Annotated in this window: 49 protein-coding genes and 1 pseudogene (2 of these 50 only partly in view); 29 read left to right on the top strand and 21 right to left on the bottom strand. The window is 62.1% G+C overall.

The window, feature by feature from the left end; genetic code table 11:
- Positions 1-479 carry the 5' portion of a DUF4256 domain-containing protein gene (locus tag ACL0K2_RS00555; RefSeq protein ID WP_413043515.1) on the bottom strand. The gene continues 67 nt to the left of window position 1, outside the view, so only the first 479 of its 546 coding nucleotides appear in the window; its start codon is at positions 477-479; its stop codon lies beyond the left edge, outside the window.
- 165 nt (positions 480-644) lie between these two features.
- Positions 645-1,562 (bottom strand): LysR substrate-binding domain-containing protein, encoded by a 918-nt coding sequence (locus tag ACL0K2_RS00560; protein ID WP_413043516.1) that lies wholly within the window; start codon positions 1,560-1,562, stop codon positions 645-647.
- Positions 1,563-1,669: 107 nt separating this feature from the next.
- On the opposite strand from ACL0K2_RS00560, the gene ACL0K2_RS00565 reads away from it, so the two are divergent.
- Complete coding sequence (locus ACL0K2_RS00565; RefSeq protein ID WP_413043517.1) at positions 1,670-2,659, top strand: zinc-dependent alcohol dehydrogenase family protein; 990 nt, start codon at positions 1,670-1,672, stop codon at positions 2,657-2,659.
- A gap of 168 nt (positions 2,660-2,827) precedes the next feature.
- Here ACL0K2_RS00565 and ACL0K2_RS00570 read toward each other — a convergent pair whose 3' ends face one another.
- On the bottom strand, positions 2,828-3,628 hold the full coding sequence (locus tag ACL0K2_RS00570) for an IclR family transcriptional regulator (RefSeq protein WP_045161860.1): 801 nt from the start codon (positions 3,626-3,628) through the stop codon (positions 2,828-2,830).
- Between the two features lie 116 nt (positions 3,629-3,744).
- On the opposite strand from ACL0K2_RS00570, the gene hmgA reads away from it, so the two are divergent.
- Together hmgA and fahA are read left to right on the top strand one after the other, a co-directional pair.
- Positions 3,745-5,049 carry a homogentisate 1,2-dioxygenase gene (gene hmgA, locus ACL0K2_RS00575; RefSeq protein ID WP_045161861.1) on the top strand — a complete coding sequence of 435 codons (1,305 nt, stop codon included), beginning with the start codon at positions 3,745-3,747 and terminating at the stop codon, positions 5,047-5,049.
- 16 nt (positions 5,050-5,065) lie between these two features.
- On the top strand, positions 5,066-6,388 hold the full coding sequence (gene fahA / locus ACL0K2_RS00580) for a fumarylacetoacetase (protein WP_413043518.1): 1,323 nt from the start codon (positions 5,066-5,068) through the stop codon (positions 6,386-6,388).
- A 60-nt stretch (positions 6,389-6,448) separates the two neighbouring features.
- Here fahA and ACL0K2_RS00585 read toward each other — a convergent pair whose 3' ends face one another.
- From ACL0K2_RS00585 to ACL0K2_RS00600, 4 genes are read right to left on the bottom strand one after another with little or no spacing between them, the layout of a single operon-like run.
- Positions 6,449-7,510 carry a hypothetical protein gene (locus tag ACL0K2_RS00585; protein WP_413043519.1) on the bottom strand — a complete coding sequence of 354 codons (1,062 nt, stop codon included), beginning with the start codon at positions 7,508-7,510 and terminating at the stop codon, positions 6,449-6,451.
- Between the two features lie 2 nt (positions 7,511-7,512).
- Positions 7,513-7,761 carry an acyl carrier protein gene (locus ACL0K2_RS00590; protein ID WP_045161863.1) on the bottom strand — a complete coding sequence of 83 codons (249 nt, stop codon included), beginning with the start codon at positions 7,759-7,761 and terminating at the stop codon, positions 7,513-7,515.
- A complete protein-coding gene (locus ACL0K2_RS00595) occupies positions 7,758-9,677 on the bottom strand; it encodes an HAD-IIIC family phosphatase (protein ID WP_045161864.1) in 1,920 nt (639 codons plus the stop codon). The genes ACL0K2_RS00590 and ACL0K2_RS00595 overlap by 4 nt, the downstream gene beginning before the upstream one ends.
- Positions 9,678-9,699: 22 nt before the next feature.
- Complete coding sequence (locus tag ACL0K2_RS00600; RefSeq protein WP_413043520.1) at positions 9,700-11,238, bottom strand: MBOAT family O-acyltransferase; 1,539 nt, start codon at positions 11,236-11,238, stop codon at positions 9,700-9,702.
- A gap of 803 nt (positions 11,239-12,041) precedes the next feature.
- Here ACL0K2_RS00600 and ACL0K2_RS00605 point away from each other — a divergent pair.
- Both ACL0K2_RS00605 and ACL0K2_RS00610 read left to right on the top strand, forming a co-directional pair.
- Positions 12,042-12,425 (top strand): annotated as a pseudogene (locus ACL0K2_RS00605) (cache domain-containing protein); the annotation flags it as partial.
- Between the two features lie 3 nt (positions 12,426-12,428).
- Entirely contained in the window at positions 12,429-13,586 is a 1,158-nt protein-coding gene (locus ACL0K2_RS00610; protein WP_413044410.1) for a methyl-accepting chemotaxis protein, read from the top strand.
- Between the two features lie 231 nt (positions 13,587-13,817).
- Here the strand turns inward: ACL0K2_RS00610 and ACL0K2_RS00615 are convergent, their stop codons facing one another.
- The 4 genes from ACL0K2_RS00615 to ACL0K2_RS00630 form a co-directional block, all read right to left on the bottom strand.
- A complete protein-coding gene (locus tag ACL0K2_RS00615) occupies positions 13,818-15,158 on the bottom strand; it encodes a short-chain fatty acid transporter (protein WP_413043521.1) in 1,341 nt (446 codons plus the stop codon).
- A 163-nt stretch (positions 15,159-15,321) separates the two neighbouring features.
- Positions 15,322-16,503 carry an acetyl-CoA C-acetyltransferase gene (locus tag ACL0K2_RS00620; RefSeq protein ID WP_413043522.1) on the bottom strand — a complete coding sequence of 394 codons (1,182 nt, stop codon included), beginning with the start codon at positions 16,501-16,503 and terminating at the stop codon, positions 15,322-15,324.
- 76 nt (positions 16,504-16,579) lie between these two features.
- Positions 16,580-17,239: a CoA transferase subunit B gene (locus ACL0K2_RS00625; RefSeq protein WP_413043523.1), complete on the bottom strand. Its 660-nt coding sequence runs from the start codon at positions 17,237-17,239 to the stop codon at positions 16,580-16,582.
- Between the two features lie 24 nt (positions 17,240-17,263).
- Positions 17,264-17,962, bottom strand: a complete 699-nt coding sequence (locus ACL0K2_RS00630; protein ID WP_239609236.1) for a CoA transferase subunit A — start codon at positions 17,960-17,962, stop codon at positions 17,264-17,266.
- Between the two features lie 153 nt (positions 17,963-18,115).
- On the opposite strand from ACL0K2_RS00630, the gene ACL0K2_RS00635 reads away from it, so the two are divergent.
- The gene (locus ACL0K2_RS00635; protein WP_045161871.1) at positions 18,116-19,015 is read left to right on the top strand and encodes a LysR family transcriptional regulator; all 900 of its coding nucleotides are present in this window, start codon (positions 18,116-18,118) and stop codon (positions 19,013-19,015) included.
- Positions 19,016-19,090: 75 nt separating this feature from the next.
- Here ACL0K2_RS00635 and ACL0K2_RS00640 read toward each other — a convergent pair whose 3' ends face one another.
- Positions 19,091-20,317: an SGNH/GDSL hydrolase family protein gene (locus ACL0K2_RS00640; RefSeq protein WP_413044411.1), complete on the bottom strand. Its 1,227-nt coding sequence runs from the start codon at positions 20,315-20,317 to the stop codon at positions 19,091-19,093.
- Positions 20,318-20,452: 135 nt separating this feature from the next.
- Here ACL0K2_RS00640 and ACL0K2_RS00645 point away from each other — a divergent pair, with 135 nt between their 5' ends.
- The 7 genes from ACL0K2_RS00645 (at position 20,453) to pcaD (ending at position 28,590) form a co-directional block, all read left to right on the top strand.
- Positions 20,453-21,361 carry a LysR family transcriptional regulator gene (locus ACL0K2_RS00645; protein ID WP_045161873.1) on the top strand — a complete coding sequence of 303 codons (909 nt, stop codon included), beginning with the start codon at positions 20,453-20,455 and terminating at the stop codon, positions 21,359-21,361.
- Between the two features lie 145 nt (positions 21,362-21,506).
- Positions 21,507-23,438, top strand: coding sequence for a PAS domain S-box protein (locus ACL0K2_RS00650; protein ID WP_413043524.1), 1,932 nt, complete (start codon positions 21,507-21,509; stop codon positions 23,436-23,438).
- Between the two features lie 227 nt (positions 23,439-23,665).
- Positions 23,666-24,475, top strand: coding sequence for an IclR family transcriptional regulator C-terminal domain-containing protein (locus ACL0K2_RS00655; RefSeq protein ID WP_196298654.1), 810 nt, complete (start codon positions 23,666-23,668; stop codon positions 24,473-24,475).
- Between the two features lie 173 nt (positions 24,476-24,648).
- Positions 24,649-25,506: a CoA transferase subunit A gene (locus ACL0K2_RS00660; protein ID WP_045161876.1), complete on the top strand. Its 858-nt coding sequence runs from the start codon at positions 24,649-24,651 to the stop codon at positions 25,504-25,506.
- Entirely contained in the window at positions 25,503-26,285 is a 783-nt protein-coding gene (locus ACL0K2_RS00665) for a CoA-transferase subunit beta (protein WP_239609245.1), read from the top strand. Before ACL0K2_RS00660 ends, ACL0K2_RS00665 begins: the two co-directional genes overlap by 4 nt.
- A complete protein-coding gene (gene pcaF / locus ACL0K2_RS00670; protein ID WP_239609247.1) occupies positions 26,282-27,487 on the top strand; it encodes a 3-oxoadipyl-CoA thiolase in 1,206 nt (401 codons plus the stop codon). The genes ACL0K2_RS00665 and pcaF overlap by 4 nt, the downstream gene beginning before the upstream one ends.
- A 314-nt stretch (positions 27,488-27,801) precedes the next feature.
- Positions 27,802-28,590, top strand: a complete 789-nt coding sequence (gene pcaD, locus ACL0K2_RS00675) for a 3-oxoadipate enol-lactonase (RefSeq protein WP_413043525.1) — start codon at positions 27,802-27,804, stop codon at positions 28,588-28,590.
- Positions 28,591-28,660: 70 nt separating this feature from the next.
- Here the strand turns inward: pcaD and ACL0K2_RS00680 are convergent, their stop codons facing one another.
- Positions 28,661-29,923 (bottom strand): OprD family porin, encoded by a 1,263-nt coding sequence (locus tag ACL0K2_RS00680; RefSeq protein WP_413043526.1) that lies wholly within the window; start codon positions 29,921-29,923, stop codon positions 28,661-28,663.
- 567 nt (positions 29,924-30,490) lie between these two features.
- Positions 30,491-32,218, bottom strand: a complete 1,728-nt coding sequence (locus ACL0K2_RS00685; RefSeq protein ID WP_413043527.1) for a tannase/feruloyl esterase family alpha/beta hydrolase — start codon at positions 32,216-32,218, stop codon at positions 30,491-30,493.
- A 524-nt stretch (positions 32,219-32,742) separates the two neighbouring features.
- Here ACL0K2_RS00685 and ACL0K2_RS00690 point away from each other — a divergent pair.
- Positions 32,743-34,383, top strand: coding sequence for a Na+/H+ antiporter (locus ACL0K2_RS00690; protein WP_045161882.1), 1,641 nt, complete (start codon positions 32,743-32,745; stop codon positions 34,381-34,383).
- Here ACL0K2_RS00690 and ACL0K2_RS00695 read toward each other — a convergent pair.
- Both ACL0K2_RS00695 and ACL0K2_RS00700 read right to left on the bottom strand, forming a co-directional pair.
- Positions 34,380-34,796 (bottom strand): hypothetical protein, encoded by a 417-nt coding sequence (locus ACL0K2_RS00695; protein WP_413043528.1) that lies wholly within the window; start codon positions 34,794-34,796, stop codon positions 34,380-34,382. The genes ACL0K2_RS00690 and ACL0K2_RS00695 overlap by 4 nt on opposite strands.
- 216 nt (positions 34,797-35,012) lie before the next feature.
- On the bottom strand, positions 35,013-35,795 hold the full coding sequence (locus ACL0K2_RS00700; RefSeq protein ID WP_413043529.1) for an NAD(P)H-dependent oxidoreductase: 783 nt from the start codon (positions 35,793-35,795) through the stop codon (positions 35,013-35,015).
- Between the two features lie 107 nt (positions 35,796-35,902).
- Here ACL0K2_RS00700 and ACL0K2_RS00705 point away from each other — a divergent pair, with 107 nt between their 5' ends.
- Positions 35,903-36,796: a LysR family transcriptional regulator gene (locus tag ACL0K2_RS00705; protein ID WP_413043530.1), complete on the top strand. Its 894-nt coding sequence runs from the start codon at positions 35,903-35,905 to the stop codon at positions 36,794-36,796.
- 113 nt (positions 36,797-36,909) lie between these two features.
- On the opposite strand, the gene ACL0K2_RS00710 is transcribed toward ACL0K2_RS00705, so the two are convergent.
- Positions 36,910-37,707: an alpha/beta fold hydrolase gene (locus ACL0K2_RS00710; RefSeq protein WP_413043531.1), complete on the bottom strand. Its 798-nt coding sequence runs from the start codon at positions 37,705-37,707 to the stop codon at positions 36,910-36,912.
- Positions 37,708-37,913: 206 nt separating this feature from the next.
- Here ACL0K2_RS00710 and ACL0K2_RS00715 point away from each other — a divergent pair, with 206 nt between their 5' ends.
- Positions 37,914-38,738, top strand: a complete 825-nt coding sequence (locus ACL0K2_RS00715; protein ID WP_045161887.1) for an AraC family transcriptional regulator — start codon at positions 37,914-37,916, stop codon at positions 38,736-38,738.
- A gap of 82 nt (positions 38,739-38,820) precedes the next feature.
- On the top strand, positions 38,821-39,147 hold the full coding sequence (locus tag ACL0K2_RS00720) for a gamma-glutamylcyclotransferase family protein (protein WP_413043532.1): 327 nt from the start codon (positions 38,821-38,823) through the stop codon (positions 39,145-39,147).
- 27 nt (positions 39,148-39,174) lie between these two features.
- Here the strand turns inward: ACL0K2_RS00720 and ACL0K2_RS00725 are convergent, their stop codons facing one another.
- Both ACL0K2_RS00725 and ACL0K2_RS00730 read right to left on the bottom strand, forming a co-directional pair.
- Positions 39,175-40,089, bottom strand: coding sequence for a DMT family transporter (locus tag ACL0K2_RS00725; RefSeq protein ID WP_413043533.1), 915 nt, complete (start codon positions 40,087-40,089; stop codon positions 39,175-39,177).
- Positions 40,090-40,246: 157 nt separating this feature from the next.
- Positions 40,247-40,672 carry a VOC family protein gene (locus ACL0K2_RS00730; RefSeq protein ID WP_239609264.1) on the bottom strand — a complete coding sequence of 142 codons (426 nt, stop codon included), beginning with the start codon at positions 40,670-40,672 and terminating at the stop codon, positions 40,247-40,249.
- A gap of 118 nt (positions 40,673-40,790) precedes the next feature.
- On the opposite strand from ACL0K2_RS00730, the gene ACL0K2_RS00735 reads away from it, so the two are divergent.
- The 3 genes from ACL0K2_RS00735 (at position 40,791) to ACL0K2_RS00745 (ending at position 43,313) form a co-directional block, all read left to right on the top strand.
- Positions 40,791-41,678 carry a LysR family transcriptional regulator gene (locus ACL0K2_RS00735; RefSeq protein ID WP_045161891.1) on the top strand — a complete coding sequence of 296 codons (888 nt, stop codon included), beginning with the start codon at positions 40,791-40,793 and terminating at the stop codon, positions 41,676-41,678.
- Between the two features lie 85 nt (positions 41,679-41,763).
- Entirely contained in the window at positions 41,764-42,609 is an 846-nt protein-coding gene (locus ACL0K2_RS00740) for an AraC family transcriptional regulator (RefSeq protein ID WP_045161892.1), read from the top strand.
- 104 nt (positions 42,610-42,713) lie between these two features.
- Positions 42,714-43,313 (top strand): LysE family translocator, encoded by a 600-nt coding sequence (locus ACL0K2_RS00745; RefSeq protein ID WP_413043534.1) that lies wholly within the window; start codon positions 42,714-42,716, stop codon positions 43,311-43,313.
- Positions 43,314-43,348: 35 nt separating this feature from the next.
- On the opposite strand, the gene ACL0K2_RS00750 is transcribed toward ACL0K2_RS00745, so the two are convergent.
- A complete protein-coding gene (locus tag ACL0K2_RS00750) occupies positions 43,349-44,275 on the bottom strand; it encodes a LysR substrate-binding domain-containing protein (protein WP_413043535.1) in 927 nt (308 codons plus the stop codon).
- A 142-nt stretch (positions 44,276-44,417) separates the two neighbouring features.
- Between ACL0K2_RS00750 and ACL0K2_RS00755 the strand changes: the two genes are divergently transcribed.
- The 5 genes from ACL0K2_RS00755 (at position 44,418) to ACL0K2_RS00775 (ending at position 49,949) form a co-directional block, all read left to right on the top strand.
- The gene (locus ACL0K2_RS00755) at positions 44,418-44,822 is read left to right on the top strand and encodes a RidA family protein (protein WP_413043536.1); all 405 of its coding nucleotides are present in this window, start codon (positions 44,418-44,420) and stop codon (positions 44,820-44,822) included.
- A 236-nt stretch (positions 44,823-45,058) separates the two neighbouring features.
- Entirely contained in the window at positions 45,059-45,979 is a 921-nt protein-coding gene (locus ACL0K2_RS00760) for a helix-turn-helix domain-containing protein (RefSeq protein ID WP_413043537.1), read from the top strand.
- Positions 45,980-46,039: 60 nt separating this feature from the next.
- Positions 46,040-46,687 carry a 2Fe-2S iron-sulfur cluster-binding protein gene (locus tag ACL0K2_RS00765; protein WP_045161897.1) on the top strand — a complete coding sequence of 216 codons (648 nt, stop codon included), beginning with the start codon at positions 46,040-46,042 and terminating at the stop codon, positions 46,685-46,687.
- Positions 46,688-46,689: 2 nt separating this feature from the next.
- Positions 46,690-47,685 (top strand): FAD binding domain-containing protein, encoded by a 996-nt coding sequence (locus ACL0K2_RS00770; protein ID WP_413043538.1) that lies wholly within the window; start codon positions 46,690-46,692, stop codon positions 47,683-47,685.
- Positions 47,685-49,949 (top strand): xanthine dehydrogenase family protein molybdopterin-binding subunit, encoded by a 2,265-nt coding sequence (locus ACL0K2_RS00775; RefSeq protein ID WP_413043539.1) that lies wholly within the window; start codon positions 47,685-47,687, stop codon positions 49,947-49,949. Before ACL0K2_RS00770 ends, ACL0K2_RS00775 begins: the two co-directional genes overlap by 1 nt.
- Before the next feature lie 121 nt (positions 49,950-50,070).
- On the opposite strand, the gene ACL0K2_RS00780 is transcribed toward ACL0K2_RS00775, so the two are convergent.
- A complete protein-coding gene (locus ACL0K2_RS00780) occupies positions 50,071-51,075 on the bottom strand; it encodes a LacI family DNA-binding transcriptional regulator (RefSeq protein WP_045161902.1) in 1,005 nt (334 codons plus the stop codon).
- 263 nt (positions 51,076-51,338) lie between these two features.
- Here ACL0K2_RS00780 and ACL0K2_RS00785 point away from each other — a divergent pair, with 263 nt between their 5' ends.
- From ACL0K2_RS00785 to pgm, 4 genes are all read left to right on the top strand, one after another.
- Positions 51,339-52,475, top strand: coding sequence for a Gfo/Idh/MocA family protein (locus ACL0K2_RS00785; RefSeq protein ID WP_413044412.1), 1,137 nt, complete (start codon positions 51,339-51,341; stop codon positions 52,473-52,475).
- Positions 52,472-53,566 carry a sugar phosphate isomerase/epimerase family protein gene (locus ACL0K2_RS00790; protein WP_413043540.1) on the top strand — a complete coding sequence of 365 codons (1,095 nt, stop codon included), beginning with the start codon at positions 52,472-52,474 and terminating at the stop codon, positions 53,564-53,566. Before ACL0K2_RS00785 ends, ACL0K2_RS00790 begins: the two co-directional genes overlap by 4 nt.
- 30 nt (positions 53,567-53,596) lie before the next feature.
- Positions 53,597-54,835 carry a nucleoside permease gene (locus ACL0K2_RS00795; RefSeq protein ID WP_045161905.1) on the top strand — a complete coding sequence of 413 codons (1,239 nt, stop codon included), beginning with the start codon at positions 53,597-53,599 and terminating at the stop codon, positions 54,833-54,835.
- Positions 54,836-55,290: 455 nt separating this feature from the next.
- Positions 55,291-56,333, top strand: partial view of a phosphoglucomutase (alpha-D-glucose-1,6-bisphosphate-dependent) gene (gene pgm, locus ACL0K2_RS00800; RefSeq protein ID WP_413043541.1) — the 5' portion only. Its footprint extends 622 nt past the window's final position; only the first 1,043 of its 1,665 coding nucleotides appear in the window; its start codon is at positions 55,291-55,293; its stop codon lies beyond the right edge, outside the window.

The following is a 56,333-nucleotide window of genomic DNA, read 5'->3' on the forward strand; positions in this document are numbered from 1 at the left end:
AAAACACAGTCATAGCGACGGTCACAAAAGAGCGCACCCCCAAGCTTTCTGATGGCAGAGGGTGTTTGCACCCAGCTGGAGGTCTTGGCATCGAAGCAGCCTAGTTTCTGCAGGTCCCGATACTGGGCTTCCGTCAGAATCTCGATGCCCAGGTCGGCAGCCATCTCGGTAGCACAGTTGGCCGGCTTGTTCTCCTTTCTTGAGTCCAGGGCCGCCCGGTCATAACAGAGGCTTCTACGGCCAGCGGGACTTTCGGCAGAACAGTCGACGAAGATGATCTCGCCCGTGTCCGTATCGCGAGCTATCACGTCTGGCTCGCCGCCAGTGCTCTCCATGTTCTGCAGCGCTTGCAGTTTTTCCGGCGAAGCCTCCAGCCTGGTACACACCTGAGGCCATTCAATACCTTCATGCCGGCACATGTTCGCCTCGAAGCGAACCTTCAGCGTGCCAATTAGCGCCTCTCGCTGCTTTGCATTCATGTCCGCAACCTCCCTGACGTGTCATCTCGAATACGATCGTTCAGCGCAGAACCCATCCGAGCCGTGCGACTGATGAAATGACTGGCAGATTAGCAGGTGCTCGTAGCGGTCTTGTTCCGTCTGTTTTGCCCGAGGCATGACGGACCGACCGATGTGTCTGCAGATTCATTCGACGTCGCGGATGAGTGGGGCACTGCCTGGCAGCTGTGCGGCCAATGCATCGACGGCGAGACGCACTCTCAACGGTAGCCGTGGGGTTTGCAGCCAGAGCGCGTACACATCGTAGAGATGGCCTGGCTGCTGGGGAAACACCTGCACCAGTGTGTTGGCAAGGATGCGTTCATGTACCAGCCAGTAGGGAAGCCAGGCCAGGCCGATGCCAGTGGTTGCTGCGTCAGCTATCGCGTCGAGGTCGTCCAGGCATAGGCGGTAACGGGGCAGAATTTCCAGAGGTGCTTGACCATCGTGGGGAAATAGCCAGGGCGCCACCGGGCCTGAGCGTCGATAGGCGATGGCTTGATGCTCGCTTAGGTCCTCGATCCGCTGTGGCTGGCCATGTTCCAGGAGATAGCCGGGGGCGGCGCAGACCACCATGGTTTGCCTTGCAACGCGTCGCGCCACCAGGTTGGTGTTATCCGCCGGGACGCCGGTGCGGATCGCAAGGTCGAAGCCGTCTTCGGCCAGGTCCGAGAGCCGATCGTTGAAAGAGATATCGAGTTCGAGGGCGGGGTATTGCCGGGCCAGTTCCAGCAGAACCGGCGCGACGCAGTGTCTACCGAAGTGTACAGGCACCGTGACTCTCAGCTTCCCCCTTGGCTCGGCCATATGGTCAGCGGCGAGCGCCTCGGACAGTTCCACTTCCGCGAGGATCGCCCGACAGCGTTCGTAGTAGGCATTGCCGATACCCGTCAGGCTTTGACGCCGCGTGGTCCGGGAAATCAGCCGCACGCCGAGGCGCTCTTCGAGCGCGCGAATGTGCTTGCCCACCATAGGCCCGGAAAGGTCCAGAGCGTTGCCTGCGGCAGCGAAAGACCCGAGTTCGACGACCCTGACGAATACCGCCATGCTGGTGAGCCGGTCCATTGGAAACTCCTGGTTTCGAGTGTTTTATCTTATCCGTCATTTATCACGCATATCCGGGCTTGGGATAGTTGATTGCATCCATTTGGTTTCTATTTTGGAGGCAGGAAATGACGCGAGCAGTGCGGTTTCACGAACATGGCGGCCCCGAAGTCCTATGCATCGAGCAGGTGGATATACCGAAGCCGGGACGGGGAGAAGTCCGGATACGCGTGAAGGCGTTGGGAATCAATCGGGCGGAAACGCTGTTGCGCGAGGGGCGTTATATCGAGCAAGCCATCTTCCCCTCGGGGCTTGGACTGGAGGCGGCGGGCATCGTCGAGAGTGTGGGTGAAGAGGTGGAAGGGCTGGAGCCAGGGGACGCGGTCAGTGTAGTGCCGCCGCAGTCCATGGTCCGTTGGCCCGCATATGGCGAGCTGGCGCTGTTTCCTGCCGAACTGATCGTCAAGCATCCGCCTGTTCTTGCCTGGGAGGAGGCTGCGGCGATCTGGATGCAGTACCTCACCGCTTACGGCGCGCTGGTGGACATCGCCGAGCTCGGCAAGGATGACTTCGTGGTGGTGACGGCAGCCTCCAGCAGCGTCGGCCTGGCGGCTATCCAGATCGCCAATCTGGTGGGCGCAACGCCAATCGCCGTCACTCGCACATCAGCCAAACGATCCGCTTTGAGTGCGGCCGGTGCCCTCCATGTGATTGCGATGGCAGAGGAGGATCTTGCTGTCCGTCTCAAGGAAATCACAGGCCCAAGGGGTGCACGGGTAGTGCTGGACCCTATTGGCGGCCCGCTGTTCGAGCCGTTGACCGAAGCGATGGCGCAAGGCGGTATTCTCCTCGAATACGGTGGGCTCAGCCCGGAGCCAACGCCGTTCCCGCTATTCACGGTGCTCAGCAAGTCGCTCACTCTGCGTGGTTACCTCGTGCACGAGATCACCACTGACCGCGCACGTCTCCAGGCGGCCAAGACCTTTATTCTCAACGGTCTGGAGTCAGGTGTGCTGCGTCCGGTGATCGCGAAGGTGCTTCCCTTCGAGCAGATAGCTGAAGCGCATCGCTTCGTTGAATCGAACGAGCAGTTTGGCAAGGTCGTGGTTACGCTATAGGTGCCAGGGCGGTGCGGGCTATGGGTGGTGGCGAGCAAGGTGTGGTGCAGATGTCGCTTCACTGCTCGCCCCGTCATCTGCTTTGGTGGGAAGCTGCCGCCAAGCTCCACGCCCTATGTTTCTGCGACGTGCCCTGGTGCCTGGTATCCGGTGGTTCGTTCCCGCGGTTCATTCATCCGCCGATGGAGTGAACGAACCCGCTCCCATCCGGGCACTGATTTTCCTAGCCGCGCCCAGCAAGCGCTGCGCCGCTTCGCCATCCACCTCTGCCATGAAGCCTGGCTCGGCGCCGACTATCGTGATGACGCCCGCCAACCGCTGATTGCCGCTGAACAGCGGCGCGGACAGTGCGTTGACGCCTGCCATCAGCAGGCCGTGCACGGGTTGGATGTGGGTGCGTTGCAGTTCGCTCATGGTGGCGAACAGGGCGGTGGAGGAAGGGGCGGACGGGAGCTTCATTTCTTCCTCGCGCAACTCGGCCGTTTCCGCATTCGGCATGAAGGCGTTGAACACCAAACCGGTGGACGAACCCAGCAGCGGCAGCACCGAGCCCACCTGCGTCACCAGCGTGACGGCCCGGACCGCCTGCTCGACATGCACGACGGCCGGCCCGCGGTTGCCCCAGACGGCGAGAAAGCAGGTTTCGTTGAGCTCGTCGCGCAGTTGCGCCAGATGCGGCGTGGCCAGTTTGACCACGTCCAGCCGGCCCAGCGCGGCCAGCCCGACGAACAAGGCAGCGCGGCCCAAGCCGTAGTGATTGGTCAGCGGATCCTGCTCGGCGAAGCCGCTGGCCATCAGCGCCTGCAGATAACGATGGACCTTGCTGGCGGGCATGCCGACGTGTTCGGCCAGGCGCGACAGTGACGTGGCAGGAGCCAGTTCGGCCAATGCAGTGAGGATGTCCGTGCCCACCTCGGCGGCCTGTACTTTCTGTCGGCGAGGCGCCGTATCCGCGTTGCTGTCTGCCATGAGTTCAGCTGTCCTGTGTCTGCGGCCACTTTTCTGAAGGCGCTGTTTATAGCTTGACGCCTCGGTGAGTTCAAATTACTTTTTGCGTAAACGCATTACGCTAAAGAGATACAGCTATGCAACGACAACAACAATCTGGTGAAACTGCTCGATATCTGTCCGGCTTCGGCAATGAATTCAGTAGCGAGGCCTTGCCGGGCGCGCTGCCGGTCGGCCAGAACTCCCCGCAGAAGGTGCCGTACGGCCTCTACACCGAGTTGCTCTCCGGCACGGCCTTCACCGTGCCCCGCAGCGAAGCGCGTCGGGCCTGGCTGTATCGAATCCGTCCTTCGGCCAACCATGGCCAGTATCAGCGTCTGGATCGTCAGCTCGGCAGCGAGCTGGGACCGGTCACACCCAATCGGCTGCGCTGGAACCCCGAGCCATTCCCTGAGACCGCGACGGATTTCCTCGATGGTCTGATGTGTGTGGCGGCCAATTTCGAGCCCGACCAGCCGGCGGGAGCGAGCATCTATCGTTACGCGGCGAACGTGTCGATGGAGCGAGTCTTCTTCAATGCTGATGGCGAACTGTTGCTGGTGCCGCAGCAAGGTGCGCTGAAGCTGGTCACCGAACTGGGCGTGCTCGAGGTGGGCCCGCTTGAGATCGCGGTAGTCCCGCGCGGCATGCGCTTTCGCGTCGAGTTGCTGGACACGACTGCCCGCGGCTACGTGTGCGAGAACCATGGCTGTGCCTTGCGTCTGCCGGATCTGGGGCCGATCGGCAGCAACGGCCTGGCCAATCCGCGTGACTTCCTGGCGCCCGTTGCGCAATTCGAAGAGCGCGACGAACCCGTTCAGCTGGTGCAGAAATTCCTCGGCGAACTCTGGGCCACCGAGCTCGGGCACTCGCCGCTGGACGTGGTCGCCTGGCATGGCAACAACGTGCCCTACAAGTACGATCTGCGCCGGTTCAACACGATCGGCACTGTCAGCTTCGACCACCCGGATCCCTCGATCTTCACCGTACTGACCTCGCCCAGCGCCATCCACGGCATGGCCAACATCGACTTCGTGATCTTCCCGCCACGCTGGATGGTGGCGGAAAACACCTTTCGACCGCCGTGGTTCCACCGCAACCTGATGAACGAATTCATGGGCCTGATCGATGGCGCCTACGATGCCAAGGCCGACGGTTTCTCGCCCGGTGGTGCTTCGCTGCACAACTGCATGAGCGCCCACGGCCCGGATCACGTGTCGACTGAACAGGCGATCAACGCCGAACTCAAACCGCACAAGATCGAGAACACCATGGCCTTCATGTTCGAAACCGGCCAGGTGCTTCGCCCCACGCGCCAGGCGTTGGAAAGCCCGCAACTGCAGGACGATTACGACAGCTGCTGGGCTGGCCTGGCCAAGACTTTCGACAAGAAACAGAAATAACAGGACTGCACAGACCATGACCGAACAAAACATAACCGCGGAAAAGGGACTACGCAGTTGGGTCGAATCGGCTAATGGCCATTCGGACTTTTCCCTCGCCAACCTGCCGCTGGGGGTCTTCAGCCGGAACGGCGGGCTACCGCGCGGCGGCGTTGCGATCGGCGACTGCATTCTCGACCTGGCCGCAGCTTGCGATGCAGGCCTGTTCGAAGGGCGCGCCGCCGAAGCGGCGAAGGCCGCCAGCGCCAGCAGCCTCAACACCTTCTTCGCGCTGGGGGCGTCGGCTCGCAAAGCGTTGCGCGAGGCGTTGCAAGGCTTGCTCGCCGAGACCTGCGAGCACCGTGATCGTCTGCGCGCCATGGGCGAAACCCTGCTGCAGCCGATGAGCCAATGTCAGATGCATCTCCCGGCCAAGGTGGGCGACTACACCGACTTCTATGTGGGCATCCACCACGCCAACAACGTCGGCAAGTTGTTCCGCCCGGATAATCCCTTGTTGCCGAACTACAAATACGTACCCATCGGCTATCACGGTCGTGCATCGACCATCGATGTGTCCGGCGCCACGGTCAAGCGGCCCAATGGCCAGACGCTGCCGCCTGGCGCCAGCGAGCCGAATTTCGGCCCCAGCAAGCGCCTGGATCACGAGCTGGAATTGGGAATCTGGATCGGGGAAGGCAATGCCCGAGGCGAGGCGATTTCGATCAGCGAAGCGGGTGCTCACGTGGCAGGTTACTGTTTGCTCAACGACTGGTCGGCGCGCGATCTGCAGGCCTGGGAATATCAACCGTTGGGGCCGTTCCTGTCCAAGAGTTTCGCCACCAGCGTCTCGCCCTGGGTGGTAACGCCCGAGGCCCTGGAACCGTTCCGCTGCGCGCAGCCGGCGCGTCCCGAAGGCGATCCTCAGCCGCTGCCGTATCTGTATGACGAAAAGGATCAGCGGCAGGGCGCTCTGGACATCGAGCTGGAGGTGCTGCTGCAGACCCAGGCCATGCGCGACAAGGATCTGCCGGCGCAGCGCATCACCCTGAGTAGCACGCGCAACATGTATTGGACCGTGGCTCAGATGATCGCCCACCACAGCGTCAACGGCTGCAGCCTGCAGCCGGGCGATCTGTTCGGCTCCGGCACGTTGTCCGGTGAGACCACCGATAGCTGCGGGAGCCTGCTGGAGATCACCCAGGGCGGCAAACAGTCGCTGGAACTGGCGAGCGGCGAAACCCGTACCTTCCTCGAAGACGGCGATGAGATCGTCTTCAGGGCGCGCTGCCAGCGCGAGGGGTATGGCGCAATCGGGTTCGGCGAATGCCGCGGTCGGGTGCTACCCGCTTCGCGCTGAAGCGGTTCTCATGAAGCCCGGTTGCCGGTCCGGCAACCGGGCTTTTTTCGCGCCGATTTATCAGGGCACCCGGGCGGTTTCCATCGATGGTGCCGGGCCGGTCGCTGCGTTGCGCATCTGCTCGGCGAGCGCGGCGGTGAATTCTTGGGCCGCCGACCAGCGCAAATGAACAGCATCGACGAACGAGGTTACCGGTGTTTTCCAATCCTTGTCGGCGTTCCAGTAGGTAGCACCGGTGGCACTGATAGAGTTCAGGACGCGCCTGTCGAAGTCGGCCAGAAAAGTGCCGTCCGGGTCGTATTTCTCTTTCCATTCCGGATGCAGCGGGGTTGAAACGACCATCAGCCGTCGACCTTCCTGCTGCAGGCGTGTGCCCATGTCCCTTAGCGCCTTGAAGCAGCTGCGATCCAGCGGCTCCGGACGGCCATATAACAACTCGCGAGTGTTGGGGGTATCCAGCGGGCCATCGCCGAACCGGTTGAATACCAGCGGATCCCACTCGATCTGTCCGGCTCGTTGGGCCTTCACCGTCAGTGCGTTGCGTACCAGTGACTTCGGTGAGAAATAGCGCAGGTAGTGGCTCCAGGGAGATGCTTTTTCATAGACGTAGGGATCGACGTGCTCGCGGTTGAACACGGCAGTCGGCACGCGCCAGCAGCCAGCGAAATCCTGTGGGTCAGCGATCATTACGACGCTGCGGATGCTGGGCTCGCGATCGAGCAACCAATTGCCCACGTACGTGGACTGATTGGCGAAAAGACCGCAGAACGCGCCGTTCATGGGGCGGAGTTCCGGCATCGTCTGCACCAGCACATTACCGTCGACGTGACGCCAGGCCACAGACGAACCGATTATCAGAAGGTTCGGTGACTGAATCGGGTTGTCGCGCATGAAGCTGAGCTTCTCGTCCGCACAGGAGATGTTCGAGAAGGCCGGCGGCGGCAGATTGCCGGTTCGGTCCAGCACCAGCAGCGTTAGACAGAACAGGGCCAACGCACCGAACAAGCCGGCGAACAAGGACAGTAGATACCGCGAACGCACCTGGCCCGGCGCGCTGGCCGTGCTTGCTTTTCCGCTTTCGATGGTGCTTCCGTCCTTGGGAAATTCAGCGGTATGGGCCATGGCTATTTTCCTTCGAGTTTGGCGCTGATGACCTGGGCGAAGTGGCCTACGTTGCGCAGCGATTCCAGCTCGGCGGTCCGAAACTTGATGCCGAAGCGCTGTTCGGCCGCAACGGTGAGCATGACGTGGGTCTGGCTGTCCCAGCCCTCGATGTCGTTGGCGGTCATGTCCGGTGAGAGCACGATGCTGTCGTCGTCGAATACGTCATGAAAAACCGGGGTGAGCGCCTTGAGTACTTCTGCTTCGGTCATGCTGATACCTCGATGAAATGATGGGAAGTGCGGATAGAGTCGAGTGCGAAGCGCCAGAAGGTCGCGTCGCTCGTCGCATCGGCAGGTGTTGGATGCTGGGCGAATCCGAGCCGCGGATAGTGTTCGGCGACCATTCCGTTGCGCTCGGTCGGGCGATACTCGCCGATCAGCGCGCGATAGCCGGCTGCGACGGCCGCGCGAGCGAGCACCTCGAGCACCGCGTCTTCGACCTGTCGACCGAGCACCCGGCAGCTCATCAGCCAGCTGTCGATCAGAAGTTCATCCGCCCCAACACTGGCATCAGGGCGCGCCAGCACCACGCTGATCAAGCCGTTGTCGCCGAATTTATCGGCCAGCCGGATCGCCAGCGCCACCGAGCGTGGATCGCCGGCGATACGCTCGACTTCTGCCTCGCTGTAGCGGCGGGTGGTGAGGTTGAACTGGTTGGTTTTGTTTATTAGCTGAGTGCTGCGGGCGAGCTCGGCAGTGCCGATCGGGGTGGCGGTCAGCACCATTTCCAGCCCGCGCAGGTAGCCTTCCATGTCGGTCGCCTGGCTCATCGCTGCCTTGCGCTCGGCGTTCAGTGCATAGTTGCGCCCGCGGGTGGCATCGTCCGAGGTGAAGGAGACCGCCTCGAAGTAGCCGGCCGCCGCCACGCGAGCAGGATAGTCGGCTACATCGTCCGGCAGCTCGGGCACCGCGACCTCCGGCAGCTCACGCCGCACGATGTCGCGCTCGGCCGGGTTGTCGTCGACGAAGACGAGGCTGTCCAGGCCGATGTCCAGCATCGAGGCGATGCGCCGCAGGTTGCCGGCCTTGTCTTCCCAGTTCGCCACGAACGCTGCGATGTCGCTGCGCTTGAGTGCCATCTCCGAGTGGTTGAAGGCTGCTTCGGCCACACTCAGGTCGTTCTTGCTGCACACCGCAAGGATGATGCCGCGCCGGGCCAGCAGGGCCGCATAGCGTTGGAACGCCAGATAGGCCTCGCCGCTGGGCGAGCCCTGGCCGAGATGGATGCCGTCGACGCCGTCGTCGCCGATCACGCCGCCCCACAGCGTGTTGTCCAGATCCAGCACCAGGCATTTGCGCGACAGGCCGACGCTCGCCGCGGCGATGCGAGCCAACTGGTCGCCATACAGCGGCGCGAGGTTGGGGCTGACCAGTTGCTTGGCCTGGTGCCAGCGCAGCGGTTCGGCCAAGCCATCACCATAGCCGCCACGTGCCGCTTCCCAGGCAAGGTCCATCAGCAGCACGCCGTCTTTGCGGGCCGCGGCGCGGATGGCTGCATTCAAGCACTCGATCACGGCACCGGGCGAGGCCGGCACCAGGGCCTCGAACGAGCCGAAGAGCGGCGGGTCGGCGGGTACGATGGTTTGTTGCACCACCTGCGCGGCGTAACGCTCGCGGGCGCGGCGCCAAAGCAGGCGCAACTCGTCGACACGCTCGGTCACCGCCGCCTCGACCTCTTCCTGCGAGGCATCCAGGGGCAGCCGCAGCGGCGCGTCGCGGGCATCGAGCGCCAGCACGATCAACTGCGGAGCAAAGCGGGCCAGTTCAGCGTCTTCCGTGAGCAACGCCTGACGGTACATGCCATACGGCGCAACCTTTACCGAGATCGCCAGGCGCCGCTGCAGGCCGGCGACCCGGATGGCCGGAACGAGGTGGTCCACCGTATGTGATGACAGCAGCGCGATCCGCAGGGAGCGCAATCCCGCTGTGGGCGTTTCGCTGTTGGCTATGGCATGCAGCCCTTCGCTTGCCAGCCGGTCCAGGCGAATCGTTTGGGTGAAGTCGCGACGATAGCCCGCCAGCCGGATGGCTTCGACGAGCCGTGCGAGCGGATCGGTAGCGCGCTTGGCCTCGCCGATGGCGGCACTGAGGTCAGTATGCTGCGGTAGCCAGAGAAGCTGATCCATTAGCCATTCACTCCTTTGAATATCAGAACTGGAAGTAGAGAAACTCGGTTGGAGCCACAGAGAACGCCACGGCCAGCGCAAAGAACCCCAGCACGCCTACGGCTAAGCCAATCACCGGCGTCGGGCTCCACAAAGCAATCGGAAACCAGCGCAACAGCCAGTGCTCGCGAGGTTGCGCATCCAGCGCGGCGCGAAAGCGCGACATCCACTGCTGCACGTTGGGCATCAGCCAGACGAACGCGAGCAGAATCACCACGGGGAAGTAGTCAGACTTGTCGAACTTGACACTCTGCTCGCTCAGTCCGGCCATGCCGGACAGCATCGTCATCGCAGTCGCAACGCTGTCGGCGCGGAAGAACACCATGGCGACCACGACACAGAGAAACGTCAGCAGCACGGCCGCGGCGTGATAGAGGACGTTCTCGCTGTCCATTGGCAGGCCTTTGCGCGCCTTGAGCGCCCTGAAGCCGTGGGCAACCACCAGATAGAAGCCGTGCAGCAGGCCGAATACGACGAATTGCCAGCCCGCGCCATGCCAGACGCCCGAGACGAACATGGTCAGCACGGTGGGGTAGGCGACCAGCACGACGAAGGTGCTCAGGCTCATCTTGCCGCGGCGCGGCAGTGGTTTGCCGGCGGCCATGCGCGAGCGTGTGATCCGCATGACGATGGGGTTGTAGATATAGGCGGTCAGGAAGCGCGTGAGGGTCATGTGCCAGCGCGACCAGTAATCGATGACGTTGTGCGCTTTGAACGGGCTGTTGAAATTGACCGGCAGTCGCAGACCGAACAACAGTCCCAGGCCGATGGCCATGTCGCTGTAGCCGGAAAAATCGAAATAGATCTGCAAGGTATAGGTGAGGGCGCCGAACCAGGCATCGTAGAAGGCCGGCACGATACCGTCGCTGGCTACGGTGAAGATCGGGGAGGTCTTCGCCCCCAACGGATCGGCGATGATCACCTTCTTGAACAGGCCAAGCAGGAATATGGTGAGCCCCAGCGAGATGTTGTCGAGTCGCGGGCGGAAGGTGCTGCTGTCGTTGAACTGCTTGAGCATCTCGCCGTGATGGGTAATGGGACCCGCGATCAGCTGCGGAAAAAAGCTGATGAACAAGCAATAGTTGACGAAGTCGTGCTCGGTCACCTCACCGTCATGGGCATCTACCAGGTAGGCGATCTGCTGGAAGGTAAAGAAGGAAATTGCCAGCGGCAGAATGATGTCGCCTACCGACCAGCCCAGGCCAAAGGTGGCATCGAGCGTGCCGAACAGGAATCCGGTGTATTTGTAGTAGCCGAGCAGTGCCACGTTGGCGGCGACGCCAAGAATCAAACCCGTCCGCGAGGGCCGGCGCATCAGGTAGCCGCCGATAAAGTAGTTCGCCACCATGCTGCCCATCAGCAGCGGCACGTAAGCGGGATTCCACCAGCCGTAGAAAACAAGCGACGCTAACGTCAGCCAGATGGCTGCGTAACGCTGCCTACCGGAACCTGCTAGAACAATGAAACCCAGAAGAACCACCGGAAGAAACCCGGCGATGAAAACCATGGAGTTGAAGAGCATCGTCCATTTCCTTATCCCTGAACATCCACGACCGCCCTTCGGAATAGAGCGGTGTTTTGTACGGATGAATCGCGAAGCCCGATAAACCGCAATCTAACGGCGCGCCGCTGAAACTCTCCCGGTTGCAGGCCGTTTAGGGCGGCGCTGCGGCAGACCCAGTCCTTTTCACTGCACGGAATGCTCGGCTCTGTCTGTTAACAATGACACGGAGTTGTAAGAAAAAGTTGCGCCGCTCATCCGGCTGGGGCTCTACCCGGACGAGTGGATATCGCCCCTGATATCAAGCGAAACGGGGCTTCCAAAGCCTCTGCAAGCGAAGACGGATGGTGTCGCCGTGACGTGTCGTCACATACAGAAAAAAAGAAGCGCTTGAGCGCAGTGAACTCGCAGCTAGCGCATGGCTCGACAACGGCCGGAAATTGCCACGGCCACGCCGTCGCGTTCCTTCCCGTGGCGATGTAGGAAATGTCGATTCAGGCCGTGTCATCCGAATACCTTCCGCAGCGGACGCATAGTCGGAACGCCAGCTCCAAACGCTGATACTGATCGACAAGTTGACCTTGATCACAGAAGCCGGGGTGATCGGGGGTTTTCTGCATGCGGGTGCTGAAGTATTTAACTGCTCAGCCGATGAATGAGTACCGATCATTCATCGAGAGCTTCTTATGCGCATGACCCTGAAACTGAAGGTGCTGTTGCTCGCACTGATACCCGTTGCCTTGTTTGCTCTGGTACTCAGTGGCGCGGTGGCGAAAATCCTTCACTCGCTTGCCGACGAGGAGCTGGAAAGCACTCGCGAGCGGATGATCGACGAGAGCCGTGCCCGGCTCGAGGATTACATACGCATCGGTGTGAGCAGTGTCGCTCACCTCTACGAGCCTGCGGCGCAGGGTGATATGGCCAGCCGTGCTCAGGCCATCGCCATTCTGTCGAAGATCAAGTTCGGTAAGGACGGTTACTTCTTCGGTCACGACTCCAACGTGGTCCGCCTGTTCCGTGGCGACAGCCCGGTGGATGTCGGTGCCAATCTGAACGATCGCCGCGACTCGAACGGTGTTTACATCAACCGTGAGCTGGTGGCGGTAGCCAAGAACAACACCTATTTCGTGAACTATTCTTCTCCGCTCCCCGGCAACGAAAAAGTATCGGTACCCAAGCTCGCGTATAGCTACTACCTGCCCAAGTGGGACATGGCGTTGGGCACGGCAGTCAATCTGGACGGTATCGAACTGGCGCTGGACGAGGTCCGCAAGGAAATCGATAGCCGGGTCAATTCGATCCTGACCAGCATCCTCGGGATCGCCGGCGTGATGCTGGTGGCGCTGGGCATCGCTGGCGTGGTCATCAGCAACTCCATCGTCAAGCCGATCCAGGTGATTCGTGCGCAACTGGACGACATCGCTGCCGGTGAAGGCGACCTGACGCACCGCCTGCCGGAAGACCGTAACGACGAGCTGGGCCAGCTGGCCAGTTCTTTCAACCGCTTCGTGGGCAAGATCCACACCATGGTCAGCCAGGTCGCGGAGATGACCGGGCAACTGACGGGCATGGTCGCCGAAGTAGCGGCACAGGCGCAGCGTTCCGAAACCGCGATGGAAACCCAGCGGCAGGAAACCGATCAGGTCGCCACGGCGATCAACGAAATGTCCGCCGCCGCCCAGGAAGTCGCACACAGCGCTCAGGGGGCTGCCGAAGCCGCACAGCAGACCGACCAGGAAGGCCAACAGGCCAAGTCCGTGGTGGACTCCAGCATTCGTCAGATTCACTCGCTGGTAGAAGAAATCCGCACCAGCGGTACGTCGCTGGACGCGCTGCAACAGGACGTGCATGCCATCGTCGGCGTGCTCGACGTGATCCGCTCGATCGCCGAACAGACCAATCTGTTGGCGCTGAACGCCGCCATCGAGGCTGCGCGGGCTGGTGAAGCGGGCCGCGGCTTTGCCGTGGTCGCCGATGAAGTTCGCGCGCTGGCCAGCCGGACCCAGCAGAGCACCCAAGAAATTCAGGGCATGATCGATCGCCTGCAGACCGGGACCAAGCAGGCCGTGGCCGCCATGAGCCGTTCCAGTGAGGCGGGTGACGCCAGCAGCGCGCAGGCCAACCAGGCTGGTGCATCGCTGGATGCCATTGCGCACCTGATCGCCACCATCAACGGTATGAACGCGCAGATCGCCAGCGCCGCCGAGGAGCAGACCGCGGTCGCTGAAGAGATCAACCGCAGCGTGCACCAGATCGCTACGGCGGTGGAAAATGTCGCCGAGGAAACCCAGCAGGGCGCACGCACCGCGCGCAATCTGGCCGATGTTGGCGAACGTCTGGGTGGGTTGGTCCGGCAGTTCCGTATCTGATCGTAGCCTGATCTGACGCGCTGCTTCGCCAGATCAGCTCGGCCTCAAAGAAAACCCCGCTTTTGCGGGGTTTTTCATGAAGGCCGTCCGTTCTCAAAGTGCCGGTCACTAGCAGCCGAAGAGGTTCAGCTCCGTAGGGTGGATGTCGCTTTTACATCCACCGTGGCGCCGCTCGGTGGATCGGTGAAGCGTGATCCACCCTACGTGAGGCTGAAGATTGGCTCGTATGTGTCAGCCGAAGAAATACAGGCAGCCAGCAATCACCAGTCCCGAGTAGACCAGCATCAGGAGGCAGTAGCCCATGATGTCGCGCGCACCCAGGCCAACGATGCCGAGGATCGGCAGCGCCCAGAACGGCTGAATCATGTTGGTCCAGGCGTCGCCCCAGGCGATTGCCATGGCTGTGACGGCGGGTGCCACACCGAGTGCCTGGCCCGCTGGTAGCATGATCGGACCCTGCACGGCCCACTGGCCACCGCCGGATGGCACGAAGACGTTGACCAGGCCGGCGCTGAGGAAGGCCAGCACTGGGAAGGTGTCGGCCGAGGACCAGGCGACGAAGGTATCGGTGATCTGCTTGCCCAGCGATAGGCCGTCAGCGTTGGCGCCGACCATCATGCCCATGATCCCCGCATAGAAGGGGAACTGGATGACGATACCGCTGATCCCGCCGATGCCGTCCTGCACCGCGCGCATGTAGCGCTCTGGCGAGCCATGCAATGCCAGTCCGATGAACAGGAACAGACCGATGACGATGTTCAGGGTCAGCGCGAAGCCGTTCTCGGCGAAGTAGTAACCGAAGTAGACGACACCCAGCGCGACGATGATCAGGTTGAGGATACGGCTGTCGTCCAGGCGCTGCGCCAGGGTGCTGCGAGGCAATGGCTCGTGTGCGGGATCGAGCAGCATAGCGGGGTCGGCGACCTTCGGCTGCTTCGGATGCATGGCCCAGTTGAGGATGGGTAGGCCGATGACGAGCAGGGCAATGATGGTCAGGTTCATGGGGGTGAACAGGGTATCGCCAACGCCTATTGCAGCGGTCACGACGCCGCCACTCATGCGCTCCAGGTCCGCGCCACCGGTGGCGAGGGACAGTGGAATGGAGCCGGACAGCCCACCATGCCAGATCAGGAAGCCGGAGTAGGCCGCCGCGACCAGCAGCGGGTAATCCACACCCCTGACCTCCCGCGCTAGTGCGCGTGCGAACACGGCACCGATGACCAGGCCAAAGCCCCAGTTGATCCAGGAGCCGGCCAGTGCAATCAGGGTGACCAATACCACGGCGCGGCCAGGTGTCTTGGCGGTTCGCGCCAAACCGGCGAGAAGACGATGAATCAAGGGCGCGCTGGCCAAGGCATGACCTGTGACCAGGATCAGGGCCATTTGCATGGCGAAGGTCAGCAGGTTCCAGAAGCCCGTACCCCAGTGCTTAGCCATGGCAGGCAAACCCTGACCGGTGACCAGCATGCTGGCGGCGAGCACGATGAGGCTGAGCAGAATGGCGAATACGAACGGTGAGGGAAGATAGCGCTGAACCAGTTTCACGCTCATTGCTGTGATGGTGTGAAGCATCGTTGGATCCTGTTTGTTTTTCTTTTGGATATCGCCGGCCGCAGGAGTAACGCGGCAGCCTGGCGGCGCTTGCTGAAGCGAGTTGCTGTAACTACCGCTGCCCGGACGTCTACGCGACCGAACAGCGGGGATGAAGGCCTGCTTGAATCTGAACCGCGCCGCTTCAGCTCCGTTCCAGCGCCAACGCAACGCCCTGGCCACCGCCGATGCACAGCGTGGCGAGGCCCTTCTTGGCGTCGCGGCGCATCATCTCGTGCAGCAAGGTGACCAACACGCGGCAGCCCGATGCACCGATGGGGTGCCCCAGAGCGATCGCGCCGCCATTGACGTTGACCTTGCTCGCATCCCAGCCCAGCTCCTGGCCCACCGACAGCGCCTGGGCGGCGAAGGCTTCGTTGGCTTCGATCAGGTCCAGTTCGTCCAACGACCAGCCGGCCTTGTCCAGGCAGCGACGGGTCGCCGATACCGGCGCGATGCCCATGATGGCCGGGTCGACGCCAGCGTTGGCGTAGGCCTTGATTCGCGCCAGCACTGGCAGGCCGAGCGCCTTGGCTTTGTCGGCACTCATCAGCAGCACCGCGGCGGCGCCATCGTTAAGGCTGGAGGCATTGCCGGCGGTGACCGAGCCATCCTTCTTGAATGCCGGTTTGAGTTTCGCCAGGGCGTCGGCGGTGGTCCCGGCACGTGGCTGCTCGTCGGTGTCGAAGCGCAGGGGCTCGCCTTTGCGCTGCGGAATCTCGATAGGCGTGATTTCGTCCTTGAAACGCCCGGCCTCGATGGCGGCCACGGCCTTTTGCTGCGAGGACGCGGCAAAGGCATCCTGGGCTTCGCGGCTGATCTGGTACTTGTCGACCAAGTTCTCGGCGGTGATGCCCATGTGGAAGTCGTTGAAGGCATCCCAGAGGCCGTCGCTGATCATCGAGTCGACCAACTCAGCATGGCCCATGCGCAAGCCGGTGCGGGCTTTCGGCAGGACGTAGGGCGCCAGGCTCATGTTCTCCTGGCCGCCAGCGATGATCACCTCGGCGTCGCCGCAACGGATGGCCTGGGTGGCCAGATGCAGCGCCTTGAGGCCGGAACCGCAAACCTTGTTCAGCGTGAAGGACGGCACGGCGTGAGGCAGGCCGGCTTTGATCGAAGCCTGACGAGCGGGGTTCTGACCGGAACCAGCCGTCAATACCTGGCCAAGGATGACTTCATCGACGTCGGCGGGATTCAGTCCGGTCTGTTCGAGCAGACGCTTGATCACGGCCGCGCCCAGATCCGGCGCGGCGATGTTGGCCAATGCGCCCTGGAACGAGCCGATGGCGGTACGGGTGGCGGCAACGATAACGACGTCTTGCATGGCGGTTTTCCTCTCATCTTATAAACGGGAAAAGCCTCGCATGATTTCTCATCGCGAGGCCTTTATCGGCACTGGATCAGCCGAAGGTCATTTCCGGCACATGGTCCGGTACCACCAATTCGCCGACGGTCTTTGCGATGATTTCCTCAACGCTTACGCCCGGTGCGCGTTCCTTGAGGACGAAGGCACCGTTCTCGATCTCAAGATAGGCCAGATCGGTCAGTACGCGCTTGATGCAGCCAGCGCCGGTCAGCGGCAGGGTGCACTTGGGTAGCAACTTGGACTCGCCGTCCTTCGAAGCGTGCGTCATCAGCACGATGATGTTCTCGGCACCGGCGACCAGATCCATCGCGCCGCCCATACCTTTGACCAGTTTGCCAGGGATCATCCAGGAGGCGATGTTGCCTTGTACGTCGACCTCGAACGCACCGAGCACGGTGAGATCGATATGCCCGCCGCGGATCATCGCGAAAGACTCGGCGGAGTTGAAGATGGAGGCCCCGACGCGCGCCGTAACGGTCTGCTTGCCGGCGTTGATCATGTCGGCGTCCAGTTCTTCCTCGGTCGGAAAGGCGCCCATGCCGAGCAGGCCATTTTCCGACTGCAGCATCACTTCCATGCCCTCGGGCACGTAATTGGCCACCAGGGTCGGGATGCCGATGCCAAGGTTCACGTAGTAGCCGTCCTGCAATTCGCGGGCGACGCGCTGGGCCATTTGTTCGCGGGAAAGTGCCATGGTCTGTTCCTCTTATTCTTTTGATCAGGCGCGGACGGTGCGCTTCTCGATGCGCTTTTCGAAGGTGCCGCAGATGATGCGATCGACGTAGATGCCAGGCGTGTGGATCTGGGTGGGGTCGATCTCGCCGGGCTCGACGATCTCCTCGACCTCGACCACGGTGATCTTCGCGGCGGCGGCGGCCAGCGGATTGAAGTTTTGCGCTGTGTGGCGGTAGATGACGTTGCCGTAGCGGTCGGCCTTCCAGCCCTTGACGATGGCGAAGTCTCCGGTGATGGCGTGTTCGAGGATGTGCGGGCGACCATTGAACTCGCGCACATCCTTGCCTTCGGCGATGGGGGTGCCGTAACCGGTCGCAGTATAGAAGGCCGGAATGCCAGCACCGCCAGCGCGCATCTTCTCGGCGAGCGTGCCCTGAGGCGTCAGCTCGACTTCCAGCTCACCATTGAGCAGCTGCTTTTCGAACAAGGCGTTCTCGCCGACATAAGAGGCGATCATCTTGCGGATCTGCCGGTCTTCCAGCAGCACGCCGAGGCCGAAACCATCGACACCGCAATTATTGGAGACCACTGTCAGGTCGCGAGTGCCTTTGCGCTTGATCTCGGCGATCAGGTTTTCTGGAATACCGCACAGGCCGAAACCGCCGGCCAGTACGGTCATGCCGTCCTGTAGACCGTCGAGGGCTTCGGCGTAGGAATTCACGCGCTTGTCGAAACCAGCCATAAACCATTCCTTCTTGTTGTTGGAGGACGTGAGAGTCGTTGCCGTCGAGTGTTCCTGCAGAGATATGATTTGTTAAGTTGATTTTTAAGCGTTATTAATTGGAAAAACAGAATAATCTACGGCGTTGGTACGTCTATTCGCTCGGACACTTCCATGACCGTCAAACAATTACGCGCCTTTCTATCGGTGGCTCACACGCTTAGCTTCGCCCAGGCTTGCGAGCGCCTGCATCTCTCGCAATCGGCTCTGAGCCTGACCATCAAGGCGTTGGAGGATGGGCTCGGTGGCCGCTTGTTCAGCCGAACCACGCGGGCCGTCAGCCTCACGCCGGAGGGCGAAGCATTGTTGCCTCTAGCGCGACGGCTACTGGCCGACTGGGACAACGCCGAGGATGAGTTGCGCCAGCGCTTCACCTTGAAACAGGGCAGGGTGGCGCTGGCCTCGATGCCTTCGTTTGCCGGTAACCTGCTGCCAGCGGTGCTACGAACCTTTAGCGATCAATACCCCTCGATCAGCGTTACGGTGCATGACGTGATCAACGAACAGGTAATGGAAATGGTCCGCGATCGTCAGGTGGAGCTGGGCATCGCGTTCGAGCCTGAGCCGAGCGCACCTTTGACCTTCACGTCGCTATACACCGATCGATTCGTTGCCGTCGTGCCGGCGGAATCGTCGCTCGCGTCTCAGCCCGAGATCGCCTGGGACGCCTTGCTCGGATATCCCTTCATCACCTTGCAGCGGCCTTCCACCGTGCGCTTCATGCTCGAAGACCACCTGCGCCAGCGCGGACGCCAGCTGCCGGTGCAGTTCGAGAGTCATCAGTTGGCCACGGTCGGCCGCATGGTCGCCAGCGGTCTGGGAGTCAGTGCCGTACCGGCGCTGTGCCGTGCGCAAATGCTGGAACTCGGTGCGCGCTGCGTGGCGCTACGTGATCCGGTGATCGAAAAGCCGGTCGGTATTCTGACCAAGCCCGGCCACGAACTGTCGGTGGCGGCCCAGGCCATTGCCGATACCTTGCGCGCTGAACAGGGGTATCCAGGTCTTTTGCGCTGAAGAGATCAAAGCTGCGGAAATCGCGGTTTGCGGCGCCTGCGCAAGCACGCTGAGGCGGGGCCGCCAATGGCCACGCTATCGAGCGTCGCGTGGCGATTTGCCGAGCAGCAGTTGCAAATCGATTCGTTCGGCCATCGCCTGATTGCCGATATCGCCGGGATGAAGCCTGTCGCCCGAGTCGTACCGCGCGAGAAGCCGTGTCGGGTGAGTGGGGTCACGTAGCCAGGCATCGAAGTCCAGCACCGCATCGAAACTGCCACTGGTGCGAATCCACTCATTGACCTGCTGACGCAGACGCTCTTTCTCCGGTGAGTAATAGTGGTGGATGGGGGAGTCCGGTAGCGCACCTTCGAATGGCAGCAGCGTCCCCGCGACGATGCGAACGTTGCGAAGATGCGCTTGCGTGATCAACTGCCGATAACCGGCTATCAACGCTTCGAAGCTGGGCGCGGGCGCATCCGGCGCGAAGGTGCTGCCAGGCCAGGCGATATCGTTTATTCCCAGCAACACCACGGCCGTTTCGATATGCGGCTTACTCAGGACGTCGCGTTCGAAGCGCGCCAGCGCGTTGTCACCCATCCCATCTTCGAGCAGACGTGCCCCGGAGATACCGGCGTTCAGCACGGCGATGCCGTCGTTGGCCACACGCTCCGCGAGGAAGTCCGGCCACCGCTTGAATGCATCCGGACTGGCCCCGTTGCCATCGGTGATGGAGTCGCCCAACACCGCAATCGTACGAACTGGGGACGGGGTTTCGAGCAACACATCCGTGACCAGCAGCCCAGACGTAAATGTCGAGTCGTATGGCAGATCCGTTGCCTGGACGCGATCGCCCGGAGCGAGGTAGGCGGTCTGTCTGGCATCCCAGTGCATCGTGGCTGGGGGCGTTGGTTCCGGCAGGTACAAGCTGATCGAGAGTCGGGTTAACGCCGGTACGACAAGCTCGACAGGGTCACTGGTCCAATTTGCGCCAGGCGGCAGCGTCACTGCGCTGTGGCCGGCGAAGGTCAGCGCCCGCGCAGAATCGGGACTTACGCGGGCACCCTCTACTGTCAGCGCCACGGATGCCGCGCCGATGGTCAGCGGTACCGTGCCGTACCGGTTCGAAAGCACGACCCGGACCCGATTGCCGCCCGTACTGACACGAACGATCTGGCGAATGGTCTGTTTTTCGAGTGTGGCCGGCAATCCAGTCGGCAGAGGGATACTGGAGCGCCATATCGGCTGCGGCGCGGCGGTCCAGGTGCTGTACCAGGTTGCGTTGGCGTCTGCCGCGGTGATGCAAAGCAGGCCGAGCGACATTACAGCGGATGAAAGAAGCGTCTGTGTCTTCACTGGGTGACTCCGAGACAGGGATAAGTCCGGTCAGGTTGGGTTATTCCGATTGGCTACGGTAGAGCGCAGAATGGCATGCCGATCATTCGAAAATGGAATGCCATGAACACGCTAGGCGCAATGCATCAGTTCGTTCGGGCCGTGGAGCTGGGCAGTCTTTCAGCGGCGGCGCGTGAGCTCGGGACGACCCAGCCGACCGTCAGCAAGACGGTGGCGGCGCTTGAAAGGCATCTAGGTACACGCCTGCTGAATCGCACTACCACCCACCTTGTGCCCACTGAGGCGGGTAAGCGCTTCTACGAACGAGCCAGACGCGTGCTCGACGAATACAACGAGGCAGTGGCGGAGGTAAGGGGGCAGACTGAGCGGCCGGAAGGTCATCTGCGCGTCAATGTGCCCGTCAGTCTGGGTGTGCTCCGTCTGAATGCGCTGATGGTGGAGTTCATGCGGCGCTATCCGGCAATCGATGTCGAGTTGAGCTTCAATGACCGTTTCGTCGATCTAACCGAGGAATCCATCGATGTTGCGTTGCGCCTGGGCGGCGACCTTCCGCTCGATGCAGTGGCGCGCCGGGTGGCAACGTCACCGAGGTATCTGGTGGTCGCGCCGGAGCTTCTCGAAACGGCCGCCGACATACAGCGGCCCGAGGATATTCTCGCGCTACCCTATCTCCGGTTCGCCTGGCTGGCGGCGGGCGAAACGCTGGAGCTGACGCACGAAAATGGAGCGACGGCTCGCATCACCCCGCAGAGCCGCTATACGGCGAATAGCTCATTGGCGATTCGTGAAAGCCTGTTGCTCGGTGCCGGGGTCGGCTTCGCGCCGGCCTGGCTGGTGGGTGATCTGATCGAGTCGGGCGCGCTGGTACGGATGCTTCCCCAGTGGCGAGGGCAAATCCATGAGGCATTTCTGATCTATCCCCAGCGACGCTATCAGCCCTTGCGGGCGCGTCTGTTGCTGGAGTTTCTTGAGCAGCGCGTACCGCTTCTGCCTGGCTTCGAGCGGGTTTAGTGGCGTGGCGGATGATTCGTCAGCGAAAGGGCACAAACGATCCTCTCGATACCCAGCCTGTGGCCTAGAGAACCTCCTGTAATTTTCTTTTCTCCATGGGGCTGGTCATAATCCCGACTGAATTAGTCGGCTGTGGATATTTTTCATGCATAAGGTTGGATCTTCGAATGCGCCGATAGACGTGCAGGATCGATACCGTCTGCTGATCGACGCAGTGACCGATTACGCCATTTACATGCTCGACCCCGATGGCAGAGTCGCCAGTTGGAACGCGGGTGCGAAGCGCTTCAAGGGGTACGAAGAGGCTGAAATCCTCGGCCAACACTTCTCCCGCTTCTACACCGACGACGATCGTGCTGCTGGAATGCCGCAGCGCACGCTTGATACCGCTACGGCCGAAGGGCGCTTTGAAGGGGAAGGCTGGCGCGTGCGCAAGGACGGTACGCGCTTCTGGTGTCATGTGGTGGTCGATCCGATCTGGTCGTCTACCGGTACTTTGCTCGGTTTTGCCAAGATCACCCGGGACCTGACCGAGCGCAAGCTGGCTGAGGAGTCGCTGAAACAGAGCGAACAGCAGTTCCGCTTGCTGGTTCAGAGCGTCACTGATTACGCCATCTACATGCTTGACCCGGAAGGGGTGGTGACCAACTGGAATCAGGGGGCTCAACGTATCAAGGGCTACCTGCCCGAGGAGATTATCGGTCGGCACTATTCGGTGTTCTTCACTGAGGAGGACCGACAAAACGGCGCCCCCCAGCGCGGCCTTGCAACCGCGCTGCAGGAGGGGCGGTTCGAGAGCCAGGGCTGGCGTGTGCGCAAGGACGGCTCGCGCTTTTTGGCCAACGTGGCGGTGGACCCGATCCGCAGCGATACCGGTACCCTGATTGGCTTCGCCAAGGTTACCCGCGATATCACCGAAAGCGTCGAGGCACAGCGCGAACTGGAGAAGGCGCGCGAGGCGCTGTTTCAATCACAGAAGATGGAGTCGCTCGGCCGGCTTACCGGCGGCATCGCCCACGATTTCAACAACCTGCTTATGGCCGTTCTGGGCGGGCTGGAAATCGTGCGTCGACGGGTTGCGGATGACCCTACGATCGTCCCGTTGCTCGATAACACCATTCATGGCGCTCAGCGCGGCATCGCCTTGTCCCAGCGTATGTTGGCATTCGCGCGGCGCCAGGAACTGCACCTTGAAGCCGTTGAGGTGCCGGCTTTGGTGCAGGGTATGGCTGACCTGCTTCGGCAATCGCTCGGTCCGCGAATTCAAATCGAAACCCGTTTCCCTCTCTCGCTCAAACCGGTGTTGGCGGATGTCAATCAGTTAGAAATGGCGCTGCTCAATCTGGCGGTCAACGCCCGGGACGCGATGCCGGAAGGCGGTACCGTTACGATTTCCGCGCGGGAGCACAGGCTCGATTCGACTGACGGGCCGTTAGCGTCGGGAAACTATCTATGCCTGGCTGTGACGGACGAGGGCGAAGGCATGGACGAGGCGACACTGGCGCAGGCGATGGAGCCTTTCTTCACCACCAAGGATGTCGGCAAGGGTACGGGGCTGGGTCTCTCGATTGTCCACGGTCTTGCCGCGCAATCGGGTGGCCGGCTGGTGCTCGAGAGCAAGAAGGGCCGTGGCACCACTGCTGAGTTGTGGCTGCCGCTTGCGGCAAGCGCCGGTATGCCGCTTGAAGGAGCCGTACTTGACGTGTCTGAGCCACGGCGGCCGGTGGCGCTCAATGTTCTGGTGGTAGATGACGATCCACTGGTGCTGATGACGACCGCCGCGATGCTCGAAGAGCTCGAATGCAATGTATACGAGGCGAGTTCAGCGGAGTTTGCTCTGGAAGTACTGGCGCAGCACGCCGTCGATCTGGTGCTGACCGACCAGACCATGCCTCAGATGACCGGATCACAATTGGCCGAAGTCATCAGGCAGCGGTATCCGGCGCTGCCGATAATTCTCGCCACCGGTTACGCCGACAACCTGAGCGGCCTGGCCGGTAGTCTTCCCCGACTCGACAAACCATTCAACCAGGACATGCTGGCGCAAAGCATCGCTTCGGCGATGAGCCAGATCTGACGCCATCCCATCGAACCAGACCTATCGGGGCTCGTTCTGCGGCGCGTCAAGGCACTCTGATCTTCAACTTCAATTTCAGCTGGCAGCTGCCGTAACCGGCCCGCTATGGCGGAGCGCTGATCTAGAGCGGATTTTGCGATTATCGATCAGCTGGACGATAATCGAACACCGCATTCCGACAAGGCTGTCCGCCCATGAACGACGAATCCTGTCCTCGTAGTGTTCCGATGGCACCGGCCATCATTGCGTCGCCGGCCAAGCGAATCGAAGCGCTGACCGGCGACCCGAACTTCATGACCTCATTGGCACGCGGACTGGCGGTGATTCACGCGTTTCAGGAGCGCAAGCGCCATCTGACCATTGCCCAGATCAGCCATCGTACCGAGATCCCCCGCGCGGCGGTACGGCGTTGTCTGCACACGCTGATCAAGCTCGGCTACGCCACCACTGATGGACGTACCTACTCGCTGCTGCCCAAGGTGCTGACGCTGGGCCACGCCTATCTGTCTTCAACGCCTCTCGCGGTCACCGCACAGCCGATCCTCGACCGCCTCAGCGATCAGCTCCATGAGGCTTGTTCCATGGCGACCCTGGAGGGCGACGAGGTGCTCTACGTGGCACGCTCGGCCACGCCGCAACGCTTGATTTCGGTCGATCTCAGCGTGGGCAGCCGACTGCCGGCCTATTGCACTTCCATGGGACGGATTCTGCTGGCTGCGCTGGATGACGCGGCGCTGGAAGACTATCTGGAACATGCCAATCTGCAGATCAAGACCAGCCGCACGCTACACACGCCGGAGGCCATCCGAGCGTCCATCGAGGAAATCCGCCAGCAGGGTTGGGTGATCATCGACCAGGAACTGGAAGTCGGCCTGCGTTCGCTGGCCGTGCCGCTGAAGGATTCCGCCGGTCAGGTGCTGGCTGCGCTGAATGTCGGTACTCATGCCAGCCGGGTGACCAAGCAGGAACTGGAAACGCGCTTCCTGCCGGTCTTACTGGAGGCGAGCAAGGAACTGAGCACCCGACTGTTCCATTGATCGAGCCCGTGCCGACAATTCAATGGGGGAATAACGTGCTCGGGTAATCAGATGTTCTGTTCGATAATCGAACGGTGAATCGATTATCGGATTGTTCTGTGCCGGCTCGATGTTTAGTGTTTGCCTCAGACACGGATTCGTTCGTGATTAGGACATCAATACGAGACATGACCATGGCCGAACTCCTATCCCTAGACGAAGCAATCGATCGCTTCGTCAGCAACGGCGACACCGTTGCCCTTGAAGGTTTCACCCATCTGATTCCCACCGCTGCCGCGCACGAGATCATCCGTCAGAACAAGAAGGACCTGACCCTGGTCCGAATGACGCCCGATCTGGTCTATGACTTGCTGATAGGTGCGGGGTGCGCGAAGAAGCTGGTGTTTTCCTGGGGCGGCAATCCTGGCGTCGGCTCATTGCATCGCCTGCGTGACGCGGTGGAAAAAGGCTGGCCGCAGCCGCTGGAAATCGAAGAACACAGCCACGCCGACCTGGCCAACGCCTATGTGGCCGGAGCGTCCGGCTTGCCGTTTGCCGTGCTGCGTGCCTACCTGGGTTCCGACCTGCCAAACGTGAACCCGATGATCAAGTTCATCGAATGTCCGTTCACCGGGGAAAAGCTCGCGGCCGTGCCTAGCGTGCGCCCGGATGTCACGGTGATCCACGCACAGAAGGCCGACCGCAAGGGTAACGTGCTGATTGCCGGGATTCTCGGTGTGCAGAAGGAGGCAGCACTGGCTGCCAAGCGCTGCATCGTCACTGTCGAAGAAGTCGTCGACGATTTGCAGGCGCCGATGAACGCATGCGTACTGCCGACCTGGGCGCTGAGCGCCGTTTGCCAGGTACCGGGCGGAGCGCATCCGTCCTACGCGCATGGCTATTACGAGCGCGACAACCGCTTCTATCAGCAGTGGGATCCGATCGCTCGCCACCGCGAGACCTTCACCGCCTGGGTCGACGAATTCATTCACGGCACCGAGAACTTTGAAGCATTCCAGGCCAAGCTGGCCGCGCAGCAGGAGGCCAAGTGATGGACTATTCGACCAACGAAATGATGACCGTGGCCGCCTCCCGCCGCCTGGGCGATGGCAGCGTCTGCTTCGTCGGTATCGGCCTGCCGTCGAAGGCTGCCAATCTGGCGCGCCTGACCCATGCACCGGACGTCGTGCTGATCTACGAATCGGGCCCTATCGGTGCCAAGCCCTCGGTGCTGCCGTTGTCCATCGGCGACGGCGAACTGGCCGAGACCGCCGACACCGTGGTGCCCACCGCCGAAATCTTCCGTTACTGGCTGCAGGGCGGGCGTATCGATGTCGGTTTTCTCGGTGCTGCGCAGGTGGACAAGTACGGCAACATCAACACCACGGTGATCGGTGACTATCACCAACCGAAAGTTCGCTTGCCAGGGGCGGGCGGAGCGCCGGAAATTGCGGGGTCGGCCAAGCAGGTGCTAATCATTCTCAAGCAGTCGCACCGCACCTTCGTCGACAAGCTGGCGTTTATTACCTCGGTCGGTTTTGGCGAGGGCGGCGACCACCGCAAGCAGCTCGGCCTGCCAGGCGATGGGCCGGTGGGCATCATCACCGACCTATGCATCATGGAGCCGGAAGCCGGGTCCAACGAATTCGTGGTGACCTCGCTGCACCCGGGCGTGACCCGCGAGCAGGTGATCGAGAACACCGGCTGGGCCATCCGTTTCGCTGACACCCTGAGCGAAACAGCACCGCCCACCAAGACTGAACTGGAGGCTCTGCGTGCCCTGGAAGCCCGCACCGCCGCCGCCCACGGACAATCTGGAGGTGACGAGTGACACGCGACGTCTTTATCTGCGATGCGGTACGTACACCCATCGGCCGCTTTGGTGGCGCCCTGGCTGCGGTACGTGCAGACGACTTGGCGGCAACCCCGATCAAGGCGCTGCTCGAACGCAATCCCGGGCTCGATCCGGCCGCGGTCGACGAGGTCTTCATGGGCAGTGCCAACCAGGCCGGCGAAGATAACCGCAATGTGGCGCGCATGGCCGCGCTGCTGGCCGGGTTGCCGGAAACCGTGCCGGGCGTGACCTTGAACCGCCTCTGTGCATCGGGCATGGATGCCGTGGGCAGCGCTTTCCGTGCCATCGCCTGCGGCGAAATGGAGCTGGCGATTGCCGGTGGCGTCGAATCCATGACCCGCGCGCCCTACGTGATGGGCAAGGCTGATACGGCGTTCGGCCGCACGCAGAAGATCGAGGACACCACCATCGGATGGCGCTTCATCAACCCGAAGATGAAAGAGATGTACGGCGTCGATGCCATGCCGCAGACCGCTGATAACGTCGCCGAAGAACACCAGATCAGCCGTGAGGATCAGGACGCCTTCGCCCTGCGCAGCCAACAGCGCGCTGGCAGGGCGCAGGCTGCGGGGTTTTTCGCTGAAGAGATCGTCCCTGTTGTCATTCAGGGGCGCAAGGGTGACACCGTCGTGGATACCGACGAGCACCCCCGCCCGGATACCACAGCCGAGGCACTGGCCAAACTCAAGCCGGTCAACGGCCCGGACAAGACGGTCACGGCGGGCAATGCCTCAGGCGTTAACGACGGGGCGGCAGCACTGATTCTCGCCAGCGCCGAGGCGGTGCAGAAGTACGGCCTCACCCCGCGCGCCAAGGTACTCGGCATGGCCAGTGCCGGCGTGGCGCCGCGGGTCATGGGCTACGGGCCGGTACCGGCGGTACGCAAACTGTGCGAGCGGCTGAATCTAGCCGTGAGCGATTTCGACGTGATCGAACTCAACGAAGCCTTCGCCGCACAGGCGTTGGCGGTCACCCGCGATTTGGGACTGGAAGATGATAGCCCCAAGGTAAACCCGCAGGGCGGCGCCATCGCCCTCGGCCACCCACTGGGCATGAGCGGTGCGCGGCTGGTGCTGACCACGGTGCATGCGCTGGAGAAGACCGATGGCAAGCTTGGCCTGGCGACCATGTGTGTCGGCGTGGGACAGGGTCTAGCGCTGGCACTGGAAAGGGTCTGACGGCCCCCCAGGGAACTCATCAGGCGTGCCTGGATGGCGGCCGACTATGTGCCCGGCCTGTGCTTGATCACTGCACGATCATCAGGTTGATGGGTTGCACCCATCCTACGGTTCTATGGTGGGCTGAAGCGGAGCGTCGTCCGGCCCACCCTACAACGGCTGCAACGCCAATTCCCTAGGGTGGGCGTTAGCCCAGCATGGCTTGCGCCGCTTCGATGGGCTTTTGCCGCGCCGTGACCATGCTTCGATTGCAGGCACTGCGCCTGTCTCGCTCCGCGGCTATCGTTACCTCTCAACTCGAGGAGGGCTTTCAAATGCCCAGCGTAAAACTCGCCGATGGCGAACTGAATTACCGTCTCGATGGCCCGGTCGACGCGCCGGTCCTGGTACTGTCCAATTCGCTTGGGACCACGCTCGAAATGTGGGACGCGCAGGTGCCGGCCTTCAGCGAGCACTTTAGCGTATTGCGCTATGACACCCGCGGGCACGGCGGTTCAGCCGCTACGCCGGGGCCATACAGCATCGAGCAGCTTGGCCGTGACGTGCTGGAGTTGGTAGATGCCCTGGGGACCGACCGTTTCGCCTTCTGCGGCCTGTCCATGGGGGGGCTGATCGGCCAGTGGCTTGGGATCAACGCGGGCGAGCGGCTGACGCGGCTGGTGATCTGCAACACCGGCGCGAAGATCGGTACCGACGAGGTGTGGAACGAGCGCATCGACACCGTACTGAAAGGCGGCGAACAGGCCATGCGCGACATGCGTGATGCCTCGATCGCCCGCTGGTTCACGCCGACCTTCGCCGGACGCGAGCCGGTTCAGACCCATCGTCTCACCCAGATGATCGCCAACACCACACCGGCCGGCTACGCGGCCAACTGCGCGGCGGTGCGCGACGCCGATTATCGGGAGCAGCTTGGCGCGATCAAGATTCCCACGCTGATCGTCTGCGGCCACCAGGATCCGGTGACCACACCCGAACATGGACACTTCATGCAGGACCGTATCGCTGGTGCCGAGTTGGTGGAACTGGAGGCGGCGCACTTGTCCTGCGTCGAGGCGGGTGACGACTTCACCCAGCGTGTACTGGCCTTTCTCCGCAGTTGATCCAAATGAAAAACCGGGCCATGGCGGCCCGGTAAAGGTCAACGGGGAGGGGGCGGTGTGCGCCCTTCGACTACCAGAGCGCCAGGGTATAGCTGAGAATCAGGCGAGTTTCGTTCAGATCGGCGCCGAAGTTGCTGCGCACAGTGGCGTTGCGCACCTTCATGCCGAAGTTCTTCAGCGGACCGTTCTGGACCACATAGGCGATGTCGGTGTCGCGCTCCCATTCTTTGCCTTCGCTCAGGCCAGCTCCGCGATCAACGTTGTCGCCCGTGACGTAGCGGGTCATCAGGCTCAGGCCGGGAACGCCCAGTACGGCGAAGTCGTAGTCATAACGAACTTGCCATGACTTCTCATCTTGGTTGCCGAAGTCATTGATCTGTAGGAGGTTTATCAGCGCGTTGTCGCCGCCGCTGACGTAGGCGAAACCGGTGTCGCCGCTCATTTTCTGGTAGCCACCGGTAAAGCCGTGTCCGCCGATCCGGTAAGTGAAGAGGGCGCCGAAGGCATTGTTGTCGACATTGCTGCCGCCATCATCGGTGGAGCGCACGTAGCGCAGGTCGGTCTTGAAGCTCTGCTTGTCGCCGATCGGTAGCACATGCACCAGATTGACGTTGTGCTGATCGTAGATGCCGTCCAGCCCGCCGTAGTAATAACTACCGGTCAGTTCCGGGCTGAACTGATACTTGCCTCCGGCGAACAGGAACTCGTCACTGGTGGTCTTGTTGCCAAAGGTAATGTTGCGTCGGCCGCCGTTGAAAACGGTCATTTCTTCATTATCGGAGGAGTCACGGTAGTTGATCCGGTCGAGCTTGCCGAGATCGAGCGTGAGTCCGTCGACTTCCTTGCTCTGCAACCAGGCTCCGCGATAGGTATTGGGCAGCAGGCGGCTGTCGTTGCGCATCAATACCGGGACGACCGGTTGCAGCGTGCCGACGTGCAAGGTGCTGTTGGAGATCCGGGCCTTGGCCGTCAGACCGGCCGAGCCGTAGTCGTCCTGGGCGCGGTTGGTCTCCCGGTCGCGCTGCAGGATGCCGGTACCGGAGCGATCCGGGCTTGAATCGAGCTTGACGCCGAGCAGGCCGAGAGCATCGATGCCGAAGCCGACCGGCCCATCGGTGTAGCCCGACTCGATCTTCATGATGAAGCCCTGAGCCCACTCGTCGGCCTTGGACTGGGACGCGCCACTTTGGCGGAAATCACGGTTCATGTAGAAATTGCGCAGCTCGACGCTCGCCTTGCTGTCGTCGATGAAGGCCGCGCTGGCTGGCCCGGCGATGCTCAGAGCGGCGCCTGCGCACAGCAGTTGGCAGATGGTCTTGCGGTCATGATGCATGGTGTTTCCTCTTGTTGTTATGGGTGCAGCGTTGCGGGTGAATCAACGACGGAGTTCTTCCACGGCGCTGACGCCGTGCCGATGTGCTGGCAACCGTGAGCGCGCAGGCGGGTGGGGCGGATCGCAAGCGGTGGGCGATCCTTTTCTGTTCTTGTTCTATAGCCAGCCGCGCGTGAAGGGCCTCTATGCCAGCAGAGTGATCGCTTGGTTTCGATGGGTTGGGTTAGAGCGAATGCCGTGCCAGCACTGACGGCTCAAGAAAAAAAGCATCAGGTAGTGCCTGAAAGGAGCGAGCCAGAGCGGTGTGCCCCGTCAATCTGGACAGCAGCTTCATGGCTTCTGGGCAGCTGAAGTTGTCCGACGAATTGGGCATGCTCAGAACGGCGGATTCATTGCTGTCCAATATCACGGACGGCACGGCGATCTGCCTGCAGCCCGCGTCGGATCGGTGCTGCCGCGCTCGTATCGCCCATGGCACGATCACGGCATAGGGTTCGGGACAGGCATCCATCAGCGGCGAGCTATCAGGCTCGCAGCTGATGGTTTAGGTCCGCCCGACGGCTCAGCTCAGTGCCGGCCTTTCTGGCTTTTCACGCAGACGAAGCTCGAGGCGTCGTTCACATCGCCGCGGCCCTTGTATTTCGGCCAGGCGGGGTACTCGCAAAGTGGCCGGGTACGGCCGGGCACCGCGACGGTGTCGGTGACGACCTGCCGCTTTGGCGCGATGCCCTGTTCGACCCAGTTTTCCAGCGCCGTCAACGAATCCCAGGCGGCGTTGAATACCGTGCTGGCGGCATGGGCGTAGCCGGGGATCTCGTAATAACGCATGAACCTGCGGGTCTGGCCGACACCCATGTCCCGTTGCACGCGCTGGTAGTACTCGGCCGTGGCGCGGGTGCTGACAAGCTGATCCGAGGTGCCATGGGCCATGAGAATCTTGCCGCCATTGGCGACGAAGGCCGACAGGTCCGTCTGGTTGACATCCTGGCGTAGCGACAGGGCGTCGACTCGCGTCTGCCATGGACCGAGGTTGGCTGGATCCAGCGTCAGCGAGTTGAACGCCGGATTGCGGGTCACGAAGTAGTGCACCCACTCATCCCAGAATCCGGAGTGGTAGGGCGCGCCCTCGGCGAAGCCCGTCCCGTGCACCGGCATCGGGTAATCGGGTTGCAGCGTGTTGAGGCCGAGCCGGTTGACGATCGCCTGCAGGCCTTCGCCGGGCCGGCCCAGATCCGTTCCCCAGGTGTTGAAGCCGGGGTAGCCGAGCTCGCCGCTGGCCAGCGGTTGGTTGAAACGGATCGGCGTATCGAAGATTTTCAAGGCGTTGATCTGCGCATCGGACAGGCAGCTGTCGCCGGTATCGACGCCGGCAGGGCAGCGCAATGGACGGCCGTTCAGTTTGGCTTTGGCCGGATCGAACCGGGCGTTGCATGCCGCCTGGTTGCTGATCACACGGTCCATGGCGCCATCCAACCCGTCGCATGCCTGCATCGCGGCTTCCAGCAATGCAGAGCGCTTCTCCAGGCTGGGATAGGCGCCGGGAGCGGCCAGCGCACGGGTGATGCGGCCGAACTGCAGGTCCAGCGCCGCCGCATTGTAGGCAGGGTAGAGAACGATGGCCCCATTGAAATCCTCAGGCCATTGCTGCACCACCGCGAGCGCCTCACGGCCGCCGGTGGAACCTCCGGCAAAATAGCTGCGAACCGGCTGCTGGCCGTAGCGGCGCTCGATCAGGTAGATCGCGGTATCGCGGGTTTTTTTCAGCGCGTCATGGGCGTAGTTGGCCAGCGCTTCTCCATTCCAGGCGAAATCACCGGGATTGATCGGGTTGGCCACATGGCCCGAGTCGCTGCCGAACACGGCATAGCCACGGCCCAGCGGCGTCGGTTGGTTGGCAGGTCCGGCCGGGACATTGCCGGCGACGTTGGGAATGGCGCCGTTGTAGCCGCCACCGCCATACATCATCGCTTTACTGTTCCACTGTTCAGGCAGCGCGATGCGCATCTTGATCGTTGGTGCGCTCGGGTCGACCGGCGCGACTTCCACGTTCAGGTCGCAATACGGGCCGAAGGTCTGCGGTGCGCTACCGCCGCCTGGCACCGAAGTGGCAGACATCACCCGGGCCCCAGAGGTTGGCAGGGCGATCGCCGCGGCGGGAATCTGGGTTCCGGTCATTTCGCTGCAGCTGGCGGCGAAGGTGGGTTGGGCAATCGCCACTGCCAGCAAGGCAGGTACGGCCAGCAGCAGACGCGACGACCCGGCGCGGCGTGCGCGGGTTGTACGGGGTGCTTTCATGTGGGCTTCCTTCTTCTTGTTGTTGTCGTGCCTCGTGCAGACGCCACGACGCGGGAGCGCCCGGGCGGAGGATACGGCAGCGGCCAGGCGTATCGATCAGAGCCAAAGCCATGCCAGGCGCAGCCGCTCACGGCCCCGCTCCCGATAACTGGTCGCTGAGCGCCGGTGCGCCGCTCTAGCGCCACGGACCTAAGGGTAGATGGAGTTTTCGCCCGCGCGCCGGCCGTCCAGCGGAGGGGACATGAACGGTAATAAATGCCAGGCAGGCTGGACATGGTGTCCAGCGGATCGGACATCCGACAGGTGGTGAGTCTGGCGACCGATAATCCTGTCATCGCGAGTGACGGTTGCCTGCGGGTGCGACGTCTGATGCTACAAAGCGCCGAACGCGGCTTCGTTGGTTTTAGTCCGATCAGATCTGACGAACGAGGCGGCTATACCCAAACACCTGGCTATACTTTTTCGCATGCGCATCTGTTGCGTGCATCCCGTCTATTACCTTTTACAGAGAGCCCGCCGGCCCCATGGAAACGCTCTACCTGATATTCCTGCTGTTGCTTGCGGTGGGTGCAAGCCGCGTTCTGGCCAATGTCGTACCGCTACCGCTGCCGATCCTGCAGATCATCATGGGCAGTGTGCTGGCGCTTCCGCCGTTCGGCATGGGGGTCGAGCTACAACCCGAAATTTTCATGCTGCTGTTCATTCCGCCGCTGCTGTTCTACGACGGCTGGAAAATTCCCAAGCGCGAGTTCACCGAGCACGGCGCGGAAATGACCGCCATGTCACTGGTGCTCGTGCTGATCATCCTGGTAGTGGTCGGTTACTTCATTCACTGGCTGTTGCCCGCCATTCCGCTCGGTGCAAGCTTCGCGCTGGCAGCCATTCTGTCGCCGACCGACGCGCTGGCTGTGATCGCCATTGCCCAGGGCAGACTCCCGCGGCATATGGCGCACCAGCTGGAAGGCGAGGCGATGATGAACGACGCCACCGGCCTGGTTTCCTTCAAGTTCGCGCTGGCGGCAGCGATTACCGGCTCGTTCTCGATGATCAGCGTGACGGGTGAATTCTTCGTCATCGCCCTCGGCGGGCTGGCCATCGGCGCCGGCTTGAGCTGGGCGGTCGGTAAGGCCAAGCAGTGGATGACGGCACGCGACCTGTTCGATCCGTCGACCTATGTGGTAATGATCCTGCTGCTGCCGTTCGCCGCGTTCTTCCTGGCCGAGCATGCCGGGATGTCCGGCATTCTCTCGGCGGTGGCGGCGGGGATGGTACAGAGCCGCATCGACATGCTGCCGGTCAAGACCAGCACGCGCATTCTCAACCGCAGCATCTGGGAAATGCTCGATTTCAGCTTCAACGGCCTGGTCTTCCTGCTGTTGGGGCTGCAGTTTCCCCGCATCGTCGAACGCGTCTGGGAGGCCGCTGGCCACGAGACCTACCGGATGCCGATGCTGATATTCAGCGCGCTGGCCATCATGGCGCTGTTGCTGGTGATCCGCTTCCTGTTCGTCTTCGCCTATCACTGGGGGGAAGCGCGTGTGCTTCGTCTGCTCGGCAGAACGGTGCAGCCCAAGCCGCTTCCCCTGTTTTCCGCGCTGAGCGCAGTGGCGGGCGTACGTGGGGCGATTACCCTTGCCGGCGTGCTGTCGATCCCGCTGATGATCGGCGATACCCCGTTCCCGGGCCGCGACCTGATGATCTTCCTCGCCGCGGCGGTGATCATCCTGTCGTTGCTAGTGGGGGCCTTGGGGATTCCTTTTTTTCTCAAGAAGCTGCCCAACAACGACGTCGAACTGCACCGGGAAGAGCTGAAGAAGGCCCGCCGGACGGCCGCCCAGGCAGCCGTCAGCTGGCTGGAAAACTGGAAGCAGGCCAACCCCGTCGATGACCCTGACCAAGTGCTGCTTCGTAGCGAAGTGACGGCGCGGGTTACCGAGTCCTACCGCAAGGACATCGAAGCTCTGATGGATCACCACGAGCGAACCAACCAGGCCCGCGAGACGATGGCCCTGGAACGCGACATTCGCATGCAGGCCATCGGGGTGCAGCGCAAGGAGCTCTATCGGATGCGCAAACGCTACGTCATTGACGAGCAGATGCTGCAGACGCTGCTGCGCGAACTGGATTACGAGGAAGCGGCGCTCGGTTCGGGCGAACCGGCCTAGTGCCCCACCAGGTCCTTATGCGGCTCGGGTTCAAGCACGGCGATGGTATGGTCGCTGTGCTTGAACGACACCAATTGGGCTAGCCAGACCTGCAGCACGGATGAGTTGGATGCCCGATTGCGCATGGCGATGGTCAGAATCTCCCGGGCGATAGTAATCATCGCGCCTTTGCTACCGAGAAAGTGCCAATTGAACCAGCCGTCGCCGTAGGTGAGTGGTGTCTTCTGTCCGGGAGGCAGCGGAATGTAGACCTTGACCGACAGGTCGAACAGTACTTCCGGCTTGGAAATGATCAGCAACTTCACGTCCGCCACCTTGCTCAACCAGTAGCGATGATCGAAGCGACCTCCAGTGAGCTCCGCAGACTGGCTCAGGGCATCGTTGATCAGCGCTCGATTATCGATCAGTTGCACGGTGGGGCTCCGCTTGCAGATGGGCGATACCGACCTTGGCACCCGCCGCGCTGAACGGGGCAGGGTGAAGAATCGGTTGGCTTGATGCCGCGAGACCGTACCGAAAGATACGTTTCGCCTGGCATGCCGGGTTATCGGTAGATCGTCGCTTTTGTTTAGCCCCTCCGAGTCGGTTCCCCGTTACAAAAACGATGTGGCCCTTAGCGGTCGCCCGATCTATTCGCGAGCGACATGCACTTTAAAGCCCGATTCGCCGGGCGCGAACTCATCGCGCAGGGTGAGCGCAGGTATCTCGTAGGCACCGGCGTTCTGCTGGCGGAAGGGAATCGGTGCGGTGCTGAACAGCGTATCGAGCCGCTCGCCGAGGTGATGGCAGACCGTTGCGTAACGGTCTTCGTCCATCCGGCTGGTTCGATAGATGACAAAGGGCGGCAGAACGTCGAAGCCCGGGTAGCACAGTACCCCGTGTTGTATTGGAAACAGCACATCGTCCATCGGGCCATTGATTCCGCGAGGGCTGTAATGCGACTCCCACCCGCCCGTGGTGACGACCAGCATGGCGCGCTTGCCTGCGAGCGTGCCCTCACCGTATCGGTTGCCCCAGCGCGCATCGGAATGCTCCCCGACGCCATACGCGAAGCCGTACGCATACACGCGATCGACCCAGCCTTTGAGGATGGCGGGCATCGAGAACCACCACAGCGGGAATTGCAGAATCACCGCATCGGCCCAGCGCAGTTTCTCCTGTTCCGCGGCGATGTCCGCGCGCTGGCTGCCGTTCTCGTACGCCTGCTTGGAACTGAGCGATGGCTCGAAGCGCGCATCGATCGGATGCTCCAGATTGTCTTCGGCGTCGACCGAGGCCTTCCACTTCATTGCATAGAGGTCTGAAACCTGGACGTCATGGCCTGCCGCTTCGAGCCGCTTGACCGAGAAGTCCTTCAGAGAGCCGTTCAGTGATTGGGGTTCAGGGTGGGCGTAAACAAGAAGAATATTCATGGCTGAGCTCCGTTGGTGCATCAGAAGGGTGAGCGAGTAGGTGAGTGCCTAGGGTCGCCCGTGCTCGGCTATGTTAAAAATGAATAATTGAAATTCCAGGTATTGCAATGAGTAATCTCCACAGGCTCGACCTAAATCTGCTACTGACACTCGATGTGCTGCTCGCTGAGCACAACGTGACACGCGCGGCGGAGCGTCTGAATCTGGCGCAACCCTCGGTGAGCGTGCACCTGGCCAAGCTGCGCGAGTTCTTTGGCGATCCGCTGTTGCTGCCCGGCCCGCGGGGCATGAGACCCACCGCGAAAGCGGAGGAGTTGCGCGAGCCGCTACGTCAGGTACTCGAGGCGCTGAGGCAGGTGGTGTCGCCTTCGGCTCCCTTCGATCCTTCCAGGGCAACTCATACCTGGCGGATCGCAGCCACCGACTATGCCGAATCGACAATCGTGATGCCGGCGCTCGCAGGGCTGTATTCCCAGGCGCCTGGTGTTCAACTGGCCGTCATTGAAATGGCTCCGCCGCGTATCGCCAAACAGGCGGAGCAAGGCACTATCGATCTCGCCTTCCATACCAGTGACGGCTCGCCACCGGGTTTGCATCGCCGTTTGCTGTTTGCCGAACGCTATGTGCTGGCGGGGCGAGCAGGGCATCCAGGCCTGCGCAAGCGGCCGTCGATCAGCCAGTTCTGCAAGCTTGCGCATGTCATCGTTTCGCCGGATGGCGGTGGCTTTCGTGGTGTGACCGACGAGGTGTTGCAGGCTGCCGGTCTGTCGCGCCGCGTGGCGCTTTCGGTTCCGCATTTTCTGTTCGTGATGGCGGCGCTGGCGAGTACCGATCTGGTCGCCATGCTGCCGTGGCGACTGGTACGCGACAACGCGGCGCTGCGGTTCGTTGAACCGCCGGTTGAGGTGCCGGGGTATGAAATGGCGATGCTGTGGCACGAACGTTCCCACCGCGACCCGGCGCACCAGTGGCTGCGCGAGCATATCGCCCGTTCAGTGTGAGTCGGCAAACCATCAACTGGCGAAACCGCGCAGCTACGCGCAAGCACTCCTGCTGGAATGAAAACGCCGTTCGATGAGGCGAGCTCATCGAACGGCGCACGAGGCCAGGCTGGTTACTTGGTCGTAGCTTCGGCGGCTTCGACAATCAGGGCAGCCACTTCGTCTGGATGCGAAGTCATCACGACGTGGGATGCGCCGGGAATGTTCACCGTTTTCTTCGACCCGGCACGGTCGGCCATGAACTTCAGCGCTGCTTCGGGAATGTTCTTGTCACCCGTGCCGTAAACGAACCAGGACGGCACGTAGTCCCAGGCGGCCTGCTGGCTCTCCTCGTTGAGCGCCGCGGCGGTGATCGGGCGCTGGGTCGCCGCCATGAGTGCCGCCTCGGCCGGTGCGACATCCGCGGCGAACTGCTCGGCGAATTTGTCTTGCTGGATGTACAGGTCCTGGTTGCCATCGCTCAGTTGCACCGGTGCCGCAAGCGTCGGGCCCAGGGTGCCGCCGGGAAACTTACCTGCCAGCGTGGCAGCGCTTTCGCCAGCTGCCGGAGCGAACGCCGCGACGTAAACCAGCGCCTTCACCTTGCTGCTGCCCTTCACCGCATTGGTGATGACGCTACCGCCATAGGAGTGGCCGACCAGCACGATGGGGCCGGACGTGTGCTCGATGATGTTCGATACGTACTTGGCGTCATTCGCCACGCCGCGCAGCGGGTTGGCTGCGGCGACCACCGGGTAGCCCTGGTCGATCAGCCGAGCGGCTACGCCGTTCCAGCTCGCGGATTCGGCAAAGGCGCCATGCACCAGAATCACGGTGGGTTTGTCGGCGGCGAAGCCGATGGCACTGCCCAGCGTGGAGACGGCGAAAAGAGCGGAGGCTATGGTTTTGCGGGTTTTGGATGCAGTGGTCATGACGTTGATCTACCTTTTCGATGAGATGATTCGGGGTCGCGTGTCGGTCGCTGGTTGCGTTCAGCGGACCAGAGCACCAACACTGGAAATGGCTCAGGACTTCGTGAGCGGCATGCGTAGGTGCAGGGACATAATGCGCAGGCGGAACGTTGCTTTGGGTTCAAATCGTCGACAATATGCAACTGATCGTCTAATCGAGGCTTGTCATGGATCGTCTATCTAGCCTGCTCACTCACTTCGGCATGAGTGCAGGGCTCTATCACAGCGGGGAATTGTGCGGTGTAGCGGCTTTCGAAACGGCCGATCAGGTGGGCTACATCCACGTTTTGCGCGAGGGCAGCATGACCCTTCGCCTGGAGGACAACAGCGAGGTCAAGCTGACCGAGCCGACCGTCATGGTATTTCCACGACCCTATCGTCACCGGATGATTGCCAGTGAATCCGAACATGCACGACTGGTCTGCGCGACGTTGCGCTTCAGTGGCGGGGTGAACAATCCGCTGGCAGCCGCATTGCCCGACGTACTGCTGCTGCCGGTTGCCGAAGCGCCGATTCTCGATGGCGCGCTGAACTGGCTTTTCGAGGAGGCGCTTGCCAGTTATTGCGGCCGGGAGGCAGTGATGGGGCGGCTTTTCGAGCTGCTGATCGTGCAGATGCTGCGCCACCTGATGGCCAGTCAGACCATGACCTCAGGGATGATGGCCGGTCTTGCGGACCTGCGTCTGGCACGCGCGATGACGCTGATGCACGCCGAACCCGAGCGTGCCTGGTCAGTGGCTGAATTGGCGGCGGAGTCGAACATGTCCAGGGCCAGCTTTGCCGCCAGTTTCCGCGCGGTGGTCGGACAGACGCCGGCCGATTACCTCACCAGCTGGCGTATCAGCTTGGCGCAGAAGCGCTTGCGCGAGGGACGACCGATCGCATTGATCGCCGACGAGGTCGGCTACGAGAGCCCGTCGGCGCTGGCCCGTGCCTTCCGCCGGAAGACCGGTGCCAGTCCGCGGGAATGGCAGGCCGCAGCGAGTGCGTGATAGCGCGTCCTATCGCTCGGTGATTAGACATGTTGACGATAATCTTGGCTGGGCGGCGCCTGCCACTTTGGGGGGATTGGAGATGGAACGGCTTTTCATTTACGGCTCGCTGGCACCCGGACGGCCGAACGAACACATCCTGGCCGACGTGCCTGGCTCCTGGGAAGCGGCGAGCGTGACGGGCACGCTGCGTGAAGAGGGTTGGGGCGCCGCGATGGGGTTCCCCGGGCTCGACCTGGGGGAGCAGGGCGACACCATCGAGGGCCTGGTTTTCAGCTCCGATCAGCTGCCTGACCACTGGGCAAGACTCGACGCCTTCGAAGGTGACGCCTACATGCGCACACCGACCGTCGTGCAGCTGGCCAGCGGCCAGACAGTCGAGGCATATGTCTACGCGCTTCGGAAGTGAACGCCCGAGATTAGCCGCATGCGCGGCCTACCGGCTCCATACCGACGCGATCCAGCCATAGCCACTGACCAGTACGATCCCGCTCAGCACCAGAATCGCCCCGGCAATGAAGCTGGGCTCGACCGGCTCGGCCAGCAGCCATGCACCGAGCGCAACGCCCAGCAATGGCGTGAGAAAGGACAACACACCAAGCCGCGACGCGAGATAGCGGCGCAGCAAGGCAAACCAGAGTAGAAAGCTGGCAAAGGAGACGATCAGCGACTGGAAGCCCAGGCTCAGCCAAACCAGCGGAGTTGGATTGAAAGTGGTGTGACCGATCAGAGCGGCGATAGGAAGCAGCAGTACGAAACCCATCAGCAGCTGATACAGGAGCGTCTGGGTTGCTGGCAGTGAAGAGAGCCGAGAGGCGCGGATCAGCACGGTGGTTGCGCCCCAGGCCGCGCCGGCCAGCAGGGCAAGAAAGTCGCCCCACAGCACGCTGGTTAACCCGGCCTCAGCGTCGGCGCCGCGTAGGAAGGCCACAGCGATTCCGACGAAGGCCAGCCCTACGCCAACCCACTGCAGCGGGGCGAGGCGCTCGTTCGGCAGCTTCCAGTGCAGGCCGAGGGCCGCGAACACCGGCGCGGTGTAGACGAATACCACGACATGTCCGGCAGAGGTGTGCCGCACGGCCTCGCCAACCAGCAGGAACTCTAGAGCAAAGCAGATACCGGCCAGACACCCTGGCTTCCACATGCCCTGCGCGACGGTCAGTCGTTCACGACGCCAGAGCATCAATGTCGCGACCAGCAGTGCTCCGATGCCCGATCGCAGGGCGATCTGCAACACAGGGGAGAAATCCGCTGCGGTCGCCTTCAGCGCGATCTGTTGCGCGCTCCAAATCAGGCAGAGCAGCAGCATCAGACCAACGGCCATCGCATCCAAAGGTTTACGGGAGTCCATTGATTCGTCTCGGCAGGGCGTAAGGCTGGGTGGTCATTGGAGGCGAGCCGTTATCCTTCCTCCGACTCGAATCGACCCTTGCTCGCATGTCATATACCGGACTAGGCGCGACTATTACTGCGCGCCGCCCCAGCCTGGCATCGGGCTGCGAACGCGGTCATTTGGCGAACAGCTGGCTCATATCCTTGAATGCCTTGAATTCCAGTGCATTGCCGCAGGGATCGAAGAGGAACATGGTGGCTTGCTCGCCGACCTGGCCCTGGAAGCGCACATAAGGCTCGATGACGAACTGCGTGCCCAAAGAGCGTAGGCGCTCGGCCAAGGCTTCCCACTCCGGCCAGCTCAGCACGATGCCGAAGTGCGGCACCGGCACGTCGTGGCCATCTACCGCGTTGGTGTGCGCGGCATCCTGGGACTGGGTCTTCGGGTGTTCATGGATCACCAGTTGATGCCCGTAGAAGTCGAAGTCGACCCAATGCTCGGACGAGCGCCCTTCGGCAAGACCGAATACTTCTCCGTAGAAATGGCGGGCCGCTGGCAAGTCGTAAACGGGGATCGCAAGGTGAAAGGGAGAGAGGCTCATCGGGACTTCCTTTTTTTTTTGTGGGAACGACAGCATCCATTCTGGTCTATTTGTCGCACCCGCCAACAACGGATATGTTTTGATCCGAGCCTCAAAAAAATCGATCGGAACGGTGCCCATGATTCGCGAGATAAAAACCTTCCTGGCGATCGCTCGGTGCGGCAGCTTCGCGGCGGCAGGCAACCAGATCGGTCTGACACAATCGGCCGTTAGCGCCCAGATCAAAAATCTCGAAGAGAGCTTAGGCCTGCGTTTGTTCGATCGAACCGGGCGTTCGGCGCATCTCAATGCCGCCGGGTTGCGCGCGTTGCCGCTGGCCGAGCAGGTTCTTGAGACGTTCGCACAGATGGGCCAGCCCGAGTCGCTGACTGAATACCGTGGCGAGCTGCGTATCGGCGCGATCGCCACGGTGCAGACCGGGTTGCTGCCGCCGGTTTTGTTGCGTTTGCGGCGTGAGGCCCCAGGCGTTGCGCCCAAACTCGTCCCGGGTGTTTCGCTGAACCTGCTGTCACAGGTCGATGCGGGCGATATCGACCTGGCGGTGATGATCCGCCCCCCGTTTGCGTTGCCCAAGGAACTGCATGTCGAGCTGATCCAGCAGGAGCCGTTCGTTTTGATCGCGCCCCTGGAAACCGAAGGCGACGACCCGTTCCAGTTGCTCGCCGATCATCCCTTGGTGCGTTACGACCGCAGTTCGTTCGGTGGCCGACAGGTCAGTCATTTCCTGCGCAAACACCGATTGGAGGTTCGCCCGGGGCTCGAACTCGACGAGCTCGACGCAATCGTCAAAATGGTTGAAAGCGGACTGGGCGTGGCGCTGGTGCCCAAAGCCGGACTCTGGTTGGAGCGTGAACCGACGGTTCGCATATTGCCACTCGGCAGTGCCACCTTCTATCGCGAACTAATGCTGGTCAGCCGCCACAGCGCGCAGCAGTTGCCGCTGCATCAGTTGTTTCGACGATGCCTGCGAAGCGAACTGGGTGGCGGGGAAGAGCACACTGGCTGAGCGCCCGCACGAATGTTCCAGACATGAGTTTGACTCCGTACTAGGATCACCCTTCGCACGTTGATACTTCTGCCCCGAGTGCTCGATGCATACCGATGATCGTAGCTGGATCACCCTTCGCCAGGATGCCGATACCGGCATCGAGACCATTCGTGCGCACTTCGAGGGCCATGCATTCGACCCTCACTGGCATGACAGCTATTTGATTGGCTTCACCGAACAGGGCGTTCAGCAATTCAGTTGCCGGGGTGCGTTGCACAAGAGCACGCCCGGCCAGATCTTTCTCGTCGAGCCCGGTGAGATCCACGACGGTGATGCACCTGTCGACGGCGGGTTCACCTATTCAATGCTTTACCTGGAGCCGGCCTGGCTCGCGCGGGAGTTGCGTACGCTTGACGATACGCCGCTAGCCTGTGGTGAACCTGGATTCGATAGAACCCTGACGGAGCGCCCCCAGCTGCTGAGTGCCATCGCGAACGCATTCCACGCGCTGGAGCAATGCGACCTGCGCATCGTGCGGCAAACCGCGCTGGATACGCTGCTGCTCAACCTGAGCGGCCACCTTCGCTGGCGGCAGGAGCGACAGGACGACCCGCGGCTGCCACGGGTGGCCATTCGTGCGCGCGAATACCTGCATGCGCATTTCGATCAGGACATCGGGCTGGATGAGCTCGCTGCGGTGACTGGAGTCAGTCGCTTTCGCTTGTCCCGCGCGTTCAAGGCGGCGTTTGGGCTCGCACCGCATGCCTATCTCATCCAGTTGCGGCTGGCCAGGGCGCGCTATCTGCTGGCCCGAGGGCAAGCGCCCGCCGAGGTCGCCTCCATCCTCGGATTTGCCGACCAAAGCCACCTTGGCCGGTGGTTTCGGCGCGCCTATGGCCTGACCCCGGCGCACTACCGCACGCGCTGCTCGAATCTTCCAGACGACTGATTACTGGCTGCTCAGACTGGCACCGACGCTACTCAGGAGTCGGACGACATGAGCGATAATTTCGATAGGCCGTTGCACAATCACTGCCGCCGGGGGGGCTCGTTATGATCGAACTCCTGCCGTTTGCCTTGTTTGCGTTCGTGGCATCCATCACGCCAGGGCCGACCAATGTGCTGGTGCTCAGCCACAGCGTGCGCTTCGGCGTGCTTGGCGCTTTGCCAATCGTTCTGGGTGGCTGCGCAGGTGCCGCGCTGGTGGTGCTGGCGGTTGGCCTCGGCGTTGGCGATGCGGTGGCGACGCACACTCTGCTGCAGAGCCTGATGAAGGGGCTCGGTATCCTCTGGCTGAGCTATCTCGCCTGGCAGATCTACACGAGTCCGGAACCCGAGCGCGTGGAAGATGGGGTGGCAGGGTCGCGTATCGGTTTTCTAGCCTCGGCAGGCCTGCAACTGGTCAATCCCAAGGCCTGGATGATGGCCATTGCGGTCATCAGCGTATTCGCCCGCCCCGGCGCGGAGCGCTGGGATGACGTGACGCAGCTGTCACTGGTGTTCTTCTGCATTTCCCTGCCGTGCCTGGGCGCTTGGGCGATCCTCGGACGAGGTGCGGCAGCGCTCCTGGGATCCAGGGTACGGCGGGTAATGTTCAATCGGAGCCTGGCGGTACTGTTGTTGCTGTCTGCCTTGGCGACGTTATTGCCCTGATTGCCTGCAGTCGTGGTCGTGCGCAAGCGTCTTGGTTATCGACCGTGCCGGCCGGCTACGGGTGCGTGCTGCGCCATCAGCTCTGCGATCCAATCGATGAACACGCGCAGTTTGGCGCTGACATGTCGGTTCGGGGGAAACGCGATATACATCGGCATCGAATCGAGTTGCCAGCTTTCGAACAGGGGAATCAACTCGCCGCGTGCCAGATGATCCCTGGCCATGTAATCCGGAAGCCATAAGACACCCAGCCCGGCCAGGCCGGCCGCGAGGTAAGCGTTGCCGTCGTCGACCGAGAGCAGATAGCGACCGAGCACCTTGATGTTCTCTCCGTTGCCGTGCATGGCATACGGGACGACTTTGCCGGCCCGTTCCCAGAGGAAACCCACAATCCGGTGGTGCGTGTCTTGCAACTCCCGCGGATGTGAGGGCGTGCCGGCCCGCTCCAGGTAGCTCGGCGCCGCGTAGACCCCAAGCCGTAGGTCGCCGACATGCCGCGCTATCAGTGACTGGTCGGTGAGTTCGCCGCCGCGCACGACACAGTCCACGTTCTCGCCGATCAAATCGACCGTGCGATCGCTTACGCCCATGTCCAGCTGAATGTCCGGATACCGAGCGTAAAACGCAGGCAGCGCTGGTACCAGAATCATCCGGGCAAAGGGGCTGGGCACGTCCACGCGCAAACGACCCCGAGGGAGTGCCGAGGCACTGGACAGGCTGGTTTCGGCGTCGTCCATGTCGGCCAGTAGCCGTACTACGCGCTCATAGTAGGCAGCACCGTCGGCCGTGACGTTGACCTTGCGGGTGGTGCGGTTGAGCAGCCTGACACGCAATCTGGCCTCCAGTTGCTGCACCAGTTGTGACACGGTGGTCTTGCTCATATGCAGGGTTTCGGCTGCCTTGGTGAAGCTGCCGGTCTCAACCACGCGGATGAATGCCTTCATCGCATCAAAACGGTCCATCTCTGCTCCAGCCTCGGGGATTGTTTGGATTCTACAAACAGTGTTGGCTGGACGCGCCAGTTTATCCGCCAGGTATGCCCGCCTTAGATTCAACCCATCGTGAATCACAGGCCGGCGACGGCCTATAGACGGAGGTAACCCCATGACCCAGCGCAGTGTTGTTTTCCCACCCGGGCGCCAGGCGCTCTACGAACGCAACCGCTATTCGCCGGCGATCCGCGCCAACGGCTTCCTGTTCGTTTCGGGGCAGGTCGGTAGCCGTGAAGACGGCTCGCCGGAGCCGGATCTGACGGCTCAGGTAAGGCTCGCGTTCGAGAACCTGAATGCGATCCTGAAGGCTGCAAACTGCACCTTCGACGACGTGGTTGACGTCACCGTGTTCATGGTCGATCCGCAATCGACGTTCGAAACCATCTGGAAGGTCGTACCCGAGTTCTGGGGAAGCGCGCCGCACCCGACGCTGACCGCTGTCGGCGTGACCTGGCTCTACGGCTTCCAGTTCGAAATCAAGGTGATCGCGAAACTGCCAGAGGGCACTGATGGCTGACCGGATCTAAAGCAAACGGCCGGCTGCTGCGCGCTGGCTAAACCGCCGAAGCCAGCAGCGCGGCCCGTTCGATGATTGTCTGCTGACGAGCTCAGGTTCGTTTCAGCCAATCTGGGCTAGGCTTCTTCTCGAAACTGCTGACCCCATCGCTCGTAATAAGCCGTTCAAGATGCGCTGTGTATAAAGCCTAAGAGCAACCATCATGTCGCAACTGCTGATCCGAGGAGGGCCCTTGCATGGCTGCAGCTGAGTCCGCATCGCTCGAGCCGCTTCTGGGTAACGGAACGCTGCGAGCTGCTGCTGCAGAGGGTACGGGCCTTGGTACCCTGTCGCTGCTCGGCGGTCTGGTCACGTTCGACCGGCGCCGGTGGGCCTGCAAAGAGGCGGAGATTCAATGGACCGCGCCCAGCCATGTCATCGTGCTGACCGAGCGCGGCATGACCACGACCACGCAGATTTACAGCGAATCCCGGCGCATCTATCAGGGCAGCGACCGTCCGGGGGCTTTGTCCTTCGTGCCCGCCGGTGTTGAACGCTCCGGTTACTTTCACGAGGCGGATTTGGTCTACAGCGCCCTGTGGCTGGATCCATCGCTGGATCTTCCGGGATGTTCTGCGCTATTGGATCGACCGATCCGGGTCAACGGCAGCGATGAGGTGGTCCGCAGCTTGATTGGCTCGCTCGCGGCCGAAGTCAGTGCCGGGCATCTGCCGGATTCGGTCTATCTGGAGCATCTCGTGAGCCTGGTGAGCCTTCGCTTGGCAAATGGCGGACCCGACGAATCACCGGGTAAGCGCCGGCGGAGGCTCGGGCCCCAACTGGTGAAACGTCTGACGGAATACATCGAGTCGCGACTCGATAGCGACATTTCGCTGACCGACCTGGCGCGACTGGCCTGCATGCCGGTCGATACATTCTCGCGCCACTTCAGGGCGGAAACTGGCATGGCGCCCTATGCCTACGTGCTGGAGCGCCGCGTGCGCCGCGCCGAAGCGCTGCTGCAGTCGAGTGCAATGCCGATCAGCCTCATGGCGCTCGAGCTCGGCTTTTCCAGTCAAAGCCATTTCACCTCCACGTTCCGGCGTTTGACCGGTACCACGCCGCACCTCTATCGGCGTCATCGCGTCCGGGATGCTGACATTCTTCCGCATAGTTGAAAGAACGCTGCACATCGATCCACGACACTCCCGAGCAACCGCTTGTTTCGGGAGACAACCATGGACGAGAACAACACCCCACGAACGACCCGCCGAGCCCTTTTGCAGGCCGGTGCTGCCGCCGGCTTGCTGCTCACCACCGGTGTGCGCGCGCTGGCTCGACCTGAAGTTGCATCTCCAACTGCCGCTCCGGTCGACGCCGCATCATTCCGCTTGCTGGTCAACGGCAGCGATTACGAATTGGCGCTCGATGCGCGGACCACATTGCTCGATGCACTGCGGGAACACCTTGGCCTGACCGGAACCAAGAAGGGCTGTGACCACGGCCAGTGTGGTGCCTGTACGGTGTTGGTGAACGGCCGGCGAATCAACGCGTGCCTGACCTTGGCGGTGATGCATGAAGGCGACGACATCGTCACCATCGAGGGCCTTGCCAACGGGGAAACCCTGCATCCACTGCAGCAGGCGTTCATCGAACGCGATGCCTTCCAGTGCGGTTACTGCACGCCGGGGCAGATCTGCTCCGCCGTCGGCATGCTGGCGGAGGTCCGGGCCGGCTGGCCGAGCCATGTCACGGCGGATGTCGGGCGCGCGAGTCCCGCCCTGACCGACATGGAAATCCGCGAGCGGATGAGCGGCAATCTATGCCGCTGCGCCGCCTATCCCAACATCGTCGCCGCCATTCGCGACGCGGCGGAGGAGGCCTGAGCATGCTTTCGTTCGACTACCAGCGTGCCTCCAGTCCCGCAGAGGCAGCTGCCACCGTTGCCGCGAGCCCACAAGCACGCTTCATCGGTGGTGGTACCAATCTGATCGACTTGATGAAGCTGTCCATCGAGCGGCCCTCTCAGCTGGTCGACATCAGCAGACTACCGCTGACCGGGATCGAGCAAACCGCTGAAGGCGGCCTTCGTATCGGGGCGCTGGTGCGCAACAGCGATCTAGCGGCCGATCAGCGCGTGCGCGACGGCTACCCATTGCTGACCCAAGCGTTGCTGGCGGGCGCCTCAGGGCAGATTCGCAACAAGGCGACCACCGCCGGAAACCTGCTGCAACGGACCCGATGCCCCTATTTTTACGACACGAACATGCCGTGCAACAAACGTCAGCCTGGCGCCGGCTGCTCGGCGTTACAGGGGCATAATCGCGTATGTGCGGTGCTCGGAGCCAGCGACGCCTGCATTGCCGTGCATCCTTCCGACATGGCGGTGGCCATGACTGCGCTGGGCGCCAGCATCGAAACCCTGCGGTCGGACGGCACGCCGCGCCGCATTCCGATCGAGCGTCTGTACCGCTTGCCCGGCGATACGCCGCACATCGAAACGGACCTGGCGCAGGGTGAACTCATCGTCGCGGTGACTCTGCCGCCCGCGCCAGATGGTCAGCAGCTCTACCGCAAGGTACGTGACAGGGCGTCCTACGCCTTTGCGCTGGTATCGGTGGCGGTCATCGTCGAGACCGGTGGCGGCGAGGTGCGCAACGCTCGCATCGCACTCGGCGGCGTCGCGCACAAGCCTTGGAGGCCGAGCGAGGCGGAGCAGCGTTTGGTTGGGCAACCGGCTACCGACGCGAGCTATGTCGCCGCCGCCGACGCTGCGTTGGCGCAAGCAAGAGGGCGCGGCGACAACGACTTCAAGATTCCATTGGCCAAGCGAGTCGTGCGCCAGACATTGGCGGCGGCCACCCGTACGGAGCGAGTACCCTAATGACAGCTGCGAATGAAGGGCCCATCGGGCAGCCCGTAAACCGAGTGGACGGCCGACTCAAGGTGACCGGGCGAGCCACCTATGCCTATGAACATCGCGATGTGGAGCGGATGGTTTATGGCTACATTCTCGGCGCGGCGATTGCGAGGGGACGTATCGTCGAGATCGATACCCGCGAGGCCGAGCGGGCACCCGGTGTGCTCCATGTCATGACCCATCGCAATGCGCCGAACCAGCCATCGTTCGGCCCACCGGTGACCCCGACGCCAGCCGAGACCTTCACCCGTGCGCGGCCAATGCTGGCGACCGCCGATGTGCATTATTACGATGAGCCAGTGGCGCTGGTGGTCGCGCAAACCTTCGAAGCCGCTCGGGCCGGAGCGGGTCTGATACGGGTTCGCTATGCCACGGAGCAAGGCGAGTTCGATCTGCGTTCCCGTCTGGAACAGGCGTACACGCCGGTGCGAACCAATGCCGGCTTCGAGACCGATAGCGCCATGGGCGACGTCGAGACTGCGTTCGCGCAGGCGGCTTCCATGGTGGATGTCCGCTACAGCACGCCGTACCAGAGCCATAACCCGATGGAGCCGCACGCGGCGCTGGCGGTCTGGTCGAGCGACGGTCTGACGCTCTATACCTCCACGCAGACGCTGGCCAACACCCAAGGGGGAGTAGCGGCCACCCTTGGTATTGCGCCCGAGCGGGTGCGGGTCGTGAGTCCTTACGTTGGCGGTGGTTTCGGCGCCAAGCTGATCCCCCACGCCGATTGCATATTGGCCGCACTGGCGGCGCGCGAGCTGGAGCGGCCCGTCAAGGTGGCGCTGACCCGACAGCAGATGTTCGCCAACGCCGGTCACCGCGCCGCCATGGTGCATCAGGTACGCCTAGGGGCGGACCGCGATGGCCGGCTCGAGGCGATGGGTTTCGACGTCTGGTCGGCCACTTCGCGTGTCGAGGAGTTCTGCGAGCAAACGGCAATCTTTGCCCGCTCGCTGTACGCCGCGCCCAATCGCCTGACCCGTCACCGCCTGGTGCGCACGGACCTCAACCGGGGCGAGTGGATGCGCTCGCCAGGCGAAGCGCCTGGCATGCTGGCGTTCGAATGCGCCATGGACGAACTGGCCGTGCGGTTGGCGGTCGACCCGATCGAGCTGCGGGTCCGTAATGAGCCCGAGGTCGATCCGGAGCGCGGCGTTCCGTTTTCTTCTCGCTCATTGATCGAATGCATGCGTACCGGCGCCGAGCGCTTCGGTTGGGAGCGGCGCAACCCAACCCCGGCGAAGATCCGAGAAGGGCGGACGCTCATCGGTATGGGGATGGCCGCGGCGATTCGTCCGAACTACCTGGGCCGTTTTTCGGCGCGTGTAGCAATCAGCGCCACCGGGCGGGTAAGCGTCCGGCTCGACATGACCGACATCGGCACGGGCACCTATACCATCCTGACCCAGGTCGCTGCTGAGCGGCTCGGCGTCCCGATGTCGGCAGTCGAGGTTCGGCTGGGCGACACGCGTTTCCCGCGGACATCAGGCTCGGGCGGCTCATGGGGCGCATCGAGCGCGGCGTCGGCGGTCGATGCGGCCTGTCTGCAGTTGAGATCCTTGATCGTCGAAGCGGCTAACGCCCGGCCTGACTCGCCTTATGAAAACGCCAACCCGGACGATCTCCGATTCGTTAATGGCACCGTTGGCATCGGCGAGCACCGGGAGCGGCTGGCCGACTTGCTAGGGCGGGTTGCGCCGACCGGCTTACGGGCCGAAGCGAGCGTCGGCCCGATGGGGGATGCGTATAAGGACTTTTCCCAGCATTCGTTCGGGGCACATTTCGCCGAAGTCTCGGTGAACATCGATACCGGCGAGATTCGCATGCGCCGAATGCTCTCGGTGATCGATGCCGGGCGCATCCTCAATGCCAGGACAGCACGCTCGCAGATACTCGGCGGCATGGCTTGGGGCATAGGTGCGGCGCTGCTGGAACAGACCGTGCTCGACGGGCGATACGGGCATTTCGTCAACCATGACCTGGCCGAATACCTGCTGCCGACCAATGCCGACATAGCCGATATGGATGTGGTTTTCATCGGGGAGCCCGACCTGAATGCCAATCCGCTGGGTAGCAAGGGGCTCGGTGAGCTGGGCGTGTGCGGTGCTGGAGCAGCGGTAGCCAACGCGGTGTACAACGCGACGGGCATCCGCGTGCGCGACTTCCCGCTGACCTTGGACAAGCTGCTACCGAGCCTCGAATCGATCGAGCTGACAGCGCGATGAACCCCAGCCGGGGCAACAGGTACCTGCGTACATGGGGTAACGTTGCCAATCGAGCGCTCGAACGTCCGACAGCGGTCGTATGTCCTGACGGCCCGACGCTTACTGGCGCAAGCTCCCAGGCTCAGCAAGGCGCGGCGGCCGTGCTGCCGCGCACGACCAGCTCGTAAGGCAGGACGACATGAGGTGTTTCGAGAGGGCGCTTTTCGAACTGCGCCACCAGCATCTCGACCGCCTGCCGGCCGAACGCTTCGGCGGGTTGTGCGATGGTCGTCAATGGCGGATCGCAGAAGGCAGCGAAGGGGATGTCATCGAATCCGGCGACCGACATATCCTGCGGGACCCGTAAGCCGGATTGGCGGATGCGCTGGATGGCGCCAATCGCCATCTCATCGTTCTCGCAGAAGATCGCCGTGGGACGGTTCGGATAACGCAATAGCTGGTCTGCCGCTTGATAGCCGGCCTGCAAGGTGAAGTTGCCGCGGCAGAGCAGTTCGGGGTCGGCTGCAATGCCCGCGGCGCTGAGTGCATCCTCGTAGCCGGCGATCCGGTCACGTGTCAATGGACTGCCTTGCGGCCCCTTGATCAGGCCGATGCGGCGATGGCCCAGCGCGAGCAGGTGTTCGGTCATCGTGCGGGCGGCGGCACGGTTATCCAGACGAACAGTGGGACAGGGCGGCGTATCGAGCACTTCGCAAGCGTTGACCATAGGTGGCGGGTCGTCGCCGTGACGACAGGTCTCGCTGAACGGATTGAACGCCCGAAGCTGGATGACACCGTCGGCCTGGTGGGCGTGGACCAGCTCCGCGTAGGCCGTCTCGACCTCCTCACGGCCCCGGGTATCGCACAGCAGCACGCGGTAATCGAAGGCCTGCGCGGCTTCCTGTATGCCGCTGATGACGCGGGCAAAGAATACGTTGGCGATAACCGGCACCAGCACGACAAGGTTGCGGGTCCTGCGGGAACGGAATTGTATAGCCATCAGATTAGGGCGATAGCCGGCTTGCTCGACTGCCGTATGCACGCGATCGCGGGTCTGCGGCGAAACCTTCTCAGGAGACTTCAACGTGCGCGATACGGTGGCAACAGAAACCCCCGCCAGTTCGGCCACCTTGCGAATGTTCGGCATAGCTCCTCGTTGATCAATCCGGTGGTGATCGGTCCGCCGGCAAGTCGATAGCGTAACGCAGCGATTTGGCTCATGCGTGGGTAGTTGCAACGACTTGCCACGTTCGGATGACGATTACGGTCTGCGCGCTACGTTCTATTCAATCTTTCTTGACAGCACAGGCTTTGGTGCTAGTTTCTTGATCAATGTAACCGGTTACATTGATCATAAAACAATTAGAACGGAGTATGGAAATGGCTTTAGCCAGTCGGGCGAGGGTCCGGATGGGCATGGTGGGTGGCGGCGAGGGAGCATTCATCGGCCAGGTGCATCGTCAGGCAATGCGGCTCGATGACCGGATCGAACTGGTCTGCGGTGCCTTCAGCCGGGACCCTGAGAACAACAGACGAAGCGGTGAAGCACTGCATCTGAGCCCCGAGCGCTGCTATCGATCCTGGGAGGCGCTGCTGACCGAAGAGCAGGCGCGGCCGGAGGACCAACGCATGGAGCTGTTGGCCATCGTCACGCCCAATCACCTGCATGCACCTATTGCCGAAGCGGCGCTGCGGGCGGGCTTCCATGTGTTTAGCGAGAAGCCGGCGGCATTGTCGCTCGCCGAGGTGCAGCGTTTGGCCGCCACACTGGCCGGTAGCGAACGTTTGTATGGGCTGGCGCATACCTACCAAGGCTATCCCATGGTCTGGCAGGCGCGACAGATGGTGCGAGCCGGCGTGCTTGGCCGTCTGCGCAAGGTCTATGTCGAGTATCCCCAAGGTTGGCTGAGCCAGGACCAGGCCGGGCAGGGCAACAAGCAAGCTGTCTGGCGCGGGGAGCCGGAACAGGCCGGGCCGAGCGGTTGCATGGGCGACATTGGCGTGCACGCCTTCAATCTTGCCGAGTTCGTCAGCTGCCAACGCATCGAGCGGCTGTGCGCGGATCTCGGCGTGCATGTCGCAGGACGGCAGCTCGACGATGACGGTGCTGTGTTGTTCCAGACCGACGGAGGCGCAAGCGGCGTGCTCATCGCCAGTCAAGTCTGCACAGGCGAAGAGAACGCCTTGACGTTGCGCTTGTACGGCGAGCGCGGCGGTCTTGAATGGCGCCAGGAGGAACCGAATAGCCTGGTCCATCGCCCGCTTGGCGAAGCCCAACGCCTGCTCCGCGCCGGGGTCGATCAGCGCTGGTTATGTGACGAAGCCCTGCGACGCCTGCGCCTGCCCGCTGGGCACCCGGAGGGTTATCTCGAGGCAATGGCCAACCTTTATAGCGATTTTGCCACTGCCATCCGATCGGGAGCGACGCCCGATGTCCCCGGCATCGAGGCGGGCCTGCGCGGCATGGCCTTTATCGAGACGGTCCTTGCCAGCCATCGCAGCGACAGCAAGTGGACGGCATTCGCAGCTACCGAAAGGCAGGTATGAATATGGAGCACACCCACACATCCAGGGGTATTCGCGGTCCGGCCATCTTTCTTGCGCAGTTTCTTGGCACGCAAGCACCGTTCGACGGGCTTGCAAACCTTGTGAGCTGGGCCGCCTCGCTCGGCTACTGCGGGGTTCAGCTACCTACGCTTGGCACGCAATGCCTGGACTTGAAAAGAGCCGCCGAGAGCCAGACCTACTGCGACGAACTGAAAGGGCTTTGCGCCGAGGCGGGCGTCGAAATCAGCGAGCTTTCGACTCACTTGCAGGGCCAGCTGGTCGCGGTGCATCCGGCATTCGACGACCTGTTCGATGATTTCGCACCGGTGGAGCTGCGTGGTCAGCCAAAGGCTCGTACCCAGTGGGCCATGGATCAACTGCTGCTAGCCGCTAAAGCCAGTCGGCGCCTGGGGCTCACCGCTCATGCGACGTTTTCCGGCGCACTGTTGTGGCCCTACATGTATCCCTGGCCACAGCGACCGAGTGGTCTGATCGAGGAGGGCTTCGCCGAACTGGCGCGGCGCTGGCGGCCTATTCTCGATGCCTTTGACGAAGCCGGAGTCGACCTGTGCTTCGAGATCCATCCCGGCGAGGACCTGCACGACGGCGCCTCGTTCGAGCGCTTCCTCGATGCGGTCGACCATCACCCGCGCGCGAAAATCCTCTATGACCCGAGCCACCTTTTGCTACAGCAGTTGGACTACCTCGGTTTCATCGATCGCTATCACGAGCGCATCGGCATGTTTCACGTCAAGGACGCAGAGTTCCGCCCGGACGCCCGTTCGGGCGTCTACGGGGGATATCAGAGCTGGGTCGAGCGTCCTGGGCGCTTCCGCTCGCTGGGCGACGGCCAGGTCGATTTCAAACAGATATTCAGCAAGCTGACGCAGTACGGTTACGAGGGCTGGGCAGTACTCGAATGGGAGTGCTGCCTCAAAGATGCAGCGCAAGGGGCCGAGGAGGGCGCTTCTTTCATTCGACGGCATTTGATCAACCGCGCCACGCGAGCCTTCGACGATTTTGCCGGCGTTGCGAGCAGCGCCTCGAGAAACCGTCGGTTGTTGGGCCTCGATGACGGCGTATCTCACTGACAAGACGTGCACTAAAACAAGGACAAGACCATGAGCACACTCAATGCACGGCTGAGCCTGATGATGTTCCTGCAGTTCTTCATCTGGGGCGGCTGGTTCGTTACCCTCGGCACCTTTCTGGCCAACAACCTGAGCGCGACAGGTGGCCAGATTGGTATGGCGTTTTCGACCCAATCCTGGGGCGCGATTCTGGCTCCGTTCGTGATCGGCCTGATCGCCGACCGGTATTTCAACGCCGAGCGCCTGTTGGCCATCCTCCATCTGGTCGGCGCCGTGCTGTTGTTCCAGCTTTATCGGGCGGCTGACTTCAGCGCGTTCTACCCCTTCGTGCTGGGCTACATGATCGTCTACATGCCGACCCTGGCGCTGGTGAACGCCGTGGCCTTCCGGCAGATGAGCGACCCGGCGCAGGAGTTCTCGAAAATCCGCGTATGGGGCACCGTGGGCTGGATCATCGCCGGATTGGTCATCAGCTTTCTGTTCGGCTGGGATTCCCAACAGGCCATCGCGGCCGGTGCGCTGCGTAACACCTTCCTGATGTGTGCCATCGCGTCGGCGTTGCTCGGGCTGTACAGCTTCAGCCTGCCGAGCACGCCACCGCTGGCACGACGAGAGCAGGGCGGGCTGAAGGAAATACTCGGGCTGGATGCGCTCAAGCTTCTGAAGGACCGCAGCTTCGCCATTTTCTTTCTCGCCTCGGTGTTGATCTGCATCCCGCTGGCGTTCTACTACCAGAACGCCAACCCGTTTCTGGCCGAAATCGGCGTCGACAATCCGACCGGCAAGATGACCTTGGGGCAGATTTCCGAAGTGCTGTTCATGCTGTTGCTGCCGCTGTTCATCCAGCGTTTCGGCATCAAGAAGACGCTACTGCTGGGCATGTTGGCCTGGACGCTGCGCTACGTACTGTTCGCCTACGGCAACAATGGTGATCTGCTGTTCATGCTGGTCACAGGTATCGCTTTGCACGGGATCTGCTACGACTTCTTCTTCGTTTCCGGGCAGATATACACGGACGCCAAGGCGGGCGAGACGTTCAAGGGCTCGGCACAAGGGCTGATCACATTGGCCACCTATGGCGTCGGCATGCTCATCGGTTTCTGGGTAGCGGGCAAGGTGACCGATCATTTCGCAGTAACCGACGGGCACGATTGGCAGAGCATCTGGCTGTTCCCCGCGGTATTCGCACTCGGCGTCTTCCTGACGTTCCTGCTCGCGTTCCGGGAGCAGCGCCCAGCGGGCCTTTCGACGGCTGCCAAGGCGGCTTGATATCGCTGATCAGGCGTCAGCTGGTGTGCTGACGCCTGATCCTGATACAGCGTATCGCACCCGCCCGGCGATACGCCCTCGTTGGACGGCGGCACAATCGCTCAACTCAATACCCGACGATGCGAGAGCGTGCAGGGATTCGCTCTGATCGCCGAAAGCGAGGCGGGTTCAGGGTCATGGTTTATTCCCTGGCTTCCGTCAGCTTCGTCTAGGAAGGCGAGCCCCCAGCAGACCCAGAAATAGCGGCGTTTGGATGAAGAAGGAACAGGCAATATCATGCGCCGCCGGCGAGCGTGAACATTGGTCCGATCGCACGGGGAACCAAAGCCCAAGGGATGATGGTCTTAGCGCCTAGTGAACGGCGTTGAACGATGCCTTTTTGTGTTGATTGCCTCCCATGCGGCACACGGTTTTGCCTGAGGCGATACTTTCCACTTTATCCAAAGGAACGACAGATGAGTCTCGACCTCAATGCAGGACGCCTGCCGGACGAACACACCCTGACGAACATCCCGCGACTGATCTCGCGTTATTACAGCGAGCGGCCCGACCCTTCCGATCCGGCGCAGCAGGTCGCGTTCGGCACCTCCGGCCATCGTGGTTCCTCGCTGAAAAACAGCTTCAATGAGTGGCACATTCTTGCCGTGACCCAGGCGATCTGTGACTACCGGCGCGAGCAGGGTATCGACGGCCCGATCTTCGTCGGCATGGACACCCATGCGTTGTCCGAACCGGCCTTCGTTTCCGCTTTGGAAGTGCTGGCGGCCAACGGTGTCGAGACACGCATCGACGCCGGCTGCAGCGAAACCAATGGCGAGCCGGGCTACACGCCGACACCGGCCATCTCCAACGCCATTCTTGAGTACAACGCTGGCCGTAGTACTGGTCTGGCCGACGGCATCGTCATCACCCCGTCGCACAACCCTCCCGCTGACGGCGGTTTTAAATACAACCCCACCAATGGCGGTCCGGCTGATACCGGCGTGACCAAGTGGATTCAGGATCGCGCCAATGCCCTGCTGACGGCCGGGCTCACGGGCGTCGAGCGGATGGATTACGCCCAAGCGCTGAAGGCTGCCACCACTCAACGATTCGATTTCATCGATCACTACGTCGGCGGCTTGGGCCAGGTAATCGACCTGGAGGCGATTCGCAGCTCGGGTCTGAAGTTTGGCGTCGACCCGCTCGGCGGTGCCGGCGTGCACTACTGGACGCGCATTGCTGAACGCTACGGGCTGCCGCTCGAGGTACTGTCTACGCGTGTCGATCCCACGTTCCGCTTCATGCGTCTGGACTGGGACGGCAAGGTCCGTATGGATTGCAGTTCGCCGCACGCCATGGCCGGGCTGATCGAAAACAAGGACCGCTTCGACGTGTCCTTCGCCTGCGACACCGACCATGATCGCCATGGCATCGTCGCGCGTTCCGTCGGGCTGCTGAACCCAAACCACTATCTGGCCGTGGCGATCGAATATTTGTTCACCCATCGCCCCGAGTG

The sequence above is a fragment of the Pseudomonas sp. YJ42 genome (assembly GCF_047225135.1).
Taxonomy (GTDB): domain Bacteria; phylum Pseudomonadota; class Gammaproteobacteria; order Pseudomonadales; family Pseudomonadaceae; genus Stutzerimonas; species Stutzerimonas stutzeri_E.

What these genes read in the sequence shown, in the direction of transcription:
- ACL0K2_RS00560 (WP_413043516.1), bottom strand. Translation starts at nt 1,562, where the DNA reads ATGGACCGGCTCACCAGCATGGCGGTATTCGTCAGGGTCGTCGAACTC.
- ACL0K2_RS00565 (WP_413043517.1), top strand. Translation starts at nt 1,670, where the DNA reads ATGACGCGAGCAGTGCGGTTTCACGAACATGGCGGCCCCGAAGTCCTA.
- ACL0K2_RS00570 (WP_045161860.1), bottom strand. Translation starts at nt 3,628, where the DNA reads ATGGCAGACAGCAACGCGGATACGGCGCCTCGCCGACAGAAAGTACAG.
- hmgA (WP_045161861.1), top strand. Translation starts at nt 3,745, where the DNA reads ATGCAACGACAACAACAATCTGGTGAAACTGCTCGATATCTGTCCGGC.
- fahA (WP_413043518.1), top strand. Translation starts at nt 5,066, where the DNA reads ATGACCGAACAAAACATAACCGCGGAAAAGGGACTACGCAGTTGGGTC.
- ACL0K2_RS00585 (WP_413043519.1), bottom strand. Translation starts at nt 7,510, where the DNA reads ATGGCCCATACCGCTGAATTTCCCAAGGACGGAAGCACCATCGAAAGC.
- ACL0K2_RS00590 (WP_045161863.1), bottom strand. Translation starts at nt 7,761, where the DNA reads ATGACCGAAGCAGAAGTACTCAAGGCGCTCACCCCGGTTTTTCATGAC.
- ACL0K2_RS00595 (WP_045161864.1), bottom strand. Translation starts at nt 9,677, where the DNA reads ATGGATCAGCTTCTCTGGCTACCGCAGCATACTGACCTCAGTGCCGCC.
- ACL0K2_RS00600 (WP_413043520.1), bottom strand. Translation starts at nt 11,238, where the DNA reads ATGCTCTTCAACTCCATGGTTTTCATCGCCGGGTTTCTTCCGGTGGTT.
- ACL0K2_RS00610 (WP_413044410.1), top strand. Translation starts at nt 12,429, where the DNA reads ATGGCGTTGGGCACGGCAGTCAATCTGGACGGTATCGAACTGGCGCTG.
- ACL0K2_RS00615 (WP_413043521.1), bottom strand. Translation starts at nt 15,158, where the DNA reads ATGCTTCACACCATCACAGCAATGAGCGTGAAACTGGTTCAGCGCTAT.
- ACL0K2_RS00620 (WP_413043522.1), bottom strand. Translation starts at nt 16,503, where the DNA reads ATGCAAGACGTCGTTATCGTTGCCGCCACCCGTACCGCCATCGGCTCG.
- ACL0K2_RS00625 (WP_413043523.1), bottom strand. Translation starts at nt 17,239, where the DNA reads ATGGCACTTTCCCGCGAACAAATGGCCCAGCGCGTCGCCCGCGAATTG.
- ACL0K2_RS00630 (WP_239609236.1), bottom strand. Translation starts at nt 17,962, where the DNA reads ATGGCTGGTTTCGACAAGCGCGTGAATTCCTACGCCGAAGCCCTCGAC.
- ACL0K2_RS00635 (WP_045161871.1), top strand. Translation starts at nt 18,116, where the DNA reads ATGACCGTCAAACAATTACGCGCCTTTCTATCGGTGGCTCACACGCTT.
- ACL0K2_RS00640 (WP_413044411.1), bottom strand. Translation starts at nt 20,317, where the DNA reads ATGTCGCTCGGCCTGCTTTGCATCACCGCGGCAGACGCCAACGCAACC.
- ACL0K2_RS00645 (WP_045161873.1), top strand. Translation starts at nt 20,453, where the DNA reads ATGAACACGCTAGGCGCAATGCATCAGTTCGTTCGGGCCGTGGAGCTG.
- ACL0K2_RS00650 (WP_413043524.1), top strand. Translation starts at nt 21,507, where the DNA reads ATGCATAAGGTTGGATCTTCGAATGCGCCGATAGACGTGCAGGATCGA.
- ACL0K2_RS00655 (WP_196298654.1), top strand. Translation starts at nt 23,666, where the DNA reads ATGGCACCGGCCATCATTGCGTCGCCGGCCAAGCGAATCGAAGCGCTG.
- ACL0K2_RS00660 (WP_045161876.1), top strand. Translation starts at nt 24,649, where the DNA reads ATGGCCGAACTCCTATCCCTAGACGAAGCAATCGATCGCTTCGTCAGC.
- pcaD (WP_413043525.1), top strand. Translation starts at nt 27,802, where the DNA reads ATGCCCAGCGTAAAACTCGCCGATGGCGAACTGAATTACCGTCTCGAT.
- ACL0K2_RS00680 (WP_413043526.1), bottom strand. Translation starts at nt 29,923, where the DNA reads ATGCATCATGACCGCAAGACCATCTGCCAACTGCTGTGCGCAGGCGCC.
- ACL0K2_RS00685 (WP_413043527.1), bottom strand. Translation starts at nt 32,218, where the DNA reads ATGAAAGCACCCCGTACAACCCGCGCACGCCGCGCCGGGTCGTCGCGT.
- ACL0K2_RS00690 (WP_045161882.1), top strand. Translation starts at nt 32,743, where the DNA reads ATGGAAACGCTCTACCTGATATTCCTGCTGTTGCTTGCGGTGGGTGCA.
- ACL0K2_RS00700 (WP_413043529.1), bottom strand. Translation starts at nt 35,795, where the DNA reads ATGAATATTCTTCTTGTTTACGCCCACCCTGAACCCCAATCACTGAAC.
- ACL0K2_RS00705 (WP_413043530.1), top strand. Translation starts at nt 35,903, where the DNA reads ATGAGTAATCTCCACAGGCTCGACCTAAATCTGCTACTGACACTCGAT.
- ACL0K2_RS00710 (WP_413043531.1), bottom strand. Translation starts at nt 37,707, where the DNA reads ATGACCACTGCATCCAAAACCCGCAAAACCATAGCCTCCGCTCTTTTC.
- ACL0K2_RS00715 (WP_045161887.1), top strand. Translation starts at nt 37,914, where the DNA reads ATGGATCGTCTATCTAGCCTGCTCACTCACTTCGGCATGAGTGCAGGG.
- ACL0K2_RS00720 (WP_413043532.1), top strand. Translation starts at nt 38,821, where the DNA reads ATGGAACGGCTTTTCATTTACGGCTCGCTGGCACCCGGACGGCCGAAC.
- ACL0K2_RS00725 (WP_413043533.1), bottom strand. Translation starts at nt 40,089, where the DNA reads ATGGACTCCCGTAAACCTTTGGATGCGATGGCCGTTGGTCTGATGCTG.
- ACL0K2_RS00730 (WP_239609264.1), bottom strand. Translation starts at nt 40,672, where the DNA reads ATGAGCCTCTCTCCCTTTCACCTTGCGATCCCCGTTTACGACTTGCCA.
- ACL0K2_RS00735 (WP_045161891.1), top strand. Translation starts at nt 40,791, where the DNA reads ATGATTCGCGAGATAAAAACCTTCCTGGCGATCGCTCGGTGCGGCAGC.
- ACL0K2_RS00740 (WP_045161892.1), top strand. Translation starts at nt 41,764, where the DNA reads ATGCATACCGATGATCGTAGCTGGATCACCCTTCGCCAGGATGCCGAT.
- ACL0K2_RS00745 (WP_413043534.1), top strand. Translation starts at nt 42,714, where the DNA reads ATGATCGAACTCCTGCCGTTTGCCTTGTTTGCGTTCGTGGCATCCATC.
- ACL0K2_RS00750 (WP_413043535.1), bottom strand. Translation starts at nt 44,275, where the DNA reads ATGGACCGTTTTGATGCGATGAAGGCATTCATCCGCGTGGTTGAGACC.
- ACL0K2_RS00755 (WP_413043536.1), top strand. Translation starts at nt 44,418, where the DNA reads ATGACCCAGCGCAGTGTTGTTTTCCCACCCGGGCGCCAGGCGCTCTAC.
- ACL0K2_RS00760 (WP_413043537.1), top strand. Translation starts at nt 45,059, where the DNA reads ATGGCTGCAGCTGAGTCCGCATCGCTCGAGCCGCTTCTGGGTAACGGA.
- ACL0K2_RS00765 (WP_045161897.1), top strand. Translation starts at nt 46,040, where the DNA reads ATGGACGAGAACAACACCCCACGAACGACCCGCCGAGCCCTTTTGCAG.
- ACL0K2_RS00770 (WP_413043538.1), top strand. Translation starts at nt 46,690, where the DNA reads ATGCTTTCGTTCGACTACCAGCGTGCCTCCAGTCCCGCAGAGGCAGCT.
- ACL0K2_RS00775 (WP_413043539.1), top strand. Translation starts at nt 47,685, where the DNA reads ATGACAGCTGCGAATGAAGGGCCCATCGGGCAGCCCGTAAACCGAGTG.
- ACL0K2_RS00780 (WP_045161902.1), bottom strand. Translation starts at nt 51,075, where the DNA reads ATGCCGAACATTCGCAAGGTGGCCGAACTGGCGGGGGTTTCTGTTGCC.
- ACL0K2_RS00785 (WP_413044412.1), top strand. Translation starts at nt 51,339, where the DNA reads ATGGGCATGGTGGGTGGCGGCGAGGGAGCATTCATCGGCCAGGTGCAT.
- ACL0K2_RS00790 (WP_413043540.1), top strand. Translation starts at nt 52,472, where the DNA reads ATGAATATGGAGCACACCCACACATCCAGGGGTATTCGCGGTCCGGCC.
- ACL0K2_RS00795 (WP_045161905.1), top strand. Translation starts at nt 53,597, where the DNA reads ATGAGCACACTCAATGCACGGCTGAGCCTGATGATGTTCCTGCAGTTC.